This window comes from Rossellomorea yichunensis (assembly GCF_032337515.1).
GTDB classification, from domain to species: Bacteria; Bacillota; Bacilli; order Bacillales; family Bacillaceae_B; genus Rossellomorea; species Rossellomorea yichunensis.
In genome coordinates this window covers 57672-114177 of sequence record NZ_JAVYAD010000005.1, presented here as the reverse complement: position 1 = coordinate 114177, position 56506 = coordinate 57672, and the positions used below count along the sequence as shown (strand labels likewise).

The 56506-nt window shown below is 41.7% G+C and carries 65 protein-coding genes and 1 riboswitch (2 of these 66 only partly in view); of the genes, 37 read left to right on the top strand and 28 right to left on the bottom strand.

All coding sequences use genetic code 11. The features are described 5' to 3' along the window. From RSX31_RS14600 to RSX31_RS14570, 7 genes are all read left to right on the top strand, one after another. Positions 1-1331: the 3' portion of a bifunctional metallophosphatase/5'-nucleotidase gene (locus RSX31_RS14600; RefSeq protein WP_315635000.1), read on the top strand. It extends 22 nt beyond the left edge of the window; only the last 1331 of its 1353 coding nucleotides appear in the window; the start codon falls outside the window, past its left edge; it ends in the stop codon at positions 1329-1331. 56 nt (positions 1332-1387) lie between these two features. After that, complete coding sequence (locus RSX31_RS14595) at positions 1388-1690, top strand: YunC family protein (RefSeq protein ID WP_148970792.1); 303 nt, start codon at positions 1388-1390, stop codon at positions 1688-1690. Positions 1691-1884: 194 nt separating this feature from the next. Continuing rightward, positions 1885-2997, top strand: a complete 1113-nt coding sequence (locus RSX31_RS14590) for an HD-GYP domain-containing protein (RefSeq protein WP_315634999.1) — start codon at positions 1885-1887, stop codon at positions 2995-2997. Positions 2998-3056: 59 nt separating this feature from the next. Next, positions 3057-3821 (top strand): sporulation protein YunB, encoded by a 765-nt coding sequence (yunB, locus tag RSX31_RS14585; RefSeq protein WP_148970790.1) that lies wholly within the window; start codon positions 3057-3059, stop codon positions 3819-3821. A 79-nt stretch (positions 3822-3900) separates the two neighbouring features. Then, positions 3901-4082, top strand: a riboswitch (Lysine riboswitch). Between the two features lie 115 nt (positions 4083-4197). Further along, the gene (locus tag RSX31_RS14580; protein WP_148970789.1) at positions 4198-5763 is read left to right on the top strand and encodes a Na+/H+ antiporter NhaC family protein; all 1566 of its coding nucleotides are present in this window, start codon (positions 4198-4200) and stop codon (positions 5761-5763) included. Between the two features lie 308 nt (positions 5764-6071). Further along, complete coding sequence (locus tag RSX31_RS14575; protein ID WP_148970788.1) at positions 6072-7598, top strand: sodium-dependent transporter; 1527 nt, start codon at positions 6072-6074, stop codon at positions 7596-7598. A 1-nt stretch (position 7599) separates the two neighbouring features. Next, on the top strand, positions 7600-7707 hold the full coding sequence (locus RSX31_RS14570) for a methionine/alanine import family NSS transporter small subunit (protein WP_148970787.1): 108 nt from the start codon (positions 7600-7602) through the stop codon (positions 7705-7707). Between the two features lie 47 nt (positions 7708-7754). Here RSX31_RS14570 and RSX31_RS14565 read toward each other — a convergent pair whose 3' ends face one another. Beyond that, entirely contained in the window at positions 7755-8714 is a 960-nt protein-coding gene (locus tag RSX31_RS14565; RefSeq protein WP_315635208.1) for a M23 family metallopeptidase, read from the bottom strand. 268 nt (positions 8715-8982) lie between these two features. On the opposite strand from RSX31_RS14565, the gene lipA reads away from it, so the two are divergent. Continuing rightward, positions 8983-9900 carry a lipoyl synthase gene (lipA, locus tag RSX31_RS14560; protein WP_148970786.1) on the top strand — a complete coding sequence of 306 codons (918 nt, stop codon included), beginning with the start codon at positions 8983-8985 and terminating at the stop codon, positions 9898-9900. A 115-nt stretch (positions 9901-10015) separates the two neighbouring features. Here lipA and RSX31_RS14555 read toward each other — a convergent pair whose 3' ends face one another. Further along, positions 10016-10744, bottom strand: coding sequence for a YhcN/YlaJ family sporulation lipoprotein (locus RSX31_RS14555; RefSeq protein WP_148995267.1), 729 nt, complete (start codon positions 10742-10744; stop codon positions 10016-10018). A 102-nt stretch (positions 10745-10846) separates the two neighbouring features. Here RSX31_RS14555 and RSX31_RS14550 point away from each other — a divergent pair, with 102 nt between their 5' ends. Beyond that, entirely contained in the window at positions 10847-11122 is a 276-nt protein-coding gene (locus tag RSX31_RS14550) for a YutD family protein (protein WP_113968994.1), read from the top strand. Between the two features lie 44 nt (positions 11123-11166). Here RSX31_RS14550 and RSX31_RS14545 read toward each other — a convergent pair whose 3' ends face one another. Both RSX31_RS14545 and RSX31_RS14540 read right to left on the bottom strand, forming a co-directional pair. Further along, positions 11167-11469: a cytosolic protein gene (locus tag RSX31_RS14545; protein ID WP_148970784.1), complete on the bottom strand. Its 303-nt coding sequence runs from the start codon at positions 11467-11469 to the stop codon at positions 11167-11169. Positions 11470-11546: 77 nt separating this feature from the next. After that, positions 11547-11816, bottom strand: a complete 270-nt coding sequence (locus tag RSX31_RS14540; protein WP_148970783.1) for a DUF3055 domain-containing protein — start codon at positions 11814-11816, stop codon at positions 11547-11549. 133 nt (positions 11817-11949) lie between these two features. On the opposite strand from RSX31_RS14540, the gene RSX31_RS14535 reads away from it, so the two are divergent. From RSX31_RS14535 to RSX31_RS14525, 3 genes are all read left to right on the top strand, one after another. Beyond that, a complete protein-coding gene (locus RSX31_RS14535; protein ID WP_148995266.1) occupies positions 11950-12387 on the top strand; it encodes a DUF86 domain-containing protein in 438 nt (145 codons plus the stop codon). 130 nt (positions 12388-12517) lie between these two features. Beyond that, the gene (locus RSX31_RS14530; RefSeq protein WP_315634998.1) at positions 12518-13282 is read left to right on the top strand and encodes a TIGR01457 family HAD-type hydrolase; all 765 of its coding nucleotides are present in this window, start codon (positions 12518-12520) and stop codon (positions 13280-13282) included. Between the two features lie 583 nt (positions 13283-13865). After that, positions 13866-14117 (top strand): helix-turn-helix domain-containing protein, encoded by a 252-nt coding sequence (locus tag RSX31_RS14525; protein WP_098350080.1) that lies wholly within the window; start codon positions 13866-13868, stop codon positions 14115-14117. On the opposite strand, the gene sda is transcribed toward RSX31_RS14525, so the two are convergent. After that, positions 14114-14236, bottom strand: a complete 123-nt coding sequence (gene sda, locus RSX31_RS14520; RefSeq protein ID WP_113969158.1) for a sporulation histidine kinase inhibitor Sda — start codon at positions 14234-14236, stop codon at positions 14114-14116. The two genes, RSX31_RS14525 and sda, sit on opposite strands and share 4 nt — an antisense overlap. A 317-nt stretch (positions 14237-14553) precedes the next feature. Further along, on the bottom strand, positions 14554-15054 hold the full coding sequence (locus RSX31_RS14515) for a phosphatidylglycerophosphatase A family protein (RefSeq protein ID WP_315634997.1): 501 nt from the start codon (positions 15052-15054) through the stop codon (positions 14554-14556). 283 nt (positions 15055-15337) lie between these two features. Between RSX31_RS14515 and yutH the strand changes: the two genes are divergently transcribed. Then, positions 15338-16339 (top strand): spore coat putative kinase YutH, encoded by a 1002-nt coding sequence (gene yutH, locus RSX31_RS14510; RefSeq protein ID WP_148995264.1) that lies wholly within the window; start codon positions 15338-15340, stop codon positions 16337-16339. Positions 16340-16429: 90 nt separating this feature from the next. Further along, a complete protein-coding gene (locus tag RSX31_RS14505; protein WP_315634996.1) occupies positions 16430-17392 on the top strand; it encodes a 2-hydroxyacid dehydrogenase in 963 nt (320 codons plus the stop codon). 48 nt (positions 17393-17440) lie between these two features. On the opposite strand, the gene RSX31_RS14500 is transcribed toward RSX31_RS14505, so the two are convergent. Further along, complete coding sequence (locus tag RSX31_RS14500) at positions 17441-17677, bottom strand: NifU family protein (protein WP_034763763.1); 237 nt, start codon at positions 17675-17677, stop codon at positions 17441-17443. 198 nt (positions 17678-17875) lie between these two features. Between RSX31_RS14500 and RSX31_RS14495 the strand changes: the two genes are divergently transcribed. Beyond that, positions 17876-18202 (top strand): YuzD family protein, encoded by a 327-nt coding sequence (locus tag RSX31_RS14495; protein WP_148995262.1) that lies wholly within the window; start codon positions 17876-17878, stop codon positions 18200-18202. Between the two features lie 106 nt (positions 18203-18308). On the opposite strand, the gene RSX31_RS14490 is transcribed toward RSX31_RS14495, so the two are convergent. Continuing rightward, positions 18309-19376 carry an NAD(P)/FAD-dependent oxidoreductase gene (locus RSX31_RS14490; RefSeq protein WP_148970776.1) on the bottom strand — a complete coding sequence of 356 codons (1068 nt, stop codon included), beginning with the start codon at positions 19374-19376 and terminating at the stop codon, positions 18309-18311. A gap of 331 nt (positions 19377-19707) precedes the next feature. Here RSX31_RS14490 and RSX31_RS14485 point away from each other — a divergent pair, with 331 nt between their 5' ends. Continuing rightward, on the top strand, positions 19708-19944 hold the full coding sequence (locus RSX31_RS14485; protein ID WP_258549604.1) for a YuzB family protein: 237 nt from the start codon (positions 19708-19710) through the stop codon (positions 19942-19944). A gap of 103 nt (positions 19945-20047) precedes the next feature. Here the strand turns inward: RSX31_RS14485 and RSX31_RS14480 are convergent, their stop codons facing one another. Beyond that, positions 20048-20746, bottom strand: coding sequence for a DUF2225 domain-containing protein (locus tag RSX31_RS14480; RefSeq protein ID WP_315634995.1), 699 nt, complete (start codon positions 20744-20746; stop codon positions 20048-20050). 216 nt (positions 20747-20962) lie between these two features. Here RSX31_RS14480 and RSX31_RS14475 point away from each other — a divergent pair, with 216 nt between their 5' ends. Next, a complete protein-coding gene (locus RSX31_RS14475; RefSeq protein WP_148995260.1) occupies positions 20963-21325 on the top strand; it encodes a HesB/IscA family protein in 363 nt (120 codons plus the stop codon). 51 nt (positions 21326-21376) lie between these two features. Here RSX31_RS14475 and RSX31_RS14470 read toward each other — a convergent pair whose 3' ends face one another. Continuing rightward, positions 21377-22021, bottom strand: a complete 645-nt coding sequence (locus RSX31_RS14470; RefSeq protein WP_148970758.1) for an SDR family oxidoreductase — start codon at positions 22019-22021, stop codon at positions 21377-21379. A 765-nt stretch (positions 22022-22786) separates the two neighbouring features. After that, complete coding sequence (locus RSX31_RS14465; RefSeq protein ID WP_148995258.1) at positions 22787-23785, bottom strand: NAD(P)/FAD-dependent oxidoreductase; 999 nt, start codon at positions 23783-23785, stop codon at positions 22787-22789. Between the two features lie 752 nt (positions 23786-24537). Between RSX31_RS14465 and RSX31_RS14460 the strand changes: the two genes are divergently transcribed. From RSX31_RS14460 to RSX31_RS14440, 5 genes are all read left to right on the top strand, one after another. Then, on the top strand, positions 24538-25755 hold the full coding sequence (locus RSX31_RS14460; RefSeq protein WP_148970826.1) for an NAD(P)/FAD-dependent oxidoreductase: 1218 nt from the start codon (positions 24538-24540) through the stop codon (positions 25753-25755). A 59-nt stretch (positions 25756-25814) separates the two neighbouring features. After that, the gene (locus tag RSX31_RS14455) at positions 25815-26318 is read left to right on the top strand and encodes an NUDIX hydrolase (RefSeq protein WP_315634994.1); all 504 of its coding nucleotides are present in this window, start codon (positions 25815-25817) and stop codon (positions 26316-26318) included. 158 nt (positions 26319-26476) lie between these two features. Then, the gene (locus RSX31_RS14450; RefSeq protein ID WP_172655674.1) at positions 26477-26602 is read left to right on the top strand and encodes a YuiA family protein; all 126 of its coding nucleotides are present in this window, start codon (positions 26477-26479) and stop codon (positions 26600-26602) included. A gap of 213 nt (positions 26603-26815) precedes the next feature. Next, positions 26816-27133, top strand: coding sequence for a YuiB family protein (locus tag RSX31_RS14445; protein ID WP_262371868.1), 318 nt, complete (start codon positions 26816-26818; stop codon positions 27131-27133). Positions 27134-27388: 255 nt separating this feature from the next. Next, positions 27389-28093: a 3D domain-containing protein gene (locus tag RSX31_RS14440; protein WP_148995256.1), complete on the top strand. Its 705-nt coding sequence runs from the start codon at positions 27389-27391 to the stop codon at positions 28091-28093. A gap of 50 nt (positions 28094-28143) precedes the next feature. Here the strand turns inward: RSX31_RS14440 and RSX31_RS14435 are convergent, their stop codons facing one another. Continuing rightward, the gene (locus RSX31_RS14435; protein ID WP_315634993.1) at positions 28144-28932 is read right to left on the bottom strand and encodes a cobalamin-binding protein; all 789 of its coding nucleotides are present in this window, start codon (positions 28930-28932) and stop codon (positions 28144-28146) included. 10 nt (positions 28933-28942) lie between these two features. Beyond that, the gene (locus RSX31_RS14430; protein WP_148970753.1) at positions 28943-29422 is read right to left on the bottom strand and encodes a divergent PAP2 family protein; all 480 of its coding nucleotides are present in this window, start codon (positions 29420-29422) and stop codon (positions 28943-28945) included. A gap of 159 nt (positions 29423-29581) precedes the next feature. On the opposite strand from RSX31_RS14430, the gene RSX31_RS14425 reads away from it, so the two are divergent. Further along, positions 29582-31087, top strand: coding sequence for a leucyl aminopeptidase (locus RSX31_RS14425; RefSeq protein WP_148970752.1), 1506 nt, complete (start codon positions 29582-29584; stop codon positions 31085-31087). Between the two features lie 285 nt (positions 31088-31372). Next, positions 31373-32689, top strand: a complete 1317-nt coding sequence (locus RSX31_RS14420) for a Na+/H+ antiporter family protein (protein WP_148995254.1) — start codon at positions 31373-31375, stop codon at positions 32687-32689. Positions 32690-32895: 206 nt separating this feature from the next. Here the strand turns inward: RSX31_RS14420 and RSX31_RS14415 are convergent, their stop codons facing one another. Beyond that, positions 32896-33282, bottom strand: coding sequence for an LLM class oxidoreductase (locus tag RSX31_RS14415; RefSeq protein ID WP_148970750.1), 387 nt, complete (start codon positions 33280-33282; stop codon positions 32896-32898). A 174-nt stretch (positions 33283-33456) separates the two neighbouring features. Here RSX31_RS14415 and RSX31_RS14410 point away from each other — a divergent pair, with 174 nt between their 5' ends. Both RSX31_RS14410 and RSX31_RS14405 read left to right on the top strand, forming a co-directional pair. Next, a complete protein-coding gene (locus tag RSX31_RS14410; RefSeq protein WP_148995253.1) occupies positions 33457-33840 on the top strand; it encodes a PaaI family thioesterase in 384 nt (127 codons plus the stop codon). Between the two features lie 85 nt (positions 33841-33925). Then, positions 33926-34294: a DUF2188 domain-containing protein gene (locus RSX31_RS14405; RefSeq protein WP_148995252.1), complete on the top strand. Its 369-nt coding sequence runs from the start codon at positions 33926-33928 to the stop codon at positions 34292-34294. A 58-nt stretch (positions 34295-34352) separates the two neighbouring features. Here RSX31_RS14405 and mnhG read toward each other — a convergent pair whose 3' ends face one another. The 7 genes from mnhG to RSX31_RS14370 are packed head-to-tail and all read right to left on the bottom strand — an operon-like array spanning position 34353 to position 40111. Beyond that, a complete protein-coding gene (gene mnhG, locus RSX31_RS14400) occupies positions 34353-34715 on the bottom strand; it encodes a monovalent cation/H(+) antiporter subunit G (RefSeq protein ID WP_148970747.1) in 363 nt (120 codons plus the stop codon). Then, positions 34699-34983, bottom strand: coding sequence for a Na(+)/H(+) antiporter subunit F1 (locus tag RSX31_RS14395; RefSeq protein ID WP_113968950.1), 285 nt, complete (start codon positions 34981-34983; stop codon positions 34699-34701). The genes mnhG and RSX31_RS14395 overlap by 17 nt, the downstream gene beginning before the upstream one ends. After that, entirely contained in the window at positions 34983-35459 is a 477-nt protein-coding gene (locus RSX31_RS14390) for a Na+/H+ antiporter subunit E (protein WP_148970746.1), read from the bottom strand. The genes RSX31_RS14395 and RSX31_RS14390 overlap by 1 nt, the downstream gene beginning before the upstream one ends. Before the next feature lie 6 nt (positions 35460-35465). Further along, positions 35466-36947 carry a Na+/H+ antiporter subunit D gene (locus tag RSX31_RS14385; RefSeq protein ID WP_148970745.1) on the bottom strand — a complete coding sequence of 494 codons (1482 nt, stop codon included), beginning with the start codon at positions 36945-36947 and terminating at the stop codon, positions 35466-35468. Beyond that, the gene (locus RSX31_RS14380) at positions 36940-37281 is read right to left on the bottom strand and encodes a Na(+)/H(+) antiporter subunit C (RefSeq protein ID WP_044338125.1); all 342 of its coding nucleotides are present in this window, start codon (positions 37279-37281) and stop codon (positions 36940-36942) included. Before RSX31_RS14380 ends, RSX31_RS14385 begins: the two co-directional genes overlap by 8 nt. Beyond that, the gene (locus RSX31_RS14375) at positions 37281-37709 is read right to left on the bottom strand and encodes a Na(+)/H(+) antiporter subunit B (RefSeq protein ID WP_148970744.1); all 429 of its coding nucleotides are present in this window, start codon (positions 37707-37709) and stop codon (positions 37281-37283) included. Before RSX31_RS14375 ends, RSX31_RS14380 begins: the two co-directional genes overlap by 1 nt. Continuing rightward, positions 37706-40111 carry a Na+/H+ antiporter subunit A gene (locus RSX31_RS14370; protein ID WP_148970743.1) on the bottom strand — a complete coding sequence of 802 codons (2406 nt, stop codon included), beginning with the start codon at positions 40109-40111 and terminating at the stop codon, positions 37706-37708. The genes RSX31_RS14375 and RSX31_RS14370 overlap by 4 nt, the downstream gene beginning before the upstream one ends. Positions 40112-40415: 304 nt before the next feature. Between RSX31_RS14370 and RSX31_RS14365 the strand changes: the two genes are divergently transcribed. Together RSX31_RS14365 and RSX31_RS14360 are read left to right on the top strand one after the other, a co-directional pair. Further along, positions 40416-40673 (top strand): hypothetical protein, encoded by a 258-nt coding sequence (locus tag RSX31_RS14365; protein WP_148970742.1) that lies wholly within the window; start codon positions 40416-40418, stop codon positions 40671-40673. A gap of 164 nt (positions 40674-40837) precedes the next feature. Beyond that, a complete protein-coding gene (locus RSX31_RS14360; RefSeq protein WP_148970741.1) occupies positions 40838-41413 on the top strand; it encodes a DUF5366 family protein in 576 nt (191 codons plus the stop codon). 34 nt (positions 41414-41447) lie between these two features. On the opposite strand, the gene RSX31_RS14355 is transcribed toward RSX31_RS14360, so the two are convergent. Next, positions 41448-43295, bottom strand: a complete 1848-nt coding sequence (locus RSX31_RS14355; protein WP_315634992.1) for a transglycosylase domain-containing protein — start codon at positions 43293-43295, stop codon at positions 41448-41450. 16 nt (positions 43296-43311) lie between these two features. Beyond that, positions 43312-44523, bottom strand: coding sequence for an MFS transporter (locus tag RSX31_RS14350; protein WP_148995527.1), 1212 nt, complete (start codon positions 44521-44523; stop codon positions 43312-43314). 255 nt (positions 44524-44778) lie between these two features. Here RSX31_RS14350 and kapD point away from each other — a divergent pair, with 255 nt between their 5' ends. Continuing rightward, complete coding sequence (gene kapD, locus RSX31_RS14345) at positions 44779-45399, top strand: 3'-5' exonuclease KapD (RefSeq protein WP_148995250.1); 621 nt, start codon at positions 44779-44781, stop codon at positions 45397-45399. A gap of 45 nt (positions 45400-45444) precedes the next feature. On the opposite strand, the gene RSX31_RS14340 is transcribed toward kapD, so the two are convergent. Beyond that, complete coding sequence (locus RSX31_RS14340; protein ID WP_148995249.1) at positions 45445-45843, bottom strand: kinase-associated lipoprotein B; 399 nt, start codon at positions 45841-45843, stop codon at positions 45445-45447. Positions 45844-45938: 95 nt separating this feature from the next. Here RSX31_RS14340 and RSX31_RS14335 point away from each other — a divergent pair, with 95 nt between their 5' ends. The 3 genes from RSX31_RS14335 (at position 45939) to RSX31_RS14325 (ending at position 47806) form a co-directional block, all read left to right on the top strand. Continuing rightward, positions 45939-46679 (top strand): peptidylprolyl isomerase, encoded by a 741-nt coding sequence (locus tag RSX31_RS14335; protein ID WP_315634991.1) that lies wholly within the window; start codon positions 45939-45941, stop codon positions 46677-46679. Between the two features lie 215 nt (positions 46680-46894). Further along, positions 46895-47098: a hypothetical protein gene (locus tag RSX31_RS14330; protein ID WP_148970735.1), complete on the top strand. Its 204-nt coding sequence runs from the start codon at positions 46895-46897 to the stop codon at positions 47096-47098. A gap of 177 nt (positions 47099-47275) precedes the next feature. After that, entirely contained in the window at positions 47276-47806 is a 531-nt protein-coding gene (locus tag RSX31_RS14325; RefSeq protein WP_315634990.1) for a superoxide dismutase family protein, read from the top strand. 131 nt (positions 47807-47937) lie between these two features. Here the strand turns inward: RSX31_RS14325 and RSX31_RS14320 are convergent, their stop codons facing one another. Continuing rightward, positions 47938-49101, bottom strand: a complete 1164-nt coding sequence (locus RSX31_RS14320) for a MalY/PatB family protein (RefSeq protein WP_315634989.1) — start codon at positions 49099-49101, stop codon at positions 47938-47940. A 128-nt stretch (positions 49102-49229) separates the two neighbouring features. After that, a complete protein-coding gene (locus tag RSX31_RS14315) occupies positions 49230-50138 on the bottom strand; it encodes an alpha/beta fold hydrolase (protein ID WP_148970732.1) in 909 nt (302 codons plus the stop codon). A gap of 199 nt (positions 50139-50337) precedes the next feature. Between RSX31_RS14315 and RSX31_RS14310 the strand changes: the two genes are divergently transcribed. After that, entirely contained in the window at positions 50338-50838 is a 501-nt protein-coding gene (locus tag RSX31_RS14310) for an Lrp/AsnC family transcriptional regulator (protein ID WP_148970731.1), read from the top strand. Then, positions 50835-52004: an aminotransferase gene (locus RSX31_RS14305; RefSeq protein WP_315634988.1), complete on the top strand. Its 1170-nt coding sequence runs from the start codon at positions 50835-50837 to the stop codon at positions 52002-52004. The genes RSX31_RS14310 and RSX31_RS14305 overlap by 4 nt, the downstream gene beginning before the upstream one ends. A gap of 182 nt (positions 52005-52186) precedes the next feature. Here RSX31_RS14305 and RSX31_RS14300 read toward each other — a convergent pair whose 3' ends face one another. After that, entirely contained in the window at positions 52187-52558 is a 372-nt protein-coding gene (locus RSX31_RS14300; protein WP_148970729.1) for a helix-turn-helix domain-containing protein, read from the bottom strand. Positions 52559-52688: 130 nt separating this feature from the next. Next, the gene (locus RSX31_RS14295) at positions 52689-54017 is read right to left on the bottom strand and encodes a sodium-dependent transporter (RefSeq protein ID WP_315634987.1); all 1329 of its coding nucleotides are present in this window, start codon (positions 54015-54017) and stop codon (positions 52689-52691) included. A gap of 344 nt (positions 54018-54361) precedes the next feature. On the opposite strand from RSX31_RS14295, the gene RSX31_RS14290 reads away from it, so the two are divergent. From RSX31_RS14290 to RSX31_RS14280, 3 genes are all read left to right on the top strand, one after another. Then, positions 54362-54646, top strand: a complete 285-nt coding sequence (locus RSX31_RS14290) for a spore morphogenesis/germination protein YwcE (protein WP_148970727.1) — start codon at positions 54362-54364, stop codon at positions 54644-54646. A gap of 138 nt (positions 54647-54784) precedes the next feature. Continuing rightward, positions 54785-55342 carry an RNA polymerase sigma factor gene (locus RSX31_RS14285; protein ID WP_148995243.1) on the top strand — a complete coding sequence of 186 codons (558 nt, stop codon included), beginning with the start codon at positions 54785-54787 and terminating at the stop codon, positions 55340-55342. Then, on the top strand, positions 55335-56506 hold the 5' portion of the coding sequence (locus RSX31_RS14280; protein ID WP_315634986.1) for a hypothetical protein. It continues 85 nt past the right edge of the window; 1172 of the gene's 1257 nt are visible here — the first part of the coding sequence; it begins with the start codon at positions 55335-55337; its stop codon lies beyond the right edge, outside the window. The genes RSX31_RS14285 and RSX31_RS14280 overlap by 8 nt, the downstream gene beginning before the upstream one ends.

Genomic DNA, 56506 nt, shown 5'->3' with positions numbered 1-56506 from the left:
ATCATACAAACGACCTTCACAGTCATTTTGAGCATTGGTCAAGGATTCGGGAATTTTTGAAGAAGAGAAAACAATGGCATCTGGATGAAGGAGAACCTGTTTATCTATTTGATATCGGAGATCATGTAGACCGCTGGCATCCATTAAGTGAAGCTACTTTAGGAAAAGGAAACGTCGATTTTCTAAATGAAGTAGGCTATGATGCTATAACGATCGGGAACAATGAAGGAATTACACTGGACTATGTAGATTTAAACAGCCTGTATGACCATGCAGATTTTCACGTGATTGTAGGCAATCTATTAGACCAGTCTTCGCAGCTTCCGAGCTGGGCCAAAGCCCATCATATTTATCAAACGGATAGTGGCATGAAAATTGGCGTCATCGGATTGACAGCTTATTTTAAACCTTTTTATAAAGCCCTCGGCTGGAATATTACTTCTCCGTTGGATGAGCTTGAGAAATTGGTTCAAGAGCTTCACCCCCAGGTGGATATGGTGATTCTTCTATCTCACCTGGGGATTCGGGATGATGAGTTGATTGCAGCGCAATTTCCCGAAATTGACGTGATCCTTGGAGCTCATACCCATCATGTGTTGCATCAAGGAAAAGAAATTAAGAAAACGATGCTTGGCGCAGCTGGAAAGTATGGTCATTATGTTGGTCATATGATGATAGAGGTTGACATAGCCAATAAAAAGATTGTCGGCAAAAAAGCACAGCTTTATGAACAGCAGGAACTTCCCCCTGTAGAAAAAGAAGAGCAGGAAAGCCTCGAGTGGTATCAGGAGGGGGAGGCATTGTTAGGAGAAAAAGTAACCGAGCTCGCCGAACCCCTGGCAGTGGATTGGTTTAATCCTTCTCCTCTTCCGGATGTGTTATGTAATGCTGTTGCTGAATGGTGTGAGGCTGATTGTGCTTTTCTCAATTCAGGACTGCTCATTGATGGACTGGAAGAGGGGGCAGTGACGAAACAGGATCTGCACCGGATCCTGCCTCACCCCATCAATCCATGTCTCATCGAGATGAAGGGGGCAGAGCTGAAGGAAATCATTAAACAGACATTTAATGAGGAATGGCCGCATCTTCAAGTAAAGGGATTAGGATTCAGAGGCAAGGTGATGGGCCGGTTTGTATACAGGAATATTCAATTCAACGGCCATGAAATCTTAATCGGTCAAAAACCGATTGATCCACAGAAGATATACAAGCTTGCCTTACCAGATATGTTCACGTTTGGACACTTCTTTCCAGACCTTCAAAGACTGGAGAAAAAATATTTTATGCCTGAGTTTTTACGGGATGTCCTCCAGTGGAAATTAAAGCAGTAAATGTATCACCGTTTCCAATCCCGTATCATACATATGAGGGAAAGGAGCGATAGCACATGATGAATGTATCTCCGATTTCCATTCAGGGACATACCTTTTTAGCGATTTCTGTTGAACTGCCCAAAACCAATCTCCTCGTTGTAACGAGTGATATAGGATATATAATGTGTGGAGCACTGGACGTAGGGTTACTAAATGAGAAGTTGAAAGACAGAGGAATCATTGCAGGCAGAGCAGTCGGTGTAAAAACAATCGATCAGCTTCTGGACGCCCCTCTGGAATCCATCACCTATGAGGCAGAAAATCGCGGCATCACACCGGGCATGATCGGCCGGGATGCATTGTTGAAAATGATATAAGTATAAATTGGACCAGTTGCTTTTTCCGAGAGCGCTGGTTTTTTGTTGGGTGAATATCACCATTCGCTTTATATTCTTTCATGAATAATTAACAATATATCAGGAAATACACCTTGCAAGAACGTTTTTATCCTTTATAATGGAGATACTAGGAAATTTTGTCGAAAAATGAAAGAATTACATAGGAGAATTCTATGAGGCTTATATCAACTAGGGCTTTGAAACCGGGCATGGTTCTAGCTACAACCGTATATAATATGAGAGGTCAAGCTTTAATTCATGATAACGTTCCGATTACAGAACGCATGATTTTCAGGTTGCAGGAGCTTAGCATCCAGTATGTCTATATTGAAGACTCCCTTTCGAAGGGAATCCATGTAAAGGGAACTGTTTCGAGTAAGGTGAGACAGCAAGCTGTAAACAATATTGAGATGGCCTTTAATCAACTAAGCGTATCGAAAGCGCCACCAGGTGTGCTTATGATTGAAGATAGTGCCAAGCAATTGAAGCAGGTGATTGATGTAGTCTTGTCTGAAGTAAAGGCGAATCATGATCTCCTAACCATTTTGACGGATGTTTTCACATATAACTCCTATATTTTTCATCATTCATTTAATGTGACTTTGTATACATTATCCATAGGTCTGGAACTTAAACTGTCCACTAAACAGCTCGAGCAGTTAGGCGTGGGAGCAATTTTGCATGATATCGGTAAGATGCTTGTGCCGGAGGAAATTCTCCTGAAGCCAGGAAAGCTGACAGAAGACGAATTTTGTGAAATCAAGAAGCATTCAGAACACGGTTTTGAGATTTTGCGACAGCTTCATTCTGTGTCCCTGATCATTGCTCACTGCGCGTATCAGCATCATGAGCGGCTTGATGGATCCGGATATCCAAGGGGAATCAAAGGTGAGGATATCCACCCCTTTGCAAAAATCATTGCGGTGGCCGATGTATTCGACGCCATGACGTCAAATCGTGTATATCGGAAAGCAATGCTTCCACATCAAGCGCTGGAGGTATTATATGCAGGAAGCGGTACTCTGTTTGATACAAATGTAATTGAAGCCTTCAGGTCTTCTGTGGCCATATATCCAAATGGGATGGTTGTCGAGCTGAATGATGGGCGAAAAGGAATTGTGACCGATCAAAATAAAGGTGTAACGGATCGACCGGTGATCCGGATCATCGAAGAAGATGGACAGGAAATACGAACTCCTTATCCCATGGATTTAAGTGCGGAATTAGATAAGGTGATTACCGGATTTGATCCGGATTATGAACCACAATCTCTTAAAATTAAATAATTTTTTTGCGTTAAACCCCTCTTACTTTGCATACAAATAGCTTGTAAGGGGGGATTTTTTTGTCAAAGTTTAAAACATACAAACCCCGAAGAGGAGGGCCGCTGCCTTTTCGATATGTGATGATCATCACGATTCTATTCTTTATGATTTCGACTGGATTCGGATTGTGGATCATTAACAAAGGTTTGAAACCGACACTGCTTGCTTATGCTGAAACTCAAACCAGCAGGATCGGTACGTTGGTTATCAATAAAGCAATAAACAAAAAAATTGCAGATGTTCTTGATATTTCGGATATAACGGAAGAAGTGAAGAATACAGAAGGCGATATTGTTTCATTTAAATATAATACTCAGACCATCAACCGGGTTCAGGCAGAAATCACCAACTTAGTTCAGCAAAACCTGCAAGAAGCAGAGGAAGGGAATTTAGAAAACCTTGAATTTATTACCGAAGTGGAAATCGATGAAGGTAAGTCAAAAGCAGCGAAGGGCATCACTTACTCTGTCCCTCTTGGCCAAGCGACCAACAACGTGTTACTCGGTAACCTTGGTCCAAAAGTGCCGATTCGCTTTCACTCGATCGGGGATGTCCGATCTGATATTAAGACTACGGTAGAGCAATTCGGGATAAATAATGCCGTTGTAAAAGTGTTTGTCGAGCTTGAAGTCAATGTCCAGATCATCATTCCATTTGCAACGAAAACTGAAACCATCAAGCAGGATATCCTGGTTGCCATGGGTACCGTCCACCTGGATGTACCGCAGTTTTATAACAATGGAGGTGGGGAATCCAGTCCTTCTATTGAAATTCCCACAAATTAGTCAGGAAAAAAAGTTGTCAAAAGAATGATAGTTTGATATATTAATAAAGAAAATTTTATAACACACCACATCATCAGTCCGATGGGGTAGAGGCGCAGAGTTCAAGAGTAAGCTGTTTGAGGATGACAACTTAGAGAACAGATGAAAGGGAACTTTTGCCGAAGTAAATATACATGTCGAATGTGTATTTGCTGGGGTTATCTTGAAGAAGGATAACACTGTCATTATAGGGAATCTCTATAATGGGGAGCTACAGATCGTGATGGAGCACTTAAATTACTTATTAAGGTAATGATAGCTTCTCTATCGTTGCCTTTTTTTATTATCCTCTGTCATGCTACGATGGTTCCCCCCTATCAAATAGGAGGAGGACACTATGGAAAACACGATTTACTCATTATTACCACCCCTTTTAGCCATTCTTATGGTTATACTTACGAGACGGGTTCTACTTTCTCTGGGAGTAGGAATCGTTGCGTCTGCCTTTCTGTTAGCAGATTTCTCAATTACGAAAACATTCAGCTTTATGTGGGACGCATTTAAAGGCATCTTTGTCGCAGATGGAGCGCTCAACACCTGGAATGTCTATATTATCTTCTTCTTGCTCATTCTTGGTGTCATCACAGCATTTGTGAATATTTCCGGCGGTAGCCGCGCATTCGGTGAATGGGCGATGAAACGTGTGAAAACGAGAAAAGGTGCACAGCTTCTTGCAGCCGTTTTAGGTATCATAATTTTTATTGATGACTATTTTAACGCACTTGCTGTTGGGCAGGTTTCGAGACCCATTACGGATCGTCACAAAATTTCACGTGCCAAACTGGCCTATATCATCGACTCGACATCTGCACCGATTTGTGTCGTTTCACCAATCTCAAGCTGGGGAGCGTACATCATCGGTATCATCGGTTCGATTCTCGCTACTCACAGTATCACAGAGTACACCGCATTTTCAGCCTTCGTTCAAATGATTCCAATGAACCTTTATGTCTGGGCAGCTGTTCTGCTTGTAATCATGGTTGCTGCTAAAGGCCTGGACTTTGGAAAGATGAAAGAGCATGAAGTAAGAGCCCTTGAAACGGGAGCCCTTTATGATCCTGAAAAGGAGATTCCAGGCGAATTGAAAAATGATCTGCCTGTCAGCTCGAAAGGATCAGTTGGTGATCTTGTCTGGCCGATCGTAGCACTTGTTATCGGTACAATTGGAATGATGCTCTGGACAGGGTATCAAGCCGTTGGATCATTTGACATCCTGCCGATTTTTGAAAATACAGATGTAACGAAATCATTATTATATGGTGGATTATTCGGTCTCCTTGTTGCGCTGATCTTCTTCATCCGTCAAGTCAGCTTGAAAGGAATCGAAGGTAAAGCAGTTGGAGTAGCAGTAGTGGAAGGGATCAAATCCATGTTGCCGGCCGTTTACATCCTTATCTTCGCCTGGACGATCGTCACGTTGATCGATCAATTGCAAACAGGTACGTATCTTGCGGGTCTGGTTGAACAATCAAGCTTACCGATGCAGGCACTTCCAGTCATTTTATTCTTAGTTGCCGGAATCATGGCATTCTCGACGGGAACTTCATGGGGATCTTTCGGAATCTTACTTCCGATCGCCGGGGAAATTGCTGCAGCTACAGATGTAAGTATCTTACTTCCTGCTATGGCAGCTGTATTAGCCGGGTCCGTATTGGGAGATCACTGTTCTCCAATCTCGGATACAACCATCCTTTCCTCTACAGGGGCAGGAAGCAATCATATCGATCACGTTCTTACACAGCTTCCATACGCATTAATAGGAGCGGTTGCTGCTTCAATTGGATATCTTGTATTAGGATTCACTGGAAGCACACTATTCGGTCTTGGCGTTGTGATCATCTTAATCATCGCATTCGCTTTTCTGTTTGGAGAAAAAGCAAAACCGGCAGTTTCAGAACAATAATATAATGAAAAACCAGGAGCTCATCGGCTTCTGGTTTTTTATTATGCATTCGTGCTTTTATTAAAACCCGTGACGGTATCCCAAAACCCACCTCAACCTTTCCGATCATTAATCCTTCATGTTTCGACAAAATTCTTATAGTGAAATAGTACCTGTCCCAATTTTAAAAAATCTCTTTAAAAGCTTCAAAATAGCTTTGACAATTGGCGTGGAACTAGCTATACTGACTTTAGATTATAAATAATCTGAAAATATAAAAATTTCAAATACCTTAATATGGTAGTTGGAAAGAACTAGGGGGGACCAACATGGAGAAACGTGCCCAGTTTGGAACACGAGCAGGATTTATTCTTGCTGCTGTCGGGTCAGCAATCGGTTTGGGAAACATTTGGCGTTTTCCGGCAGTAGCGTATGAAAATGGTGGAGGAGCATTCTTTATTCCTTATTTATTCGCTCTTCTTACAGCGGGAATTCCATTATTAGTGCTTGAATTTACGTTAGGTCATAAGTACCGTGGGTCGGCACCACTATCTTATTTCCGTCTTAATAGGAAATTTGAGTGGCTTGGCTGGTGGCAAGTATTAATCGCATTTGTCATATCTACCTATTATGCCGTCATTATCGCATGGGCGATGTCGTACAGTGTGTTTTCTTTCAATTTAGGTTGGGGGAAGGATACAGAGTCATTCTTATTCAACGACTATTTGAAGCTTACGGTTGATCCAGGTCAGACAGGAAGTATCGTTCCTGGAGTATTCATTCCACTTGTATTGGTATGGGTGATTACACTAGGGATTCTTTTCAAAGGTGTAAAGAAGGGAATCGAAGTAGCGAATAAGATCTTTATTCCGGCACTAGTTATTTTATTCTTAATAATTGTTGTTCGCGCTTTAACATTGCCTGGAGCATTGGATGGGTTAGATGCTTTCTTCAAACCGGATTTCAGCAAAATAGCTGACCCTGGTGTTTGGGTAGCGGCATACGGACAAATTTTCTTCAGTTTATCCATTGCATTTGCGATTATGATTACGTATTCCAGTTACCTTCCGAAGAAATCAGATATTACAAATAATGCATTCATCACAGGTTTCAGTAACTCAGGGTTTGAATTACTTGCAGGTATCGGGGTATTTGCTGCTTTAGGTTTCATGGCTCAATCTCAAGGTGTAGGGGTGCAGGAAGTAGTAAGCGGTGGAGTTGGATTGGCGTTTGTGGTATTCCCGCAAATCATTAACGAATTCCCGGCACTTAACGGATTATTCGGATTCCTGTTCTTTGCTTCCCTGGTGTTAGCCGGGCTGTCATCACTCATCTCGATTACGGAGACTTATGTAGCAGGGGTTTCTGAGAAGTTCGGAATTTCCCGTACGAAAGCGGTTCTTTTCGGCGGAGGTCTTTCTGCGGTCATCTCAATCTTATTTGCCACTCAGGGCGGATTACTCTTCCTGGACGCTGCAGATTACTTTATCAACCAGTTTGGTGTAGCATTCGTGGGGTTAGTTGAAGTAGTAGTGATTGCCTGGTTCCTGCGCAAGTTAGGTACATTCCAATCTCACGCTAATGGAATCTCTGATATTCAGCTTGGTGCCTGGTGGAAAGTATGCTTAGGCGTCATCACACCAATCGTTCTTGGATGGATGATGTTCGGATTATTCAAAATGAATTTATTAAGAGAATTTGAAACTGAAACTGGAAACTATGGAGGTTACTCAGATGCCTTCATCCTTTACAGCGGATGGTTTGTAGCAGGATTCGCGATCCTTGCAGGTGTTGCCTTCTCATTCAAACGCTGGCATGCCAAAACTGAAGCTGAAAGCTATAAGGAGGTAAGCTAACATGACAGGTAGCGCTATTGCAATGATGGTTGTAGGAATGGTCATCATCTGGGGTGGATTAGCAGCTAGTATCATGAACGCTGTTTCCAAATCCAAAAAACAGATGTAAAGAGTGAAAAGATGAAGCAGACGATGGGTTAACCATTGTCTGCTTTTTTAACGTTTTTTGCTTTTGATTCTGTCTTGACGTTCCCACATTCGTAAGTGAGGGTAAGGGTCAAAGGACCATTCCGTCAAACCGTTATCCTTGTACATTCCGTAGTGCAGATGGGGAGGGAATTTCCCTGATGTCCCTGGGGGTCCGTATCCTGAGCTACCGACACCGCCAATAACCATTCCTGGTTCCACCACTTGACCTATATGAAGATCTTTAGAGAAACCGCTAAGGTGGGCAAAATAATGATAGGTATTATTAATGTCACGTATGCCGATACGCCAGCCTCCATATCGGTTCCATCCTTTCATCTCGATGATTCCATACGATGTTGCTCTTACAGGTACACCATAATCAGCAAAGAGGTCCGTCCCTTCATGAATCCGTCTTCCTCCCCAACCACGGGCGTCACCCCAAGTGTTTCGGTAACTGTAGTTGAATCTGAGGGGAAGGGGGAAGGCTTTTTGGTTTAAATGGATGGTCCCATATTGTTTATAGATTTTGGCATTTCCCATGATGATACTGACCGTTTTATCGCGTTTGTAGTAGTCCCACAGTGCGAGCTTGAAATTATCCCGGTCAATTCCGTATTGTAAAATAAAATCTGTCAAAGCAGCCAGTATATCTTCATCACTCTTAAGGCTGGCTTTTCCATCGAAGTCACCATCCCGGCCTATCCCGTTGAATAGGGATATCGTTTCTGGATTGTCGTCTTCCCGGTTAGGATTCAGAGGGCCGACCCATTTTTCAGGCTCCATATAGATCGATATAAGTGAAGAGGGCTTTTCCCTATCTTTACGGGCAAACCGTAGACTGCGTTCGTACTGATCAACAGCAGCAAGATAGTACCAGGGAATATGAGTCAGAGCCGAGCTTTTCTGAAATAACTCCATCCTTTTCGTGTGAATCTGTTCGTCTGTCAGCTTTTCTGCAGCAAAGGTTTGACAAGGGCTTATCAACATGCAGAAAACCACAAAGGCTAAGACCAATCGTTTGTACAAAATTATCCCTCCATTTTTAGGGGCCTACTACTAGTTTGTATCGTTCATCGGGATTCATAATCATCAATAAATGGTAATAGGGTATCACATGCTTGTTTTCACTTTTTTAGTATGATAAAGTGACAAAAGAAGTATATTGATGATGGCTTTTTTTACATAAGATGAACGATTTAGAAAGCGTTTCACTCTTTGCCTAAGTCAGAATTATTTAGGATTGGAGATGAGGGGTATGAGTAAGAAAGATGAGCACATTCGTAAACCGGATTGGCTTAAAATTAAGCTGAATACGAATGATAACTATATGGGCTTGAAGAAAATGATGCGTGAAAACAACCTTCACACGGTATGTGAAGAGGCTCGTTGTCCTAATATTCATGAATGTTGGGGAACTAGAAGAACAGCAACCTTCATGATTCTTGGAGATATTTGTACACGAGCATGCCGTTTCTGTGCAGTAAAAACAGGCCTTCCAACTGAATTAGATCTGAAAGAACCAGAACGCGTTGCAGATTCTGTTCAATTAATGAACCTGAAGCATGTAGTTATTACAGCTGTAGCACGTGATGACCTGAAAGATGGTGGATCGCAAGTATTTGCTGAAACGGTTCGTGCCATTCGTCGTAAGAGCCCGTTCACTTCCATTGAAGTATTACCTTCCGATATGGGTGGAGTTTTTGATAATATCAAAACATTGATGGATGCAAAGCCAGACATCATGAACTACAATGTCGAAACCGTTCGTCGCTTGACCCCAAGAGTTCGTGCCCGCGCTACCTACGATCGCACATTGGAATTCCTGCGTCGTGCAAAAGAATTAAATCCGGAAATTCCAACAAAATCAAGTATCATGGTTGGTCTTGGTGAAACGAAGGAAGAAATTCTTGAAACAATGGATGATCTGCGTGCCAATCATGTTGATATTGTGACATTAGGTCAATACCTGCAACCATCGAAGAAACACTTGAAGGTACAGAAGTATTATCACCCTGATGAGTTTGCTGAACTACGTGAAGCGGCGATGGAAAAAGGCTTCAGTCACTGTGAAGCAGGACCGCTCGTTCGCTCTTCCTACCATGCAGATGAGCAAGTTAATGCAGCTGCCAAAGCAAGACAAGCAGCCGGTGAGCAAGAAGTTCAAAAGGCATAATTTTTCATATATAAAAGGACTGACTTGAAGGAGAAGATCTCTAACAGTCAGTCCTTTTTGTAGCAAAGAGTATGGCATCCGGCAAGGCTAGATGCGTGTCTCTACTCTCTTCTAATTAATCGACCACGTTATCTGTGTTATCTTTTCGCTTTTGACGGTCTTTGTTGATTTTGTGGACGTCGTCATCCTGCATTTCGTATTTCTCAGATGTCATTTCACCATTTGGATTTTCACCTGCGTCTACATTTCTTCCCTGAGGAGAATCCTGCAGCATGAGGTTGATGGTATCATCAATGGCCGTGTTGGCATTACGGCTATCGCTATCCATTTTGGCAAGGTTTTCTACACTGCGCATCAGGCTCTTGTCATCGGTCACATATACATGGTACCAACGGGGAATAACCGACATGGCTGTTTTCTTTACTTGGTCGGCTACTTCAAAGCGGCCATCTTTATCCTTTTTGTCCGTCACGTATGAAATCAGCACTTCTTCATCAGTGACAAGAGTGGAACAATCCTTTACGTCTGGAAGAGAAACACTCATTTTGCTGATCGTGTCGGCTACTTGTTCACGATTGATGCTGTACATATCCTTTGTGGAAATGGTTTGACCTCCTGTAGGACTTTTCTGTTGGCGAACATAGCCGAAGTCCTCACCCCGGTGAGCTCCTTTTTTCGTCCAGCTATTTTCGTTGTACAGGTCCTCCCGGTCATTCACGTTAATGGTATTTCCATTGTCGTGAAACATTTCTTCATTGGCCGTGTCAATTCCATCACAAGCGGTTCCGATTATAGCAATACTTAGTACAGTTGTACCCAGAATGAATTTATTCAAGTTAAACACCCCCTATTTGATAGGGTGACCATGTCTTATGACAATTTTTCATAGTAATTAATGGACAATCCGTTATAATTTAAGATAAGGAAATGAAAGTGGGTGGACAAGATGATTTGTGTGCAGAATACATGCTACGAAATCGTTGAGGAATTTAGAGACGGGTTCAACGAGGAAGCATTTAAGGAGAGGTATAGCGACATCTTAAGTAAATACGACTTTATCCTTGGGGATTGGGGATATGGCCAGCTCCGCTTAAAAGGATTCTTTGATGATCATAATCAAAAAGCCTCTTTTGACACAAAGGTGAGTACACATAAGGATTACTTATATGAATACTGTAACTTTGGCTGCGCTTATTTTCTTGTGAAAAAAGTCAATAAATAATGGTGAAAAAGGAACAAACCGTACAGTTTGTTCCTTTTGTTATTTTACTTATTTTCAGTATATGGAGGTTCTTCATTCACATCGGGATCTGCATGAACAGGGTGTGATCCAGGCTCCTGACGTGGGATATCCTGATGAAGTGATTTATTTTCGTAGTTGAAAGCACTGTAATATCGCTGCCCTTCTCTCCAAGGAGTGCTTTTGTTCTCAACGGGAGTATGCTTTCCTCGGGGAGCGCCATATGGCCCTTCTGGCAGTGTTTCCGGTACGATAAAATTGCGGTATGTTTCAACGTTGGAAAAGTCACTATATACTTCATCTTCTTTGTCTCTTGGTTCTTTACTCATTATATCTCCCACCTTTCATACTTGTAGTATGTGAGAGTGGGGTGTACTTCATTCTTAATAGTCCGCTGTAAGAACGACTACATAATGATTTCTCCTAGAAAGTCCCTCAACTCATCGGCTTCTTCCTCCGTTAGCTTGAACACACTTTCTACATATCCAGGTTCATCCAGGTCATCCCTGCCGACGATCGCGAATCGACTGCCTTGAAGGTCTAATACTAAAGATTTCCCGTAATAGCGAGCTGTCTGGGTAATCGCCAAGTCGTACCGCTGATTTTCCCCCATAAAACTCACAAAGCGTGTTTTTGTATTTTCTGTATCATCGTATAAATAAAATCGTTCACTCATGACGATGTCCTCCTCTTTTTTTTGCTTATCTCATCATAACAAACTGAGCTTAGAATTGCAGGAAGTTCCTGTATGACAGTGAGGGGAATATGGTAAAATAAAAGGGAGGATCGTTCATAGAGAGGGGTGCACCATGTATTTCGTAGATAGAGAAAAAATAGAGGAAATATTATTGTATATGAATGAGCAGTTAAAGACTGTTAGTGAACATGATCAATGGGACGGAACATTAGAAAAATTAGCTTTGGAGCGAATGGCTCACACGATTATTGAATCTATACTCGATGTAGGAAACAGTATGATCGACGGTTTCATTATGAGAGATCCGGGAAGCTATGAGGATATCATAGATATTCTTCTGGATGAAAAGGTCATTGGAGACAAGATGAGTGAGGATCTTAAACGACTTGTAGCAGAGCGTAAGGTTCTTGTTCAAGAGTATACAGCCATTCATCATGAGCAATTACATACGATTTTAAACGAGGTATTCCACTCGTTGGAGAAGTTTCCCCAACAGGTTCAGAACTACCTTGAAAATGAATTGGGACCTGTGTCTGCATTTAAAAATTAATCAGCATTTGACAGCGCTTTCTATATAGGGAGCGTTTTGTTTTATTTATGGAATGCATTTTACCGAAAATAGCACAGGCTCTACAACAGGTATTTGGACATACTATACACAAAGCATACGGAGGTACATAATGAAGGAATATAAAGGTTACTTAATTGATTTAGATGGCACAATGTATAAAGGAAAAGAGAAGATCGAAGAAGCAGGAGATTTTGTTAAACGATTACAACAAAAGGGATTACCTTATTTGTTTGTCACCAATAATTCTTCGAGAAGACCTGAACAGGTTGCTGAAAAATTGCAGTCCTTTGATATCCCTGCCACGAAGGAACAGGTATTTACTACGTCAATGGCAACAGCCCAGTATATGGCGAAGAAAAAGCCAAATGGGACGGCATATGTCATCGGGGAAGAAGGAATCCGCTCGGCACTGGAAGAGAACGGCATCACCCTTCAGGATGAGAAACCTGATTTCGTGGTAGTGGGAATTGATCGTGATATTAATTACGAGAAGCTATCCCTAGCTTGTTTAGGCGTGAGAAATGGAGCAACGTTTATTTCAACCAATGGAGATATCGCGATTCCGACTGAAAGAGGGTTGCTTCCAGGGAACGGTTCCCTTACGTCAGTTGTCACAGTCTCCACACAAACTGAACCGGTCTTCATCGGGAAGCCTGAATCAATCATTATGGAGCAGGCGCTATCTGTACTGGGGGTGCCTAAGAAAGATACGTTAATGGTTGGGGACAATTATGATACAGATATATTAGCAGGGATAAACGCCGGACTGGATACACTGCTTGTTCATACAGGGGTCACAACAAAAGAAGCTTTGAGTTCGAAAGATATTCAGCCGACATATACAATAGAAACGTTAGATGAATGGGATATATAATAAAAAAAGTGGGGGCTGTATTTATAGCCTCCACTTTCTCTAAACCCTTCTGAGTACTCAAATTAGAAAAAATTTCTTGAATTAGGAACATATTCATGATAGACAACAATCGTTCGTATAAGTAAAATAGAACTAGTGTTAAAAGAAGTAATCAAAATACTATTTATACTAGGGGGACCATTGTACTGGTCTTTTTTACTACTATCTATTCCTCTGTAGATAGTCGGTGAGTATAATAATGGCAGTGATGAAGATTATACTCCTAAAGTATTATGTGATTTTTCCTCTAACTAACTTTTCCATTACACATATTTGAGTACTCAGAAGGACTAGAAAGACAGGATCAAAAAAACATTAAGAATTTAAAGATTTTTCTTAAAAAATATTACGAAAAAAAGTGTAAAGGTATGCAACTAGGGTAAACATCAAAGGTAGTAGGGGACTATTAGCGTTGATACCTTTTCAATTTCTAACTATTCTTTACGAATGCAAGCAACTTTAAGAATGAAAGTCACTGTTTCTTAATTGATTTTCGAAACATTCCACGTCATTTCTAAAGAATTTTTAAAAGGGTAGTGAGGTAATGAGTATTACAGTTACAGGACTTGTCGGAAAGAAAATAAGGCACCATAGAAGAGCAAAAGAAATCACCATACAAGAATTAAGTCACAAATGTGGATTAACGGTTAATTATATTTCGTTGATTGAAAAGGGAGAGGCGAATCCGTCCCTGAACAAGCTGAATGCCATTGTATGTGCTCTTGACGTTCAGTGGGAAGACATTATGCCGACTTGTGAAGAACACGAAGACATCTACAATCAAACGATTCTTTAATGAACTAATTTTCTCTTTTTAATTTCTTGTTCGATCAGAATGATGAATTCATTACTGAGTTTTAACTGTTTTGCTTTTTTATAGGCATCAATAAGGGCTTGGTCACTTAGGAGCCGGATAGGATTTCACCTCAATTATTCTTCGTATGTAGTATGTGAAATTCTCTCGAATCTCATAAAAGTGATAGCCTTTATCTGGTGTTTATTCTAAAGAAGCCTTGTTACAACTATATTGATGTTAATTACAACTATAGTTGTAATTATATAAAACTATTCATCGATGTGCAATAATAAAGTTAGTTAAAAGGATCTATTTATTGTAGTCTGTAATTTTTTAGGGAATATAGTATGATTATTTTGTTAGCGTATATATCCACTTCTTCTATCACTAAAAAATCAGACGACCCATGTCGTCTGATTTGGATACTTCTTCAACCTCATTCTGCGCATTTCGCCCTGTGTGCCAACCGACTGGAAGCAGCCGCTGCAATAGCTCCGACAATATCATCAAGGAAGGTATGGCACATACCGGATGATTTATCATTTAGCCTCTCCAGAATTCCAGGTTTTTGCTTGTCTATATATCCGTAGTTTGTAAATCCGATCGATCCATATACATTGACAATCGAAAAGGCCAGGATTTCATCCACACCATATAGTCCTTCATCTACTTCAATAATCGCTTGAAGCGGTTCTTCAAGGATCTTTTTTTCAGCCAATATATCAAGTTGAATACCTGTCAGTATTGCATTCTGTACTTCCCGCTTCGTTAACACACGTTCAACATTATAGACACATTCCTTTAGTTCAAGATCAGGATGATATTTTTGTTGAAGGTACATGACCAATTGAGCGATATCTTCAATCTCCACTCCTCTTTCATGCAGCCATTTACGTGCCGTTTTCTCTAATAAATCCATTGATTCTTTATCCTTCATCCTATTCACCTTTTCTTTGAAAAATTATAAAACCCCTATTTCGATTAGACGAAGCCTTGTTTTACACATATGATTCCTATTTAAAAAATAGACATAATAATAGCTTCTACTCTCATTCTTGCCCATCTCCAGTTTCAGATATTCATAAATGTCTTTAAAGGTTATATTCATATAATTTGTGTCCTTCAAATGAAGGAAAATGACAATATGAAAAAGAGTTCCTTTGACACAGATCACCTTGCGAAAAAGAAAAAGACGGTCACTTTAGATAGGAGAGATCAACATGTCTCAAGAAATATTAATCAATCATTTTGGATTGCATCCAGAGAGGGCATTCTTTGATGGAATGATGAATCGATATTTGGTTGGGGGGTTAGTATATAGTATTGTCGGCGTAACGAATATGGAACAAGAAACCTTAGTGGAACTCTACAAATTGGCAGAACACCTTAAAAGTCAGGGGGATCGCCATGTTTCAACCTTCGTTCCTAACCACGAAGGAAGATTTCTTGTTGTAGAAAAAGATAAAGACTTTGTGGTGCTGCGAAATGAAAGCATCCAATCCCCCCCGGATAATAAGCTGGGAAGAAAGTTAAGCAAATTCCATTTCAGGGGACGGACCTTTGAAGAAAAGGTGGAGAAAATAAATCGTATGGGCCAGTGGAAGAGTCTGTGGGAAAAGCGGCTGGACCAGTTAGAGAAAGCGTACTATCAGGTTATCCAGGATCAGCCGGCTGATGAGTTTGAACGTCGTTTTGTTGAGAGCTATCCTTATTACAGTGCTTTGTCAGAAAACGCCATTCAGTATCTGGTGGATACGGAGCTTGATGAGGACCCGAAGCAAGAGGATGCAGGCACGATTTGCCATGAACGTTATATTCAATCGACATGGGGGACTGAGGTGTGCATTCATTTTCCATTTCAGTGGGTATTCGATCACTGCAGCAGGGACATAGCGGAGTGGGTGAGAGAAAGATATTTCATGAAAAGCCAAACGTTTCATCCTGAGCTTCAGGAATTTATGAGAGAGTATGAATCCATTACCCCACTCTCACCATTCTCATGGAGGTTGTTGTATTCACGACTTCTGTTTCCCCTGCATTATTTCGAATGCATCGAGGAATATTATATTTCAGAATCTGAGCAGCAGAAGAAGGTAGTAGAAGAGAAGCTGGAGAACTATCTGAAAAATTCTCATCAATATGAGGCATTTCTGTCTGACTTTTATCATATGTCCGAAGTTCCAGTGAAAAAATGGGGAATTCCCCTTGTTGCATGGCTTTAAACGATCAATGTCTTCAAAGACTTTAACCCCCTGTATACCTTCATTTTTATGCTAAACTGGAGGAAAGCGAAGTGAAGGTAGGGGATACATATGAAGCCATCCATATACATTACGAGAAAATTGCCTGAATCAGTGATTAAACCATTGCAGAGCGAATTTGAAGTCGACATGTGGGAACATGGGGATGTTCCAGTGCCAAGGGATATTCTTCTCCGTAAAGCAGAGAGTGCTACTGCTTTACTTACTATGCTGTCAGACCGGATAGATAAGGAGCTATTACAGAAATCTCCTTCATTGAAGGTCGTGGCAAATCTTGCGGTGGGCTTTGACAATATAGATCTTGAAGCGGCAAAAGAATTGGGCGTAACCATTTGCAACACGCCTGATGTCCTAACGGAAACCACTGCCGACTTAACATTTGCTCTTTTAATGGCGACGGCAAGGCGAATCGTTGAAGCGGATCGCTATATTAAAGAAGGAAAATGGAAAAGCTGGTCACCCCTTCTCCTTTCCGGCATGGATATTCATCACAAAACCATTGGTATCGTTGGAATGGGAAGCATAGGAGAAGCGGTGGCCAGAAGATCCAAGGGATTCAATATGAATGTTCTTTATCATAATCGTTCCAGGAAGCATGAAGCGGAAAGAGCCCTTGGAGTACAATATTCAACATTTGAAGATCTTTTAATCCAGTCGGATTTCGTTGTTGTGCTTGCTCCACTGAATGCGGGTACAAAAGGCATGTTCCAGGAAGAACAATTCACCATGATGAAAAAAACAGGGATTTTCATCAATGTAGCCCGTGGTGCGATTGTAAATGAAGAGGCTTTAGAAAAAGCATTGAAGAGGGGTGACATTGCAGGTGCCGGATTGGATGTATTCGAAGCAGAGCCGATTGATGCCGATCATCCTCTTCTTGCATTAGATCAAGTTGTCGCCATTCCCCATATTGGCAGTTCCTCGAAAGAAACGCGTTATGAAATGATGGCCTTATGCGTGGAGAACATTCAGGCAGTTATAAAGGGAGATCAACCGAAGACGGAAGTACAATGAAAAAAAAGCCTAAATCCGATTAAGGATTTAGGCTTTAATGTGATTGAATTAGAATACTTGCTCTACTTCAACGATACCTGGAACTTCTTCCACTAAAGCGCGTTCGATTCCTGCTTTTAGCGTGATTGTTGAACTTGGGCAGCTTCCACAAGCACCTAGAAGGCGTAATTTAACGATTCCGTCTTCGACGTCCACTAGTTCGCAGTCTCCACCATCGCGAAGTAGGAACGGACGTAATTTATCTAATACTTCCTGAACTGGTGCAATCATTTCGTTTTCAGCCATAATTATCTACTCCTTTCCTTACTCTCTATTATAATGACATATTCACAAAAAATCTATCAACCTGCAAACTATTGGGAATTTCTTTTTAAGAAAAAGTCTAAATACAGTTTCCAGTACAGAAATTCACACATTATCGTTCCAACTCTGCTGCTTTTTTTGTAAAATATACAAGAGAGGGAAAGCAAAGGGGAGAGAGAAATGGAGCGTAAGCCTGTTGAACTTTATGTATATGGGGCAGAAATACTTTGTCCAAGCTGCGTGAATTTACCATCATCGAAAGAAACGTACGAATGGCTTGAGGCTGCTGTCAGCCGGAAGTACCCAAATCAGCCCTTCGTGATTAAATATGTAGATATTCACAGTCCTCCTGAAGATGAAGTCGTAAAGCAATTTGCTTCAAGAGTCATCGAAGAGGATATGTTTTATCCGATTGTCCTGTTAGAAGGAAATATTGTCGGCGAAGGGAATCCCCGTTTAAAAACGATTTACACTGAGCTTGAAAAGTATGGGTATAAAGCGGTTTAATTCGTGGGGGTTGAAAAAGGCTTTTCTGATTGGGCTAGCTTTTTCAGATGGATTATTGAGGTGAATCAAAAAAAGAACCGCACATCAATCGCGGTTCTTTTTTACATCATCCATTATGATACTTATACATCCATAACACACCGGATTTCAACAATCGAGCGACACGACCTGTGATGGAGCGCTCGTTTACCAGACCGAAGCCATGTTTCTTTCCGAGTGAACCGAGAATTCCTTTAAGCTTGATCTTAGGTAATTCTGCAGGTAGTTCTTCGTTTTTCCAACGTTTAAGTAAAACTGTCACGATTTGTTCTGCTTGTCCCTCAGCCAGCTGGGCACTTGGAGCTTGAGGAAGGCTTGCGCAGTCACCAACCACGTACACATTTTCATCCTGAGGCAGGTTATGATACTTTGTCAGAATGACGCGACCGCTTGCATCTTTTTCAACATTCATATCGCGGACGACTTTGCTTGGCTGAATACCTGCCGTCCATACGATTGCATCGCAAAAGATTTGTTCTTCATGATTATGGAGGGTATTTGGTTCCACTCTTGTAATATTTGAACCATTGACGATGTCTACGTCATTCTCGTCAAACCAACTGTGAACATAAGAGCTTAGACGCTCAGGGAAGGCATTAAGAATACGCGGACCTCGATCGAACAGCTTTATTTTTAAATCAGAACGGCTTTCACGAAGTTCACTCGCAAGCTCAATCCCGCTTAATCCGGCTCCAACGATTCCTACGATCGAACCAGCTGGAAGATTACATAAGGTTTGGTATGTCTTACGGGATTTTTCAATTGTTTGAATGGAGTAAGTATGTTCGTCAGCACCAGGTACATTATGATATTTATCCTCACAGCCGAGTCCAATCACAAGGTCGTCATAAGGAACTGGATCTTGGTCTTTCATATTTACGAGCTTGTTTTCCATGTCCACTCCGGAAATATCTCCGTACACGTAGGATAAACGGGCATGTTCCGGGAATGATACGCGTACATGTTGATCTGAAATCGTACCAGCGGCTAAAGCATAGTATTCCGTCTTAAGGCAGTGGTAAGGATTTCGATCAATCAGGGTAATCGATACATCTTCAGGTAATTGGTTGGGTAATAAGCGAAGTAGAACGCGCATGTTCCCATATCCTCCGCCAAGCAGCACTAATTGTTTCATGAAAAATTTCCCCTTTTTTGCACTCTACATTATGAATGAAATAGTGTGTTTGTATGTGATGTATATCCCATAAATTGTATGGGACGGGATTGAAAGGACATTCACGCCGAAACGGGTCCTGAAAAAGTAAGCATTTTCAATATGAAGCATAATTCGCGCAATTATCATATTAGTAAACCTATTAACATTAAAAGTATATCGAAATAACGGCGTTTTCACAACAGAAATAAGCGAAAATGTTCACAATCTGTTATACCATTACATGGAACTCAAATGATTGACGATAATGATAAAAAAAGGTAGCATAACAAAGAGTAGTGAGGTGATAGAATTGAAACCTATTATTGAATTTTGTATAAGTAATCTTGCTAGTGGTGCGCAAAAAGCGCTTGAAATATTAGAGAGGGACCCCAACCTCGATGTTATTGAGTATGGATGCCTGGGTTACTGCGGAAAATGCGCCCAATCCTTTTATGCTCTCGTCAATGGTGAAGTCGTAACAGGGGACACACCTGAAGAGTTGGTGGATCATATCTATCAATTTCTTGAAGATAATCCGATGTTTTAAAGAAAAGCTGGTCTTGTGACTGGCTTATTTTTTTTGGTTTTTTACAATGTGTATGTGTTCTGGAATGCAAAAAAAAAACAGTGGCGAGACCACTAGTTTTCTTTTACAAAGACTTTGCTTCTTTATACCGATCCCGTATTTCGTACCAGCTCTCTCTGGCCATTTCAATAATCTTCGGTTCTGTGGAGAGATGCTGTTTACTAATGACTTTAGATAAATAAACGACGGATTCCTCGATTTTATCCTGTCTTCTCAATAATTCCGCTATGATATACAGGAGTTTAGTTTCGGACATTAAAGAACCTGATACGCCGTCTGTCAAATAGGCATCAATGTATTCATGTGTAGCAAGATTAATGAATCGTCTTTCCTGTTCTTTTTCTCCTGTCTTTCGATAAAGCCAGGCAGTCCGGAGATATAACCCTGCTATGGTCACCTTTTTCTCCTTTTTAATTAGAGCACAGTAGGCTGCCAATTTATATGTATTAATCCCATCGTCATATGATCTCAGTTTTCCATAATCCTGTGGCTGCCAGTGTAGGCTGATTTTCTTTTCCAGGTCTTCTTTGAGAACAGGAGGTATGTATGCTGTGAAATCATCTGTATACGAAAAACCACACTTTGGGCATACAGAAACATTATAAAGTAAAGGATTTACATCGATTGACTCATAAAGGGGACAAAAGTCACTGTCATATCCTGCTACCTTCACAAAACGGGATCTGATCCTTGTTGTACTGAACGAGTGTTTACACGAAAGGCACTGTGTTTTTTTATCATAAAAGGGCGACACTACCGTCATGAATACCACCTCATAATCGGGACTATTTTCCTTTATTATACCTTGGCGGAAGGATAAAGGACCAGTGTTTTTTATGGAGATAAGTAAAAAGTCACGGTTTACTGATATGAATAAAAAGTTTCCTTCCAATCATTCACCAAAGCCCCTTTGGTTGAGTAGTAAAATAGAAAGGAGTATACTAAGAAGTAAGAAATGAAAAGGTTGGGGGTGTAATGAATGAGTGAAGTAGTCATTCTGACAGAAGCCGCGGCCCTTCAGATTAAAGATATGATGAAGGAACATGAGGAAACAGATGCCATGTTGCGAGTAGCGGTTAAAGGGGGAGGCTGTAGCGGCCTTTCTTATGGAATGGGATTTGAACATGAGCTTCAAGATGGAGATACAACACTGGAACAGCATGGAATCAAGCTTGTTGTAGCCAAAAATGATGCTGCTATTTTGAACGGTACTAAAATAGATTACAAGCAGTCCATGATGGGCGGCGGATTTACGATTGATAATCCGAACGCCATCGCATCATGCGGATGCGGATCATCGTTCGTGACGGCGACGAATAAAGGTACGCCGGAGAATTGCTGATAACTAAGAGGGACGGACCTCCATTTTGGAGGTCCGTCCCCTTTTTCATGATTAATGGATATTTTTTAGTGCTTCTTCAACAGGTGTGTCACCGCTCAGGATTTCGAATACTTTGTGGTTTGTTTCTTCGATGGTCAAGGAGTCGACGAGTACTTTTGCGACATCTTCACGTGATATGTCTCTGCTTTTGTCTTCAATGGAGGTAGAAGCTTCAATCTTTCCTTTCCCTTCGTCGAATGAAAGGGCGCCTGGTCGGACGATTGTGTAATTTAGACCGCTTTCCTTCAAATAGGCATCCGCTGCTCCTTTCGCTTTTAAGTAAAACTGAAGTGCATCCGGACCGCTTGACGGATTATCTGCACCCATTGAGCTAAGCATCACAAAGCGCTCAATTCCCATCTTCTTCGCGTAATCCACTGCTTTCTTTGCACCTTCCTGATCAATTGTAAGGGTCTTATCGTCTCCTGTTGAACCACCGCTGCCAGCTGCAAAAATAACAGCATTTACATTTTCAAGAGCGTAAGAAAAGTCCTGCTCCAGGTCTGCAACAATTGGTCTTGCCCCTAAGTCTTCCATATCCTTTGCCTGTTCTGTCTTTCGAATCATGGCTCTCACGAAATGCTGACTGCTGCCTGAGAGTTCTTTCACTATGTGTCGGCCAGTATGACCGTTTGCTCCAATAACGAGTACATTCATGCATCCATCATCCTTTATCTAAGTTTTTTATCCTATTATTGGTCTACCCATTCACTGCTAAAATAAACAATTTAATGGTTTAGGTGTGTAATAAGGATCAATGTTTGGCACATTATTTCTGCGATTGGATATTCTGTTTCTTAAGATCGGGAATTATTTTGATGTTTTCACTTACATTCAAATTAAAAGGCTCTTTTCGTAAAGTTTGTTGCTATTGTAGACACGAAAGTAATAGTTGATTTCTGCTCCAGGATGCTCGCTTTCCGCGGGGCTGGCGGTGAGCCTCCTCGGCTGCGCCTCCGGGGTCTCACCTGTCCAGCTATTCCCGCAGGAGTCGATCATCCTGCAGCGAGGATCAACTTTCTGAGCATGAATTCTTAATCGAAAACAATTTAAACAAGCTTTTTAGCAAACAATCTCTTATAAGGTAAGTAGAGATTCATTGTCTTAATAAAGCAGAATTATTTTTTCTAGTTATTTTGTTTTCTGGTACACCTTGAAGCTCTGTCACAAAGATCCTATTAAAGATGGTGAGGGGAACTGCAAAGACTCCTGCGGAAGTACGGGCGTGCCGAGACCCCGGAAGCGAAGCTGAGGAGGCTCGGCCGAACGCTAGCTGCAAGCGGAGCAGTTCCCCTCACCATCCAGCACACACTAATTGACAGAGCCTTGCAGAACTTATGTTAAAAACAACAATCTTTACGAAAAGAGCGAATTAAAAAGAGGATCAGGTATAAATTTCCTGAACCTCTCTTATAGTGGACTTTAGTCTGTGAACATGGATGTACTGTGCATTGGTTGGACTCTTGCTTTCGGATCCATATAAGCTTTGGCATTATTAACCGCTGTCGGTGCTTCGCCAAATCCACTGGCAATGAGTTTGACTTTCCCATCATAGGTACTGATATCACCAGCAGCATAAATTCCGGGAATATTCGTTTCCATTCTCGAGTTAACGACGATTGAATTCTTTTCGATTTCAAGTCCCCAATCCTTGATAGGGCCAAGAGATGAAACAAAGCCAAAGTTAACGATCAGTTCATCGAGATCGAGAATTTCTTTCTCATCACCTTTTGTTTCTTCCAAAATCAGCTGATTGATCTTGTGCTCATCGACAACCAGCTCTGACGGAACATACGGAGTTTTAAGCTCAACGGTTGAGTTGTGCAGATTCTCCACACTATGTTCATGGGCTCTGAATTTATCTCTTCTGTGGACAAGGTAGACTTTTTCTGCGATCGGCTCAAGCATAAGGGCCCAGTCAACGGCAGAATCACCACCACCACAAATGACAACTTTCTTGTCCCTGAAATGTTCCAGGTTATCAATAAAGTAATGAAGATTCTTACCTTCAAAACTAGACGCATGCTCAAGTTCGAGGCGGCGAGGCTGGAAGGCACCGTTTCCTGCTGTGATGATGATCGTTCTGGAAAAATGAATCTCTTTATCGGTTGTGAGCTTAAACATGCCATCAGCCTGTTTTTCTACACCTTCCACAGCTTGCTCTAGACAAATCGTCGTCTCAAATTTAGCCATCTGCTCTTTTAAATTATTTACAAGATCCTGGGCTTTCACCTTTGGAAAACCTGCGACATCATATATGTATTTCTCAGGATATAGAGTAGCCAGCTGGCCCCCGAGTTGTGGTAGACTTTCAATAATCTTAACTGATGCTTTTCTCATGCCGCCATAGAACGCTGTAAACAAACCTGTAGGACCGCCGCCTATGATCGTAATATCATACACTTTTTGATCTTCCTTCAACTAGATCCCTCCAACAATTAAGATGTATTTGACTTTAATTTATTCTATCACAGAGCCATCGATTCTTCACAATAATTGAAATTATAATTGGGAATAATCAGTCTTTTTGGCGAGATCCCCTACGACTTTTGAATGAGTTAATCTGATGTGTTTTTCGATGTGTCCAGCTCCACGGCTTAGAGGCTCGAGGTCATAAGTCGAACCTGCCAAAAAGGCAAAAAAGCGCCTTTCCGGCAGGTTCGACTTATGCTTGTCGCCTCTGGGCAAAGCCCTTCCGCTTTTCGATGATGTCCAGCCCCAGGGCTTAGAGGCTCGAGGTCATAAGTCAAACCAGCCAAAAAGGCAAAGAACGCCTTTCCGGCTGGTTCGTCTTATGCTTGTCGCCTCTGGGCAAAGCCCTTCCGCTTTTCGGAATATTCTTAAGTTTTCAATTTCCTATATATATCTTGAAAATGCATGGTAAAAAGAATATTATGTAATGTAGGCATAATGTTAAGAATTTATGACAATTCTCGCATAAGTATGTAGTAGTTCGTGAAATACGTCACATACTTTCTTGTTTATCGTTTTTATTTATTTTTCATACAATACTTTCCTCTTAAATGAAGGAAAACTTCTCGTTTGATTTGTTTCAGTTTCTTGTCTATAGGGAAAAGGTAATAGCATCAGATTGAACGGGATAAAAAAGCATGATGTGGAGGACTCTAAGAGTATCCAAAGCAAATTTATCAAAAAAGGTGGATGTGATTCAGTTGAGAAAGCCAAGAATCGTTGTATTAGGTGCAGGTTATGGTGGATTAATGACGGTAACTCGTCTTCAAAAACAATTAGGTACAAATGAAGCAGAAATTATTTTAGTTAATAAAAATGATTATCACTACGAAACCACTTGGTTACACGAAGCTTCTGCAGGTACACTTCATCATGATCGTGTACGTTACAACATTAAAGATGTTGTCAACACAAGCAAAGTAAACTTCTTACAAGCTACTGTTGAAGATATTAAAGTAGAAGAAAAGAAAGTCATCACAAGTAACGGTGAAGTAGAATTCGATTACCTGGTTGTTGCATTAGGTGCAGAATCGGAGACATTCGGTATCCAGGGTCTTCATGAGCATGCATTCATGATTTCGAACATCAACTCTGCCCGTCAAATCCGTGAGCATATTGAATTACAATTTGCTACGTATAAAAACGAAGAAGAAAAGAAAGATGACCGACTTACAATCGTTGTAGGTGGGGCAGGATTCACTGGAATCGAATTCTTGGGTGAATTAGGTAACCGTGTTCCTGAACTTTGTCATGAATATGATATCGATCGCAAGAAGGTTCGTATCGTGTGCGTGGAAGCTGCACCAATGATTCTTCCTGGATTCGATCCTGAGCTAGTGAAATACGCACGTGCCAAGCTTGAGAAAAAAGGTGTTGAATTCCACATCGGAACTCCACTTAAAGAAGCGAAAGCTGACAGCGTCCTTATCGCTAAAGGTGAAGATGAAGTAGAAGAAATCAAGGCTGGTACGATCGTATGGGCTGCAGGTGTACGCGGTAACTCCATCATCGAAAGAGCTGGAATCGAAAACATGCGTGCCCGGGTGAAAATCAACAAAGATCTTCGAGCTCCAGGTCATGACAACATCTTCATCATCGGTGACTGTTCACTTATGATCAATGAAGAAACTGAGCGTCCATACCCGCCGACTGCACAAATCGCAATGCAGCAAGGTGAAGTATGTGCCCGCAACATTGCTGCTTTACTGCACGGTAAAGATCACATGGAAGAGTTTACTCCAGATATCAAAGGAACAGTATGTTCACTGGGTGAAGACGATGCAATCGGTGTCGTTTATGGGAAGAAAATCACCGGAACAAAAGCTTCTTTCATGAAGAAAGTAGTCGATAACCGTGCGCTTTACATGGTTGGTGGACCATCACTTGTCTTCAAAAAAGGTAAGTTCAAGTTCTTTTAAGTCTTAAATCATATAGTGAAAAGCAGGGTGGTTTCCGCTCTGCTTTTTCTTGTGGGGAAATGTTACGGAGGTGTTCGAGAGTGAAAAGGGGCAAAGTTTGGCTTGCGGTGGCCGGAATCGTCATAGATGAGAATGGTAAATGGCTTGTGGTAAAAAAGAAATACAGTGGTCTGAAAGGAATGTGGTCCCTGCCTGCTGGTTTCGTCAATGCTGGAGAAGCAGTCGATGATGCAGTTATGAGAGAAGTAAGAGAGGAAACAGGATTACAAACAAGCATCAAAGGGATTGTAGGATTCCGGTCAGGCGTGATTCAAGATGATGTCAGCGATAACATGCTGATCTTTCTGTTGGAAAGTAAGGAAACTTCTTCTATTCGAATCCAAGAAAAAGAATTGTGGGATGTGGGGTGGAAGTCTCCTCAAGAATTGTTGGAAGATGAAAAAACGTCCGTTATGGTGCATGAGATGATCAAACAGGCGGCTGACCAAAATATACTAAGCCCGATAGAAGGGATTAATCCAGGAGACCAATTTGCCTACACAAAGTACACATTATTTTTATAAAATTCTGTAAATTTTAAGAAAAAAAGAGATAATGAAAGAAAAACACAAATGTATTCGCTTTCTTAACGGTACATCCCCTCTCATGTCCCTTTTCTTTATTGGAGATAGATGATATATTATCAGAAAATTAAGAAATTAAATAAAAGGGAGAGGGAATTATGAGAGCTACTGCAAGTACTAAAACAAAATACTGTCTTTATTGTTCAGGAAAAGGATACTTTCAGCTAGTATTGGGTGGTTCTGAAACGTGTCCGTGCTGCGGAGGCAGTGGGAAGCAGAAATAAGCCCTAACAGATAGAATGAAAGGCAGACCTGATGAAGGTGGATACTTCCATTGGAGGTATGGATCCTGATTTGGGTCTGTTTTTATATGGTCACCTGAAATGGAACATATGTTTATTTTGTGAATAAGCTACAAATCTTCTTGAAAATATTGACGCTTTCATTACACTCGGGGTACACTAATCTTTAGTGTTTATGGAGGTGTAAGCGAAAAAATGCCTATACATGTGATGTTAATTTCGATGCTTCTATTTTTTGTTCTATTTTTCGGAATAGGCTTTTTGTTAAATATGTTATTGCGTATGACGTGGATTATGGCCATCATTTATCCTATTGTCGTCATTTTCATTGTGGATGATGTTCGTTTTATAGATTATTTCCGAAATGCCGGAGAGTCGTTTTCTGAGTTAGGTACGAAAATCAGCCACCTGGCTGTAGCCGATCTTGTGATCTTAGGAAGTGGGCTGGCAGGAGCGATTCTTTCAGGAGTCGTGATGAGAATTTTAAGAGCAAAAGGGTATCGAATGTTTTAACCGCATCCGTTTAACCGAGGGATTTCCCCGAAGTTGAACGGGTTTTTATTATGATTTTTTTCGAAAATTGTACATACTAGTTGAAGTAGGAAATAGGTTATATTCACTGTAATATCGGCGATGTGCGGTGAAACTCATCTAAAGGGAACGCTAACCTGAATGATTTCCAAATATTGAAACTATTCGATTTTTTTCTCAATTTATGCATATATCTCCTCCTGGTTGGGAAGTATTAAAGGTGGGAGGAGTGAATACATGAATTTGTTTAAAACATGGACGAAGAGATTCGTTATGGTCAGTTTGTTCATCCTGGCACTGGGAACCACTTTTCAATCAGTCTCCGGAGTAGAGGCCCAAACCTTTAAAACCTGGTTGATGGATAAGGGTGACCGTGATCAAACCAGTTTGAATTATAAAGAGCATCAGAGAAATCGATTAGGATTGTCATTCAAATTTCTTAAAAGGCTGGCAGGCTTTGAAACTCAGATATCTGCGAGTACACCTGTTGAACCGAGGACGTTGGAAGAGTCCGTTGATTGGGATCAGTATACGAAGCATAAGGTCGTAGCCACAGGCTATACAGCCGGGATTGAATCGACCGGGAAGAATCCTGGGCATCCCCTGTACGGAATTACATATTCAGGAGTGAAAGTGAAACGTGATTTATATTCTACGATTGCAGCCGATCTTTCCGTTTATCCTATTGGTACCATTCTTTTTATCCCCCATTATGGATATGGGGTAGTAGCCGATAAAGGGAGCGCTATTAAGGGGAATAGACTGGATCTCTATTATGAGACAGTCGATGATGTGTATAATGAATGGGGGAAACAGACACTGGATGTGTATGTGATCCAGATGGGTTCAGGTGAGTTATCCGAACAGCAATTAGTAGATCTAAATGAAAATAAATCCATGCAGGTTTTTAGACAGCAGATTTTATCGCCTAAAGAAGAATAATCAAGAAAAGCACGCAGTTCATCCATCATGAACTGCGTGCTTTTTTAACATCACTGGACCTCTTTATACAATTCTGGATGAAGCATCCCGGCAAGCTTGACAGCTCCCTTTAATAGAAGTGGGGACGGCCTGCAATAGAGGGCTTCTTCCAGGACAAAAATTCGATCTTGTTGAACAGCTCTCATGTCGTTCCATCCTGGACGCTTCTTTACGATATCAGGGTTAACCCGTTTTTGCTGAACGCCGACCCATGCAAGGCAGATATAGTCGGGGTCACGCTTTTGTACATCTTCCCAATCCGTTTGAACACTCGCCAGATCCACATCTTCATATAGATTTCGTGCCCCGATCATCTCGCTCAACTCGGTTAACCAGTTGATCTTACCAGGGGTGAATACAGGCTTTGGCCACCATTCCCAGTAAAGAGAGGGAGGGTGTTGAACCCCGGAACCCACCGTTTTTAAGCGTGTTACGGTTTCCAGAAATTCACTCTGACGGTTCTTGGCATATTCATCGATTCCACACGCTTTTCCCACAGTTAAAAGATCCTCTGCTATATCAGAAAAGCTCTGAGGATTTAACGTAATGTGGGGGATGTTCCGCTTATTCAGATTTTCTATGTTTTTTTCCATTCCAGGTACACTTAATGAAGAAAATACCAAATCAGGCTTCAAGGACTCCAGCTTATCCATATTAATGGAGAGATCCGGTCCGAGCCTGGGCAGTGATTGGACCTCTTCAGGATAATCGGAGTAATCATCGACTCCAACGAGATGTGGAGTTAATCCGAGGTAATCGATTATTTCTGTATTACTTGGACAGATTGAAACAATTCTCATCGTGCCACTCCTATGCATAAAAGAAATAATGAAGAAGAAGGGTCAGAATAATCCCGGAAAGTCCACCAAAGAACACTTCAATGGGTTTGTGTCCGAGTAATTCCTTCAATTCCTTGCGCTTTTCCTGTTCAGGCTTGTTCTGCCAGCCTTTTGCTTCTGACATGAACCTTTGGAAATCGATCATCAATCGATTCAGGACAATGGCTTGTTCTCCTGCCTGTCTTCTGACACCCGTTGCATCAAACATCGTAATGATGGCAAACATGGCGGAAACTGCAAAGATTGGTGAATCCACGCCTACTTCCAAGGCTACTCCAGTAGATAATGCCGTTACGGCCGCTGAATGGGAACTCGGCATCCCGCCTGTTGAGGTGATTAATGACCAATTTAATTCCCTCGTCGCGATAAACTGTATGGGAACCTTAACAAACTGAGCAAAAAAGATTGAAAATAAAGATGCCCATAATGGAAAATTAAAAAATACTTCCATGCTGTGAAATGCCACCCTTTCAATTGAATGAATACAAATAATGTTCTCATTATATCATACCCTATTTACCTCTTTAATTAACTTTGTGGATCGCGGTTTGTTAGAAAGTCGAAATAATGGGACATTTTCGCTATAATAGAGGGTGGAGGTGTCGGATAAATGAAATTTTCGATTAATCAAAATGAATTGACAGCTGCTAATCAGGAGTGCCTGGTTGTTGGGGTTCACAATCAGCCAACATTTGAAGGGAAGCTGAAAGAGCTTGACCACAAGTTCGAGGGCTATCTTACACAGCTGGTAAAAGACGGAGACATATCTTCAAAAGCAAAGAAAGTAACTAAAATACATACGTTTGGAAAACTCAAAACGAAGAGAGTATTGTTCGTCGGACTAGGGAAACAAAAAGATCTTACATTTGATACTTTAAAAGAATCGTTAGGTGTAGCATCAAAAGCTTTAAAGCAGATGAAGATATCTTCTTTTTCAGTGGCACTGGATACGTTTGTTTCTGAAGAAATGGTAGCAACAGATGCGGCTCATGCATTTATGGAAGCCTTTACGATGTCTACATATGAATTCCACGGCTATAAGAAAAAATCAAATCAACCGGAAGTACACGTAGAGTCGATTGAGTTCTTTACAAGCGCAGACTCTAAAGAAGTAGAGACCGCTTTACATATCGGATCCGCCTTTGGTAACGGAGTCAATTCAGCTCGTACGCTGGTGAACACTCCTGGTAATCTATTAACCTCTACTAAATTAGCAGAATACGCGCTTGAATTAGCTGAGCGATATAACTTTGAAGTTGAAATTTTGGATAAAGAAGAGATGGAGCATCTGGGAATGGGCGCACTGCTCGCTGTAAACCAGGGATCTGTTGAACCTCCCAAAATGATCGTTCTTAAGTACAATGGAAAAGATGAGTGGAAAGATGTCATCGGATTAGTTGGAAAAGGAATCACCTTCGATACAGGCGGTTATTCTATTAAACCTAAAGATGGAATCGTCGGAATGAAAGCAGATATGGGGGGAGCCGCTGCGGTTCTGGGTGCCATGGAAATCATCGGTGAAATCAAACCGGAACAAAACGTCGTTGCCGTCATTCCTTCAACAGACAATATGGTGAGCGGCTCCGCATTCAAGCCTGACGATGTGATTACATCAATGAGCGGTAAAACCATTGAAGTGTTAAATACAGACGCTGAGGGCCGTCTCGCACTTGCTGACGGTATGACCTATGCAAAGCATCAAGGAGCAAACTATTTAGTGGACGTTGCAACCTTAACGGGAGGAGTCATCATCGCTCTGGGTGAAGACAAAACGGGGGCCCTCACGAATAATGAAGCGTTCTTCGAACAAGTGCTGGAAGCGTCCGGGGAATCAGGCGAATACATCTGGCAGCTACCATATACGGAAAACGATAAGAAACGTGTTCGTGGAAGTGATATTGCCGACTTGAACAACTCGCCGGGACGAGCAGGTCATGCCATCATGGGTGGGGCATTTGTCGGAGAGTTCGCGGAAGGACTTCCTTGGGTACACCTTGATATCGCCGGTACGGCTACGACAAAAGGAAGCTATGAACTTGGTCCTAAAGGTGGAACGGGTGTCATGGCTAGAACCCTTGCACTATTAGTAGAGCGTTTTGTGCCATTAGAAAAATAATGTGAAGGAATGGAGAGTCTTTTTTCAGTGTTTAAGCATGATGACACTGAAAGAAGGCTCTTTTTTTGTGAGTATTCATGATCTGGGTGGATGATATTGTCCGATCCTCCGCAGAGAACCCATCCACGACTAAAAATTTTCCACTCCCCTTTTACTCTGCTAAAGTGTTGACAAACTCTCTTTATCTTGTTAAAGTTGAAATCGTGATTTTATTACTCTACCAATTTAGCGAACTAAAGCAAAACGATAAATCGTGTATGGAGAATTTTGAGGAGGAAGGTAGTTATGAACGCAGTTGTTATAGCGGTTCTGGTCATGCTCGTACTAAGTTTGGTACGAGTGAATGTCGTATTCGCTCTGATCACTGGGGCATTAGTCGGAGGATTGGCTGGTGGGCTGGGATTAAACGAGACGATATCCATATTTACTGAAGGAATCAGCGGTGGAGCAAGTATCGCCTTGAGTTATGCATTACTGGGTGGATTCGCGGTGGCGATTTCCTACACGGGAATCCCGAATCTGCTTGTAGACTGGGTACTTAAAGTAGTTGGGAAAAAAGGTGATTCTAGAAAAACAGCCCTTTCGAAAGCACTTATTGTTTTATCTATTTTAATCATGGCTTGTTTTTCACAAAATGTGATCCCGATTCACATTGCCTTTATTCCTATTTTGATTCCGCCTTTATTAAAGGTGATGACAGAGTTACGTATTGACAGACGTTTAATCGCATCCGTGATTACGTTTGGTTTAACGGCTCCGTATATTCTTTTACCAGTAGGATTCGGCTTGCAGTTCCATGAAATCATTGCTCAGAACATGGGCTCAAGCGGAATGGAAATTGCATTGGGTGATATTCCGAAAGCGATGCTAATCCCAGTAGGTGGCATGATGATCGGGTTACTTATCGCCGTATTTGTGAGCTATCGTAAACCAAGGGAATACATTGAACGAGAAGAAGTGATTGCAGAAGAAAAGGTCGTGTACAATAAAAGAGCGATGATTTTCGCTCTCGTTTCCATCGTAGTCGCTCTATATGTTCAACTTCAGCTGGAATCAATGATTTTCGGTGCATTAGCTGGTATTGCCGTTCTATACATCACAGGATCGGTTAAATGGAAAGAGGCTGACGGGTTACTGAATGATGGAATGAAAATGATGGCCTTCATAGGCTTTGTGATGATTACTGCATCAGGGTTTGCAGAAGTGGTAAAAGCAACAGGCGATGTCGAAACATTGGTTGAAGCGACTGCTGACGTAATCGGTGGAAACCAGGCATTGGCTGCTCTTATCATGTTGATCGTAGGACTTCTGGTGACGATGGGTATCGGATCTTCATTCGCTACGATTCCGATCATCGCAGCCATTTTCGTACCGCTTGCCATGGAGCTTGGATTCAGTCCCCTCGCAACGATTGCGATTGTCGGTACGGCAGGGGCACTTGGTGACGCAGGTTCCCCGGCATCGGACAGTACGCTCGGACCGACAGCCGGATTAAATGCGGATGGACAGCATAACCACATTTGGGACACGTGTGTACCAACATTCTTACACTACAATATTCCACTGATACTATTCGGCTGGATTGCAGCCATTATTCTATAGAAAGCAAGGGACATGTGCCCTTGCTTTTTTTATTTCACAGTCACTTCAGGAGGATTATTAGGTTCCGCACTATCCAACATAAGGTTATTGAGGATATCCGGGTTATTACCCTGATTATTAATAAGTAGAAATGCATAAATGAGAAGAGCAGTGCCATCACTGGACACTGCTCTTTCGTTATGGGTAAAAAGGGTGGGGCACATACACTACATCCACCGGACAATTACAATCAAATGACAGCAATCCACCTGGCCAAGCTTCTCATCGAAGACTAAACGCACACCGTCAGGATTGAATGAGACGACAGGCTGTACTTTTGTGTCGATGGTTTGAAGTAGTTTATGTACTTCAGGGAGGTTTGATTGCTGTGCAGCACTCATAAACTTCTTTGAAAAATCTTTAGAGTGGTTAATCCGTTGGAGCACCTTTTGGGCATCATCCATCAAGCTTAGCGTTTTACCTGCTGAAGACATAAACGTGTTGCTATCAACAGGAGGATAATTGCGATTATATGAAAAAACAGGCTGTGTCCTTGAATATATAGGCGGGTAGGGGCGTTGAACAGGCGGGTAAAAAGGATGGTATCGATACATAACATAACCCCTTTCTTAGGAATGCTCTAAGGAAATGTATGAAAAGGAAGGGGGAATTATTCATAACAAAGGTAGAAGGGAAGAACGGATATGCCCTTTTAGGCAAAATAAAGGATTTTCACAAGCGTTATAGAACAGATAGTAGAGAAGAAAATATTATGAGGTGATGCACACATGAATTTGGAAAATACATTAATCAGTACATTAGGAATTGAGTTTGTGGAACTTGGGAAAGGGAGAGTAATTGCGACGATGCCGGTGAATGAAAACACCAGGCAGCCATTCGGATTCCTTCATGGAGGAGCATCAGTGGCACTTGCAGAAACGGTTGCGAGTGTCGGAGCTGTGGAATTAATTGACCTGGATAAGGAGATCTGCTTCGGATTGGAGATCAATGCCAATCATATTAAAGCAAAGCGTGAAGGTCTTGTTACTGCCACAGGAACGGTGATGCACCAAGGGAGAACCACAATGGTTTGGGAGATTAAGATCACGGATGAGAACGATCAATTGATTTGTGTTTCAAGATGTACGATGGCAGTTGTGCCAAAACGCTAAGTGGAAATCTTACATATCCGAATGTTTAAAAAGTGAATGAATGGGAATTCAATAACTAACCAATTGATTAGGAGGCTTTTATTTAATGAGTTGGACAAAAAATGATTATCCCGATTCACTGAAAAACCTGCCTGCGGATGTTCGGAACAAAGCCATTGAAATTGCCAATGCTCTTCTCGATGAAGGGTATGAAGAGGGACGTGCGATTGCGATTGCAACGGACCGGGCCCATAAGTCTGAAGAAGGTAATACTTCGGGTAAAACCGAATATCATGTCAGTCCACATGACGACGGCTGGCAGTTAAAGAAAGCAGACGGACAACGTGCCATCCTGGTAGAAGAGACGAAGGATAAGCTGTTGTCCAAGGCGAAGGACTATGTGACGGATCATACCGGCACGCTTGTTGTACACAAGCAGGATGGAAGTGTTGAGAATCACTTGTATCAGCGATAGGAAAAAGGCTTGACCACCCGAGATCTCTCTCGGGTGGTCAAGCCTTTTTGTATGTTTCTTATTGACTGTTTTGACGATCGTATTCTTTTTTATCTTTCAGATCATCCTGGACACTTTTGTCCCAGAGCTTAACCCCTGAATTATAGGCAGCCCTTGAGATGAGGTGTCCGGCGACCGGTGCTGTCACAAAGATGAAGACGATTGTCAGAATCAGTCTCGAATTAAAGTGCCCATGCTCCAAATAAAAGTAAAGGAATGTTGCCAAAAGAATCGACATCACGCCGAGTGTCGCACTTTTAGATGCCGCATGATTTCTTGTATAAACATCCGGGAGTCTCAGTAACCCAAAGGCAGTGACCAGGCTGAGAAACCCTCCTACTACTAAAAAGAACCCGATGAAAAATCTAATGATCTCGCTCACGTTCGATGATCTCCCCTTTCTCTAAGAACTTTGAAAAGGCAACGGTTCCTAAGAAAGCCAGAATCCCGAGAAGGAGAATAACTTCCAAAAAGGCGTAAGTATCGAGCATCATGGATACGAGGGCGATGATGGCAATCAGGTTGATACCGATTGCATCCAGGGCTACCACCCGGTCGGGGGTGGTTGGTCCTTTCACAACCCTGTATACAAGTCCCAGCATGGATAGGGAGACGCATAGCAGTGTGATTTGAAAAATCGTGTGTAACATTAGCGACTCACCTCCATAATGGCTTTTTCAAAGGAATTTTTAATTTCATCAATGGCTTGATCCACATCAGGGATATCGATGGCGTGGACATATAGGATCTTATTATCATACGATACATCCATCACGAGTGTCCCGGGTGTTAAGGTAATGAGATTAGCTAATAAGGTAATCTCCCAATCTGTTTTTAAATCTGTCGGTAATGCGAAGATTCCCGGTTGGAAATCAAGCTTGGGTCTTAGTATCGTTTTTAAGACCGAGATGTTAGCAAGGATCAGTTCTTTTAAAAACAGGAAGAATAAATTGATCACGGCAGCCACGCGTAATAAATAAAATCGAGAGTTGAAAAATCTTCTGAATGCAAAAATCACAAGCAATCCTAGCAAATAGCCAATAATAAATGACTGAGAAGTAAAGGATACCGAAAGAAACATCCAGACAAAGGCCAGGAAAAAGTTTAATAAAATTTGAAATGCCATTCTACATTACTCCTTTAACACTGCGTCTATATAGAGATTCGGATTTACCAGTACTTCTGCTGCTTGTGAGAATAAAGGACGGACCGCCTCGGCACCAAAGCCGTAACATACGGCTAACACGACGAGTATTGCGGAAGTCATCCATAAATAACGAGCATGACCTTTTGAAACTCCGTTGTATTCTTTCGGAGTTCCCCATATACCGTTCAGGAAGATTTTGATAACAGAATACAGTACCATTAGACTCGATGCCAAAATGACACCAGCACCTAAATACGCTTCTGCAGCAAAGCTTCCTCTGAGAATTAATAGTTTCCCTATAAATCCACTCAAAGGAGGGATCCCTGCCAAGGAGAAGGCTGCCACAAGGAACGTCCAGCCGAGCCACGGGTACTCTTTAATGAGTCCGCCCATTTTCTTGAGGTTGGTTGTCCCGGTTATGGCAATCATCACTCCGACCAGGAGGAATAGAGCCGCTTTAATAATCATGTCATGAACGAGATAGTAAACCGCCCCTTCTAATGCTTCAGGGTTCATGGTTGACACCCCGAACAATATCACACCAACTGCAATGATGATGTTGTAGATGATGATCTTCTTAACATCCCAATACGCGATGGCCCCGATACAGCCAAGGATGATTGTCAGGATGGCTAACATGCTAAGGATTTCATGAGTGAACCCAGTATCATGATAGAAAAATAATGTATACGTACGTAGAATCGAATAGATCCCTACTTTAGTCAGTAAGGCTCCGAACAAAGCAAGCACCGGTGTTGGTGGTGCATAATAAGAGCCAGGCAGCCAAAAGTAAAGCGGGAAAATCGCTCCTTTTAATCCGAAGACCAGCAGGAACATGATAGCGATCGCTGTAAGGATTCCCGGTTGATTTACTTCAGCAATCTTTCTCGAAATATCTGCCATATTCAACGTACCGACTACAGAATATAAATACGCCACAGTAATGACGAATAAAGCAGAGGAAATGACATTCACGAGAATGTACTTGATCCCCTCACGCAATTGAGCCTTTGTTCCACCGAGAACTAGTAGTACATAAGAGCTCATCAGCATCACTTCGAAAAAGACGAAGAGGTTAAAGATATCCCCGGTTGTAAATGCCCCGTTCACTCCCACCAATAGGAATTGAACAACAGGGTAGTAGTAGAAACGTTCTCTGTCGGCTCCGATAGACTTAAAGGAGTAGAGTAACACAACCATTGTAATCATACTCGTCGTCGTCACCAGTAAAGCAGAGAGCATATCAGAAACGAGTGTAATCCCAAAGGGGGCCACCCAGCTTCCTAAGTTAATCGTTTGTATTCCATCATTGTAGATGGTGTTGATGAGTACAAGGGATGCTGCAATGGTAGCCAGAGTCGATAGGCTTGAAATTCCTCGTTGTACCTTCACATATTTGCTGAAAAACATCAAGATAATCGCCGTAAATAACGGGATTAGAATAGGTAGTATTAATAAGTTAGTCATTTCCTTCGTTTCCTCTCATTTGATCCATATTATCCGTTCCAAGCTCTTGATATGCACGATAAGCAAGAACAAGGAAGAAAGCTGTCACTCCAAAGCTGATAACAATCGCTGTTAAAATCAATGCTTGTGGTAACGGATCGACATAAGATTTTGCGTGTTCTCCAAGAAGAGGTGCAGCTCCTCCTTTTAGACCACTAATGGAAAGAAGTAAAAGATGTGCGCCGTGACTCAATAATGCTGTTCCAATGATGATTCGGAGCAAGCTTTTGGATAACATTAAGTAAACGGCGATCGTAATAAGAATTCCGACAACAATGGCCATTAATATTTCCATTATTCGCTCACCCCAATCGTTTGAATAATGGTCATCGTGACACCGATAACAACTAGATACACTCCCGTATCAAATAAGACGGCTGTATGCAGGGATGTCTTCCCTAACAGTGGAAGATGGAAATAATCGTACGCATGTGTCAGGAAAGGCACATCAAACAGAAGTGCCCCCGCAGAAGTTGCCACTGCCAGGAGTAAACCAATCGCAGTTATGATTTTATAATCCACCGGCAGGATATTAGCTACCGTTTTGATATCATACGCCAACAACAGTAGTACAAGTGCTGCCGAAGTCATCAAGCCTCCAATAAAGCCTCCACCCGGGGTATAGTGCCCGGCGAAGAAAAGTCTCAGAGAAAACAGGATAATGATGAATGCGACGACGTTCGTTACGGTTTGTAAGATGACGTCATTCGTTTTTGTTTTCATCCTTCTTTCCCCCTTGTCAGACGCAATTTTATCATGGAGAAAATTCCAAGTGCGGCAATCGCCAATACACAAATTTCAAACAATGTATCAAATCCACGGAAGTCAACGAGTATAACGTTTACCATATTCTTACCGCCGGCTTCTTCATATACATTCTCGATGTAATAGCTTGAAATCGAATCGAAAAGTTTTGTGCTGTATGCAGAAATCGCAAATAATGTAACGACCAGACCCACACCGATCGCAATCAATGCATTTCCAAGCTTAAACCTCATTCGTTCTTCATGCCTGCTTAATGGAGGCAGGTGATAGAAGCAGAGTAAGAATAGAGCAACAGAGACGGTCTCGATCACGAGCTGCGTCAGAGCCAAGTCTGGAGCACGGAATAATACGAAGAATAAAGAAACCGTATATCCGGCAGCTCCCAGTGAAATGATGGACGTCAATCGTGATTTGGCGAACAAGATGGTTGCAGAGCTAATAACAAGGAGAAGCGCTATGGCCACCTCATAGATCCCGATTGGAGCCAAATCATCCGTATTGATCGCAAATGCTCCTTTGAACCACATGCTAAACAACAGTACGGCAATTAAGAAGGAGAAAATATATACGAGATACGTACGGATAAATCCTGTCATATAGCCTTTTGTAAAGTTGTAAGCTCCGCGTTCGGTTCCGATTAATCCACCATCATAAAATGAATTCAAGGTGAAACGTTCCGGTATCCAAGAGTATATTTTTCTCCATCTTGGAAGCAGGAGATATAACAGAATTCCAAATAGAATGACTCCAAAGGTCATAAACAGTTCAGGCGTAAAGCCATGCCAGAATGAAATATGGGTTTTGACTGCATGTCCTTCCTGAATCAGGCTCGGAGTGATGGAAGCTACTGCCGGAGCGATGATTCGTTCTGAAAGGATATTTGGGAAGAAACCAAAAATAATCACAAGTGAAGCCAGGATAATTGGAGAAATTAACATTCCAAGTGGAGCTTCATGTGGTTTCTTTTCCAGTTTCTCCGGTTGATGCTTCCCTGTAAAGGTTTTAAACACAAGAATCATGCTGTAAATAAACGTGAACACACTACCGACCCAGGCAAGGATCGGGAAAATCATGCCTACTGTATCCAGGTTGAATATATCCATTTCAAGTACCCTTACCATCCCTGTAAAGAACATTTCTTTACTAAGGAAGCCATTAAATGGAGGAAGCCCTGCCATGGAGAAGGCTCCGATGATCGCAATGGTGAAGGTGATCGGCATGAAATTCATCAACCCGCCAAGCTTACGGATATCCCTTGTGCCTGTTTCATGATCAATAATTCCGACAACCATGAACAAGCTTCCTTTGAAGGTGGCGTGATTAATCAAATGGAAAACGGCGGCAAGGGTAGCAACCATATAAATATTCTCGTCTAATTGACTGTAGTGAAGAGCAGCTGCCCCGACTCCCAATAAAGACATGATAAGACCAAGTTGACTGACGGTTGAAAATGCAAGTATTCCCTTAAGGTCTGTTTGTTTCACTGCATTAAAGGAACCCCAGAATAGTGTAAAGATACCGAATCCGCCAACAAGCCACAACCATACACTTGATTCAGCGAATACAGGACTCAAGCGGGCAACAAGATAAATACCGGCTTTAACCATTGTGGCAGAATGCAGGTACGCACTGACCGGTGTCGGTGCCTCCATGGCATCCGGTAACCAAATGTGGAACGGGAATTGAGCGGACTTCGTGAAAGCCCCCAACAGGACCAGAAGTAATGCTGGAAGGAAAAGTGCTTCTGTCATTAACTGATCGGATTGCATGACTAATTCCCTAATGCTGAAGGTCCCGCTCATAAGATAGAGAAGTAAGAATCCCCCAAGCATGCTCAGTCCACCAAAGACGGTAATGAGCATGGATTTCTGGGCTCCATATCTTGACCGCTCACGGTGATACCAGTAGCCGATCAATAAGAATGAGGAAATGGATGTGAATTCCCAGAACATATAAAGAACGATCAAGTTATCAGATAGGACAACGCCCAACATCGCTCCCATGAACATCATTAGGTATACATAAAAATTATGTAGTTGTTCTTTCTTCTTATCTAAGTAATAAATCGAATACAGGACAACTAGTGAACCGATCCCTGTGATGAGCAGGGCGAACAGCAATCCGAGTCCGTCAACGTAGGCAATGAAGTTGATACCGAAGGACGGCATCCACTCCAAGGTTTCCTTGACGGTATCTCCATTCTTAGTGATGGAGATGAATTGGAAAAAATAAGTAAACAAAGCGACTGGTAGCAGTAATACGAACCAACCAGTATGTACATTCCGAAATGCCTTATAAAGAAATGGAATGAGTATGGCAAATAAAAAAGGCGATACAATAGCCCAATGTAACAAAGTCATATAAAACCCCCCTCATGTAAAATTCATTTATTCTAAAGCATGGTCTAATGTCTTTTCTGTTTTTAAGCATGCATCTTCTTTCAAAAACCTCGACCGAAGCTGAACCTCAAAGAGCATTATAACGTAAAAAATAGATGCTTGCATTACTCAGGATTCCATTCGTATCAGATTGTTCATGAAGTATTAAATATGTAGATAGACGGAAAATACCATCGGAATTTTCTTGGTTTTTTTCGGGCAATTGAACCGATTACAGAATAGTTTCGGTCAAATTGGAGAATCCTATCCATAAGGTGGTGAAGTTATGAAAAAGAAAACTGTAGCGGTTACGACCATATTCTTTACTTTTTTTGGCTTTGCGTGGTTAATTGAATCACAAGATCGGTTTAATAGAGGCATGATTGAAATGGAAGACCCGACCAGTATGAACATAAGACCGGTTCAATATGGTGAAACGGAAGAAGTGGAAGAAGAAATGACGAATGACCCCATTCGGCAAAGACAACCATTTGGATCCAGAGAATATATCCGTGTCGTGCCACATTCCAATCCTCAGCAATAAATGACTGTCCTTTCTGCAATCATCGAAGGGCGGTCTTTTTGTGCTTTCCCTGAAATAAGTGATAGGCATATAGTCACTGTTCCTTCTGTTTCTATACCCTTTTCAAGATACTCATAAACGATTATGATGAGAGTGGTCAAAGAATCGTTATGGGAGAGTTATTAGTGAAAAATACATATTTAACAAGCTACTTGCCCCTTTTCTCTATATTATTATTTAGCCTTACATTTTCCGTTTATGGCGTGGAGGTTTTCGTAGACATCTTTAAGAAGATTGGTGTCTATCCAGGAATGAGGGAATTTTTATCGGATATGCAATTGAAGCTCGCGATATTGATACTATTAATGGTTGCTTTTTTTATGGTCTTTGCTGCCTTGAAGCTGATAGCGGAGACGATCAATGGTATTTCGATGCTGTTTTTCTCCATGGATTCAGATGGGGAATTGTATAACCGTGTTCGAACAGGATCGATGATATATTTTATCGGTGGCCTGGTGTCTGTTCTGAGTCTGAAATCCTTCCTGGGATTGTTGATTATCTTTGTGTTGAGCTCGGTCGTGTATTTTATTTATTTTGTTTATAAAATAAGTCCATCCCTCTCGAAAATGGGGATCTTCGGTGTCGTTGGTTTACAGGTGTTTTCATGGTCATCCTTATTTTTAACGATATTCTTTGTATGTTTGAAATTATACAATGGTGTGATGGCGAGTTTGCCGGTTATGTCGAAAGTGAAGTTATAGACAAAGAGTCTGCAGCCGTGCTGCAGACTCTTTGTCATTCCATGATTTGCTTCCAAATCTTATGACTTGGACGCTGTTGTTCAATATGACTCATATTACGGGGAATGTCATGCCCCACCCATACACCGGTAGTGAATGTATCTGTTATTCCCATGACCCAATAGTCATGATAGTTATTGGTGGTTCCTGTCTTAATCCCGACATAGGGCTTTGATACGTAAGCGGCTCTCCCGGTTCCGGAAGTAGCGGCTTCGCCCAGCATCTTTCTCATTTTAGAGGTTGTATCTGCGGACCAGACCGTTTTCGGCTCGTTTTTCCATTGATAAAGGATGTTTCCTTTATTGTCCTTCACATGAATGATCGCATGACTTTCCTGGTACTTCCCATCAATAAAGGACGTATAAGCATCCGTCATTTCAAGGGGGCTCATCCCATAAGTGAATCCCCCTACGGATGCTGCATAGGTTTGATCCTCGCTTAACACCTTCTCAAATGAAAAAGGGGATAAGGATTTGAATGCTTCTTCTATGCCTGTTTTTTCCATCAAACGCAATGAAGCGGCGTTATACGATTGTGCTAACGATTGTTTTATCGTAACGGTTCCGGGCTGGGCTCCTCCATAGTTTATCGGACAATAGTCACCTATACAGTACCGGTTCGCATTTATTTTTTCAGTGATGGAAGCCCGGTAGCTCTCGATATAAGGACCATAAACGAGAAGTGGTTTAATCACTGATCCAGGCTGCCTGAAAGCTTGAAATGCGTGATGAAAGTTATATTTCTGGTAGTTCCTGCCCCCGGTCAAAGCCGCGATGGTCCTTGTCTTGTTATCGATGGTGACAGTGGCCCCTTGTAACTCTTTCTGAAGCTGTCCATTTAAAGCGTTCACACTTTTTTGCTGCAGCTCAGGGTTCAGTCCGGTTTGAATTTGAACTCCTGAGGATATCACTTCTTGGAAACGTTCATCGAGCTTCTGTGCAACTTTCTCCTTTTCCTTTGGAGAGGAGGCATTTGCCAGTTCCGCTTTGTAGCCCTCGTGAATCGAAATCAGTTCTTTTAATTCACTTTCCACATAGAAAGCATAATCAGGATATAAATCGATTTTTTTACGTACATTTAAGCTAATCGGTACTTTTTTCATTTTTTCCGCTTCTTCTTTGGATAGCTTACCCGTACTGACGAGAATATCCAGAAGACGTTCCTGACGAACTTTCGTTTGATCGAAATGATCGATAGGATCATATTTTCCCGGGTTATTGGGAATCGATGCAATGAACGCCATCTCTGCCTGATTGAGTTCCGGTACACTCTTCTGGAAGTAATACTGTGACGCAGTTTCAATCCCGTAAACGCCATTACTGAAGTAAATGACATTCAGGTAAAGTTCTAATATTTCATCTTTTGATAACGATTTTTCAATTTCATGGGCGTAAAATAACTCGGTCAATTTACGATTGTACGTTTTTTCCTGCCCCAGATACAGGTTTCTTGCAAGTTGCTGCGTAATCGTGCTCCCACCCTGTTGGATGTGGGTGAACACCAGGTTTTTCACGACAGCCCGGAGAATCGCTCCTGCATCGAATCCGACATGTTCATAAAAATGCTGATCCTCTGAAGCGACAAGAATATCCTTCATGAAAGGGGGGATCTGCTCATCAGGAATATATATTCGGAACGGGCGGTTCACTTCCGAAAATACCTTCCCGTTCTGATCAAGCAGTAAACTGGTACGATTTAGATGTAAGTTATCGGTCCTTACCGAGTGTTCTAATTCATCTTGAAAGCTTTGTACTTTGTTCCATTCATCCGTCGTAAAAAATAATGTGGTAAAAAAGATGAACATAACACTAATTACCGTTAGATAACCTGCGAAAATTCTCATTTCTCACTCTACTTTTCTAGTAATCTTTCACATGGCTGGTTGTTTCAGAATGACGCATACTCCACCATAATAATCCAAAAGCGCATAAGAATAAAGCACCTGTTACATAAAAAACGGAAGAAATACCAATATATCCTGACACGACCCCGCCAAAAGCAGGTCCGACCACGTTTCCGAGAAAACGAAAGCTCTGATTATACCCGAGTACTTCCCCTTGCATACTGATGGGGGCTTCCTGACGGATATAAGCGGTCACACATGGTATCATCCCGCCGATCGCGATGCCGAACAAGAAACGGAACAGGACAAGCTGCCACAGTTCTACAGCCAGTGCTTGGGGTACGATGAAAATGGAGGCTAGGACAAGGAGGATCGATAACACCTTTTCATAACCAATATCATCACCAAGCTGCCCCCATCGCCGTGTCGCAAGTAAATTACCAAACCCGGTTGCAGAGAAAGCAATTCCTGCCAGAAATGCCAGATTTGTAGAAGAGGTAAGTTCATCTACATAGAGGGCGAGAAGAGGCTGGATGCTAAAGTTTGCTACCTGGATAAGGAATGACAATAAGAGAACCGTCACTAATAATCTGTGACTGAAAATATGCTGAAGCACTTCAATACTTGAATACTTGTTTCGCTGGTTCCGTTGCTCTTTGCTCCTTTGCTCGTCAATGCCAAGTAAAACAACGGTTGCTGCAATGGCAATGGAGATGGAGGTGAAAATGAATGTGTAGGAAAAGCCTACATTATCAGCGAGTAACCCACCGATGACTGGACCGAATAGTCCTCCTGAAACAGTTCCCATTTGCAGGGTGCCAAGCGTACGTCCTGCTTCTTCCTTCGGAGTCTGAGCCGAAATAAGGGCCATTGAAGTGGGAATGAAACCTGTCACCGCACCCATGATCATACGAAGGACGAAAAGCCCCCAAACGGAATCCATGAAGCCCATCAGAAAAATCGATGTGGCAATTCCATACCCTGTAATAAGAAGGATCGGTTTATAGCCGAAGCGGTCTCCGATTCGTCCCCATAAAGGAGAAATAAAGAAAGCTGTTAAGAATGTAACCCCGAACACAAATCCTGACCAGCGTTGAACGTATTCATGACTGTACGTACCAAAGGTTTCAATATAAAGAGACAAAAACGGCAAAACCATCGTCGCACTTGCCGCAACCAGAAAATTGGCCATAAGCATAATCGTCAAATTCTTTTTTTTGATTGAAATGGTTAACACCTTCTGTATAGATTTTATTTCGTATACCTAAATATTCATTTTATTAAAGATTGAGGCTCCAGTCTACCGAACAACATTTATTCACGGGGAAAACCGGGAAATAGTCATAATTTATAGGTTCATCATGATATAATGTAAGAATAAGAAGTGTGGAAAATTGGAGTGAGTACCGATTTTATTTTTATGATGAATTCTTTTTATTATAGATAAATTGGGGTCTTATCTAGATTTTGAGGAGGGAGTATAGTGGCGAAACCGGAACAGCTTGTGTTTATAGATTTTGAGTTTTCTATGCCGGAACGACATAGAGTCCCCAAAGGTTTTTTTCCTGAGATTATTGAAGCTGGGGTTGTGGTGGTTGCGAAAGGGAAAGTGTCCGATTCGTTTTCATCTTATGTGAAACCGACTGCGTTTCCCAAACTGACCAACCGCTGTAAACGGTTCTTATCGATTAACCAGCAGGAAGTCGATTCGGGAATCTCATTTCAATGTTTGATTGACTATTTTTCCGGGTTGAATGCAAGAGGGATCGACAAAGTAGTGACGTGGGGAAACATGGATATGAAGGTACTGCGTGATAACTGTACACAGTCCGGCATTCCATTTCCTTTCCAAGCTCAATTCGTCGACTTATCCATGGAATATAAACGATTCTTTGGTGATCAAAACCAAACCGGACTATGGAAAGCAGTCCAGGAATACGGGAGGGAAGGAGTCGGAAAGCATCATAAAGCCTTAGATGATGCCCTCACCACCCACCATATCTACAACCTGGTCGAAAAAGACAAAAAATACCTCGATAAAGCGGAACCAACCACCATCGGGGAAAGAATAGACCTGTCCAAATTTTACAACCAGCTTGCATAACGAGATGAGGGACGGACCTTCCTGAGGTCCGTCCCTCATCTATGTTTAAAATGTCAGGCTATACATCAATTCGTATTCCCTTTGAATCGACCCGAGTGTTTCCAGGCTCTTCTTGGCGTGGGGGGTTGGGTCTTCTGCCAGCTCTTTCTTCAGTGTAAGGTATGCAGAGACCAATGATTCATTATAATCTGGAATGTTCCCATCAAACGGCTTCACCATCTTCTCGGGCATATTCGCCTGCTCGCGGTGTGCAAGGGCTTTTCGTTCGTGAAAAATTGGAACGTCCACTTCCTGGGGATTGTGTAGATCGCCTTGCCGTGGATGCTTCAAGACGGAGAGAATCTTCACCACATAGGCTCCTGGCCGTTCTCCGGTTACTTCCCCGATATACTTGCCCGTTTTATAAAAAGCTGTGACATAATCACCAATTTGTATGTTTTTCATAAAAAAACCTCCTCTAATACTTCAATCTTTATTATAATGAAAGCGGAATGAATGTTGAAAGAACTACTATAAAGGTAACATGTGGAGGTACATATATGAAGCATCTGATGATCGTGATCCTGTGTTTATTAGGTTTAGTACTTGCCTCTTGTGGACAAACAGAGAAGGAAGATTCCGCTAAAGAAGAAACACAACAAACAGAAGCAAACAAGAATACGGCAGAAGATTCCAAAGGAGATGACACAATGACATACCCTCAGCTTACAACAGAAGTTGCTGAAAACGAAAAATTGGTAGAAATGAAAACCTCGATGGGAACGATTAAGATCAAGCTTTTCCCTGAACAGGCACCTAAAACCGTCGAGAACTTCATCACTCATAGTGAGAACGGTTATTATGACGGACTTAAATTCCACAGAGTGATCAAAGACTTCATGGTCCAGGGGGGAGACCCGAATGGAAACGGAACGGGTGGGGAAAGTATTTATGGTGAATCCTTTGAAGATGAATTTTCACCTGAATTATTCAATCTTCGTGGTGCCCTTTCCATGGCCAATGCCGGACCGGATTCAAATGGAAGTCAATTCTTCATCGTGCAGAAGGATGACATCGACTCACAGTTTGAAGAGCAAATGAAATCAGCTGGTTTCCCGGCAGAAATCATCGAAGCTTATATGGAGAATGGTGGAACTCCTTGGCTTGACCAAAAACATACGGTCTTTGGACAAGTGGTTGAAGGAATGGACATCGTCGATGAAATGGCCAATGTAGAAGTTGGTGAGAACGATCTTCCAAAAGAAGATATCGTGATTGAAAATATTAAGGTTGTAAAATAGTAGTGAGAGAGCTTTGAACCCTATTGAGGGTTTAGGGCTCTTTTTTTTTTGGGTGGAGGCTCTACTAGGGTAATCTGATATTTCCTCGGAAATTGTCGAGGCTTGTTTCAGGGCCTGTTCATTAAATCGTTAAAAACGTAGCGATTTCAAGTTGGTTTGTTCTTTACGGTGTTGGTATAATAGACGAAGAGTTTGTTTTTTGAAAGGAGCTTACGATGCTTTCTTATTATGTATTAAACTTATTTCTATATTTTCCTGAAGATAAGTCGGAATATATCCCTGCAAGCATTACGATGGCCATCTTCTTAATAGCTGCCTTATTGACGTTCCGTTTAATTATAAAGGTTTCAAAACGTGAAGAATTGAAAACGAAGAAGATGGAAGAGGAAGCCGGTAAGCATAACAGGGAATCAGAATAAAAAGAGTGGAACACGCTTAAATGTATAGGCGTGTTTTTTTGTTGTATTGATTCAACACTACTTTCATCTATTACCGCCTCTGGCCCATTAGCTTCTTTTCCGGTGAAAAAGAGGAATACTTTTTCCCTCAAACGTCAACAATGGTGGAAGAGTATGCAGATTTGGAGGAAGTGCAAAATGAAAAAATCATCACTATTATATATGATCATGATAAGTGTACTACTTGGGGCATGTGCCATCGAAAACCCTAAAAAGGTAGAAGTGGAATTAAAAAATGAGAACGGGGATTCGCTTGGAAAAGCGACCCTGCAAGAGAAGTCGGATGGAGTGGAAGTCGGATTGGACCTTGAAGGTTTGCCCCCCGGTGAACATGGGATTCACATCCACGAAAAAGGTGTATGTGAGCGACCGGATTTTGTATCTGCTGGGAATCACTTCAATCCTGATGATAAAAAACATGGACTTCTGCATCCTGAGGGGTCACATGGAGGAGATCTTCCTAACATCATTGTCGAGGAAGATGGCACAGCAAAAGTCAAACTTATGGCAGGTGGTGTCACCTTGACGAAAGGGAAGACGTCCCTTTTCACCAAAGATGGGACTTCTTTGATCATCGATGAAAGCAAAGACGATGGGATGACCCAGCCTTCAGGCGATTCCGGTAAACGTATTGCCTGCGGGGAAATTGTGAGTGATAAGAAGAAGTAGAACAAGGCGTGGGTTTTGCAACAAAGTTTGTACCTGGTACAAATGACTTGAAATGTACCAGGTACAAAAAGTTGAAAATATAATTGAAAAGTTGAAAATAAAAGTGCAGAAGTTGAAAATAAACCCCTCGGTTAGCCCAAAGCTTTTCGCAACCTCTCCAACCCATCCATCAACGTTCCTCTTGGACAGGCAATATTCATTCGAACAAAGCCTTCCCCACCAGGTCCGTATTTTGTTCCTGGTTCCAATGCGAGTTTTCCTTTGTCCAATAAACGCTCCTTCAGCTCTTCATCAGAGAGTTCCATCTTTGTACAATCTATCCAGAGCAAATAAGTTCCTTCAGGGTCCACCAATTGGAGATGGGGCAGGTGATCTCCAATGAATTCCTTCGTGACTCTCACGTTTTCCTGCAGGTACACCAGTATTTCTTCCAGCCATGCCCCGCCAAAGCGATAGGCTGTTTCCATTCCGACAATCCCAAACGTATTGAGAGTGAAGAAGCCCTGTTTTTTATGAATGGCGGCGATTTTTTCCCGGAGATCCGGATTGGGAGCGATCATGGCTGAAGCCTGTAATCCTGCAAGGTTGAATGTTTTGCTTGGTGCGATGCACGTGATCGTGATATCTCTGAACGAGTCATGAAGAGAAGCCAGTGGAATATGGGTATGAGTTTCATAGACCAGATCTGAATGAATTTCATCCGACACGATCATGACATTGTACTGATGGCATAATTGAGCAATTTTCATTAGCTCTTCTTTCTTCCATACCCGACCGCTCGGATTGTGTGGATTACATAATAAAAAGAGCTTCACACCCTTTTTTAAAGCTTCTTCAAACGCATCAAAGTCGATAGAATATCTTCCGTCAACATAATCCAGTTGAGCATTTACAATTTCCCGGTCATTGTCCTCCACCAGGCTGAAAAAGGGTGTATAGACAGGGGATTGTACGAGCACTTTATCTCCCGGAACAGTAAGTGCCTGAATAATCGTGGAAATCGCCGGTACGACTCCAGGACTGTATTGGATCCACGTCTTTTCAATGTCCCAGCTGTGACGTTTTTTGACCCATTCCTTAATGCTTGCTGCCGTTTCATCTCCAACAAAGGTGTAACCAAAGATCCCGTGTTTCAGCCGATCCTGCAGGGCATCCAACACATCTTGTGGTGGCAGGAAATCCATATCAGCCACCCACATGGGCAGAACATCTTCACTCCCAAACACTGTCTTCGTCAGGTCCCATTTTACGGAGGAAGACCCTTTTCGGTTGATGATTTCCTCGAATTTACTCACGAATTTGTCCCCTTTCTGAATATGTAATGATTAATATAATCATATGATGGAATCGAAAAAGATGAAAATGATTTGTTTATCGGATCGTGTTCGATTTAACTTTTTTTACATAAAAAAGGGACTTCTCCCTACGTTTCAGATATGAGCGTTTGGGAAAGTCCTTTTTTGTATAGCGGTTGTGTCTCGGAATCCTCTGTAATTCCTTCAAGAGATGCTGATACAAATTGATGTATGTGCTCCAATACTTCTTCAGGCTTCTCTTCAGGAACGAGATGTCCTGTATCTTCTAAAACCACGAGCCTTGAGTTCGGGATATCCTGTTTCAGCTTATGTCCCGTGGATAAGGGGACCACTCTGTCATGTTCTCCCCAGACAAGGAGGCAAGGTGTTTGAATGTTGCGCAAATCGCTCTCCGTTAAATCTCCTTCACGATCTCGAATCATCCTCGTCAATGCCTTGAAAATATCATCCTCCAGAAATGGTTTCAGATACCCAAACATCATTTCATCATCGATCATCCTTGAATCATGTACAACATTTTCAAGATTATTCCGTACCCCTGATCGTGTAAGCCACAGTTTTACATACAGATGGAAAAAGGGAATATGGCTCAGCATCGTGACAGGCCACTTCATTTTCTTAAGATAGCCGGAGCTGCACAGGAGTACGCCCTTTTCGACTAGGGAAGGTGCTTTTTTCATCACGTTCAGAGCTATCTGACCGCCCATTGAATGACCCGTCAGGTGGACATTGCTAACATTCAAGTGGTCTAATAAGGCGATGACCGTGTTGGCCAGATTGTCGTAAGAATAGATAAATCGATTGTTCTTTTCGCTGTTCCCAAAGGGAGGGAGATCGATGGAAATGACATTATAATTTTCTTTCAAAAGAGGAGTAAGCCGTCTAAAGCTAAAGGTTGATGATAGAAATCCATGAAGAAGGACGAAGGTTTCCGTGGCTTCGGGATGCTGATGATGTTCAAAATAAACATTGGCACCATTCACCTGAACCACCTTTGCAAAGTCTTGTTCTTGCATACTTCGTCACTCCTCTCTACTAGTTTACAGATATTTTACCCCTATTTCGGCATTTAACACCTGAATTCGAAAGTTGTCTCATATCCAATTGTAATTATGGATGTAATGGGGAAAATAGACTTAAAGTGAGGATCCCTCTTTTCATAACAGTTACTTCTGATATAATAAAACCATTTAGTGGTGATGAGGAGGAAGCAGAATGCAACTAAGAGAAATGGAGCTTGATTTGGTAAGGATTTTACAGAAAGATGCCAGGATTTCCTCAGAGAATATAGCGAAAATGCTTCAAGTAACAACAGAGGAAATAGAGAATGCGATTGAAAGACTGGAAAAAGACAATGTGCTTGTCAGATATAGTTCCGTTGTGGATTGGTCCAAAATAGAAGGGCATGAAGGGGTAACGGCGATGATCGATGTAAAAGTCGCTCCGAAAAGAGGAGTGGGATTCGATGAAGTTGCCCATCGTATTTATCGTTACAAAGAAGTGAAAAGTGTTTATCTAATGTCTGGGGCATATGACCTTTCTGTAACTGTGGAGGGTCGGACCATGCATGAAGTTGCTACATTCGTTTCTGAAAAGCTATCTACTCTGGATTCCGTTTTATCTACAACAACTCATTTTCAATTGAAGAAATACAAGCATGACGGCACCATCTTTGGTGATCATGGTGAAGATAAACGAATTGTGGTGTCTCCATGAAAACAAAGACATCTTACATATCTCAATCCGTGAAAAATTTAAAGCCTTCCGGCATCCGGAAATTCTTTGATTTGGCAGCAAATATGGAAGGGGTCATATCGCTCGGGGTTGGAGAACCGGATTTCATTACCTCCTGGACGGTGCGGGAAGCTGCAATTCTTTCCTTGGAGCAAGGCTATACCTCCTATACAGCGAACGCAGGCCTACTGGAGCTAAGGGAGAAGATTGCCGCGTATATGAAAGAGGGCTACTCCGTAGACTACGATCCTAAAGATGAAATCATTGTGACGGTCGGTGCCTCTCAAGCCCTTGATATCAGCCTGCGGGCAATCATTGATCAAGGAGATGAGGTCATTGTGGTGGAACCTGGCTTCGTTTCCTATGTACCACTTGTTCAATTGGCAGGTGGAGTAGCCGTAACTGTCGGAACCAAGCCGGAAAATGACTTCAAAGTTACAGCCGAAGAACTTGAAGTAGCCGTCACTCCGCGTACAAAAGCCGTCTTATTATGTTCGCCCAATAATCCAACGGGGACGGTCCTTGAAAGAGAGAACCTGGAAGAGCTAGCAGAGGTGGTTCGAAAGCATGATCTGGTTGTCCTTTCAGATGAGATTTACTCTGAGCTTGCTTATGATCATCGCCACGTGTCCATTGCTTCTTTAAAGGACATGAGAAAAAGAACGCTTGTAATCAATGGATTTTCGAAAGGGTTTGCCATGACTGGCTGGAGACTGGGGTTTATTTGTGCTCCTGAAGAGATCGCTTCATCCTTACTTAAAATTCATCAATACGCCATGATGTGTGCGTCCACCCCTGCTCAGCATGCTGCTGTGGAGGCACTCGATAAAGGGATGGATGATGTGATGGAAATGAAGAGAAGCTATCGTCATCGACGACACTATTTTGTTGACTCCCTCAATGAGTTCGGATTAACCTGCCATACCCCTGGGGGAGCATTCTATGCCTTTCCTTCCATTAAAAAAACAGGAATGTCTTCAGAGGAATTTGCAGAAAAGCTTCTTATGGAAGAGAAAGTTGCCGTTGTACCCGGTAATGTGTTCGGTAAAGGTGGAGAAGGATATATTCGTTGTTCTTATGCCTCAAGTATGGAGCAGCTGCAGGAAGCCGTGAAACGGATGAAGCGTTTTGTTGAGAATCATAGTTAGAAAATGAAGGGTACCAGGCACAAAAGAACACATTTGTGCCTGGCACCTTTTTTAATTGGGCAAAAAAAAAGGACGATAAAATATCGTCCAACAAATGAAAACAAAAGGGGGAATACTTAGAAAGCTTATTTTCAGTATGACCCCTTTTTTTACTGTCTATACATCATTTCATAAAAAAGTTTTTAGCTTTCGCTCTTTTCATATTTCAGTTCATACAACATTTGCATGACACGAAGGAAATCTTCTTCAGAGAATTCCTTGGCCTTACGGAGGATCAGCTTTGTTCGTTTTGGTCCCAATTCTTTGATCAGCAGTTCCATTTCAGCGTCAACGCCTGTTGGAGGGTGATCTTTTACTTCCCGTTCCAGCAGTTCGGAAGCAGGTATATCAAGTACAGTTGAAAGCTTAAGAATCGTTGGTGTATCGGGAATCTGAAGATCGGATTCATACTTTTCAATCGTCTTCGTGCCTAGTCTGGCCCTTAAAGCAAGCTCCTGTTGAGATAGTTTGCGCTCTTCGCGTACCCGTTTTAAATTCTCACCAAAGTGTGACATGCTAAAGTCCCTCCCCATAGAATACCTTCCTTATATCTACAGTTTATCACCATTTGGAAAAAAATAGCCCTGCTTATCGTGAACAAAATGTTAAAAATTAAAGGTCCGTCTTCAGTGACGGACCTCGCATTTAAGATATGAAAACAAGTATGATGGCTACTGGTACGATGTAGCGCAATAGAAAAATCCAGCTGTTGAACAGGGCCGGTGATATAGACGAACCAGATTGGATTTCGCTCCATACATCTTCTCGCTTTAATCGGTAGGAGACGAAAATACTGATCAATAATGCCCCGATCGGCAATCCAAAATTACTCGTAATATAATCGGCAAAGTCAAAGAAGTTCTTTCCTTGAATGAGGAAATCTCCGAATACACCAAATGAAAGGGCACTTGGAATACCTGCAAAGAAAACCAGTATTCCGATTAGCCATGTAAATGGCTTTCGTTTCGATTGATTCCCTTTCGACAGGGCCGCGACCCCGATTTCAAGTATGGAGAAAGCAGATGTCAGGGTTGCAAACAACAGTAAAATCAGGAACACTGTTAAGAAAATGCCACCGAATGCAATTTCATTAAAAACGGCTGGCAGGACAACAAATGCAATTCCCGGTCCTTCATCCGGTTGGAAACCAAGGGCGTACACAGCAGGGAAAATGACCAATCCTGCCAATAATGAAATAAAGATATTTAATCCGGATACACTGATGGCGGATCGTGGCATGCTGTCCTCTTTTGAAAGATAGGATGCGTACGTCACCATGACAGAAAGTCCGACCGTAAGTGCAAAGAATGCTTGTCCTAACGCAAGTAAAACCGTTTCCCCATTTAAATAGCTCCAGTCCGGCAATAACAGGAAGCGGACACCTTCCATCGCACCTTCCAAGGTAAGGGACCTGATCACTAAAATAAAAAATAAGATAAATAATGCCGGCATCATATAACGGCTAGCCCGTTCGATCCCTTTTTGAATCCCACCTTGTACGACAAGTATTGTAATGACAATAAAGAGGAATTGTGCAATTAGCACTTCTTTTGGATTTGCAATGATGCTCTCGAATAAAGTTCCGTACTCCTCTTGAGATTTCCCGATTAAAGAGCCTGTCACACTCCGGGCCAAGTAAGAAAGGATCCATCCGCCTACAACACTGTAAAAAGATAATATGATAAAAGAAACAACCGTTCCCAAATAGCCGATCCAGTGCCAATAAGACTGAGGGGCCAATTTTTTATAGGAAGTAACGGCGTCGGCTCCCGCCCGTCTTCCGATAACAAACTCTGCCAGAAGAATGGGCGCACCGATCAAAACGGTGAAAAGGATAAAGAGTAAGAAGAAGACACCTCCTCCATTTGCACCTGCCATATACGGGAATTTCCAAATGGCACCGAGCCCTATAGCAGAACCGGCCGCCGCCAGAATGAAACCAATCTTAGAAGTCCATTGTTCTTTTTTGGCCAAGTTTAAGATCCTCCTTTCAAAAAAATAAGATTTTTCAATCGTACTATGTTTTACACCCTCTGTACACCGGATTTTTAAATTTTCAATATATAAGAAAAATGGGGGTGAATGCCATTAAATAAGTGATAGCGAACATTATGGCAACATGTATTTCCATTTATTATGTGTGAAAACGGTTGTAAACATTACAATTAACCTAATTTCTAGAAAACTAGTCAAAAACATGCTGAATGGGCTGGAAATTTCTCTAAAATGTAGTATACTAATTGTAACAAAACGTTCACAAATTATTCTTTTTTTCGCCATAATTGAAAGCGTTTACTACCAGATTGGAGGAATTTACTATGGATGTATTTCTTGTATATCTATTTATCGCAACGGCTACTCCACTATTTCTTTGGATAGAACATCGTAAGTGGGCGGTTCTTCATATCCCATTTGTTATAGCCTTATGGGCAGTGTTTATTTATTACGTAGCGGTTCCGGAACTTGGGGGATGGGGACATGTAACGCTTTGGAGCCTGTTTGTTGCCAACCTTGCCTTCGCCCATATTGCAGCCTTCATGCTGTATGCCTTGCCATTTATTCAAAAGCAACGAAAAAAGAAATCAATCACTGTAAAGAATTAGTCTGATCCAATTAGAATTGGGTTAGGCTTTTTTTTGTCTATTTTAAAAGATTGGATTCAATGGTAAATAAATGAAACAAAGTCCACTTCACAATCGTTACATAAATGAAAGCATCAAAGAGAAAGGGGGAAGGTACGAGTGGAAAATGAGCACTTGATCGAACGTGCAAAAAAAGGAGACCTGCAGGCATATAGCCATTTAATCACATATTATTCTCCCATCGTTGAACGGTTTGCCTATCAGATGGGGAATTCCATCGCTGATATACCAGACATCACCCAGGAAGTATTCATTCGTGTATACAGGTTTCTGGACGGGTTCTCTTATGCGAAGTTTACAACCTGGCTTTATAAAATCACTTTGAATGTGTCGAGGGACTTTAAACGAAAAGAAAATCAGCATAACAATCGGGTGAAAAAAATCGGAAATGAACCTTCAGAAAACGTCATTACTCCTCAAGAACGTATCCTTAGGCAGGAAGAGGATCGCATGCTGCACGAATGCATTCAAAAGCTGGATGGTAAATATCAATTACCGATCATCCTTTACTATTTTCATGAAAAGAAGTATGAAGAAATGGCTGAAATACTGTCAATCAATTTATCTACTGTCAAAACAAGACTTTTAAGAGGGAAAAACCTCTTGAAAAAAGAATTGGAAGAGGCTGAAAAAAGGGAGGGGAGATTGAATGGATGACAAGATGCTTGAAAAACGCATGGATTTATTGAATCAATCGTATAAGAAAATTCCGGATCAGACCAATCCCTCAGACATCATACAAGCCATAAAACAAGAAGGAAAATCCCAAAAGAAGCGACCACTAATTCATTGGCCGTACGTCGCAAGTTTCATTGGTGTCCTTCTGATCGGTGCGGTTCTCATCCTGCAGCTTACGATGGATGGATCGGGAAGACAGAATGGGAATCAAGCTGATTTTGCCGGTGAGTCAGACCAACGACTTCAAAAGGAGATAGAAGATGCGAAAGCTCAATATGATTTAAGGAAAACTCAAGCAATGGAGCGGCTCGGGTTTTCGGAAGGCATATTTAATTCGACAGGGATCGCACGGGATGCAGGGAGGCAACTCACATATATCGAATCCATTCCAAAGCGGGACTTCTCAAATGAAAGAAAAGTGGAGTGGGTCCAGAGAGCGAGTGACGAGTTGACTCAGATATTGACTACTCCAGATGTGATGATGAAAAATCTGAAAGCTCCTTTAACGAAGGAAGAAGCAGAAGTATGGGTTGATGATTTTATTAAAAAGGAACAAGATATCCTCCCGCTATATGAGGATGAGTTGAATAAGTATGGTGAATATTGGAAGGCTTATGTTGAGAACGGAGAATTCAATATGAAGGAATTCAACCATATGAAAAACGACTATCCCCCCAAACTATGGTTGTTACGGGATGGAATATTCAATAATGCAGTTAAGCTTTCGTATAACAGTGAAACGGACCGGCTTGAAACTACATTGGATGTGGAGTACTTCAGGATGATCACGAATCGTGAAGCCTTACCGGAAGGATATGAATTGTATATGATTACCCGTTTTGATCCAGTCATTAAAGCAGGTGAATTTACAGGGACATGGAAAGAAGCAGCTGATCGCTTGATGGACTACGAAAAGATATTAAAGGAGCTGCCGGATGACTCAAGGTTTAGGGTAGAAGTGAAGCATGAATACGATCTTCTCTATCAATACTTTACAGATGGAAATGTGTATCAGCCCATCTTTGATGAAAGTGATAAATTGGAATCACATGTAGAAGAAACCTACCGATATATACTGAAAGAGTACCCAGAATACACAACATCCCTTTATCTGAAAGAGGTATATGATGAGTTAAGGCATGA

What these genes read in the sequence shown, in the direction of transcription:
- RSX31_RS14525 (WP_098350080.1), top strand. Translation starts at nt 13,866, where the DNA reads ATGAGTATTACAGTTACAGGACTTGTCGGAAAGAAAATAAGGCACCAT.
- RSX31_RS14325 (WP_315634990.1), top strand. Translation starts at nt 47,276, where the DNA reads ATGAAAAAATCATCACTATTATATATGATCATGATAAGTGTACTACTT.
- RSX31_RS14410 (WP_148995253.1), top strand. Translation starts at nt 33,457, where the DNA reads ATGAATTTGGAAAATACATTAATCAGTACATTAGGAATTGAGTTTGTG.
- RSX31_RS14475 (WP_148995260.1), top strand. Translation starts at nt 20,963, where the DNA reads ATGAGTGAAGTAGTCATTCTGACAGAAGCCGCGGCCCTTCAGATTAAA.
- RSX31_RS14480 (WP_315634995.1), bottom strand. Translation starts at nt 20,746, where the DNA reads ATGACGGTAGTGTCGCCCTTTTATGATAAAAAAACACAGTGCCTTTCG.
- RSX31_RS14450 (WP_172655674.1), top strand. Translation starts at nt 26,477, where the DNA reads ATGAGAGCTACTGCAAGTACTAAAACAAAATACTGTCTTTATTGTTCA.
- RSX31_RS14445 (WP_262371868.1), top strand. Translation starts at nt 26,816, where the DNA reads ATGCCTATACATGTGATGTTAATTTCGATGCTTCTATTTTTTGTTCTA.
- RSX31_RS14335 (WP_315634991.1), top strand. Translation starts at nt 45,939, where the DNA reads ATGAAGCATCTGATGATCGTGATCCTGTGTTTATTAGGTTTAGTACTT.
- RSX31_RS14340 (WP_148995249.1), bottom strand. Translation starts at nt 45,843, where the DNA reads ATGAAAAACATACAAATTGGTGATTATGTCACAGCTTTTTATAAAACG.
- RSX31_RS14365 (WP_148970742.1), top strand. Translation starts at nt 40,416, where the DNA reads ATGAAAAAGAAAACTGTAGCGGTTACGACCATATTCTTTACTTTTTTT.
- RSX31_RS14530 (WP_315634998.1), top strand. Translation starts at nt 12,518, where the DNA reads ATGAAGGAATATAAAGGTTACTTAATTGATTTAGATGGCACAATGTAT.
- RSX31_RS14495 (WP_148995262.1), top strand. Translation starts at nt 17,876, where the DNA reads ATGGAGCGTAAGCCTGTTGAACTTTATGTATATGGGGCAGAAATACTT.
- RSX31_RS14355 (WP_315634992.1), bottom strand. Translation starts at nt 43,295, where the DNA reads ATGAGAATTTTCGCAGGTTATCTAACGGTAATTAGTGTTATGTTCATC.
- RSX31_RS14580 (WP_148970789.1), top strand. Translation starts at nt 4,198, where the DNA reads ATGGAAAACACGATTTACTCATTATTACCACCCCTTTTAGCCATTCTT.
- RSX31_RS14370 (WP_148970743.1), bottom strand. Translation starts at nt 40,111, where the DNA reads ATGACTTTGTTACATTGGGCTATTGTATCGCCTTTTTTATTTGCCATA.
- RSX31_RS14455 (WP_315634994.1), top strand. Translation starts at nt 25,815, where the DNA reads ATGTTACGGAGGTGTTCGAGAGTGAAAAGGGGCAAAGTTTGGCTTGCG.
- RSX31_RS14380 (WP_044338125.1), bottom strand. Translation starts at nt 37,281, where the DNA reads ATGGAAATATTAATGGCCATTGTTGTCGGAATTCTTATTACGATCGCC.
- RSX31_RS14590 (WP_315634999.1), top strand. Translation starts at nt 1,885, where the DNA reads ATGAGGCTTATATCAACTAGGGCTTTGAAACCGGGCATGGTTCTAGCT.
- RSX31_RS14540 (WP_148970783.1), bottom strand. Translation starts at nt 11,816, where the DNA reads ATGAGTGAACGATTTTATTTATACGATGATACAGAAAATACAAAAACA.
- RSX31_RS14515 (WP_315634997.1), bottom strand. Translation starts at nt 15,054, where the DNA reads ATGAAGGATAAAGAATCAATGGATTTATTAGAGAAAACGGCACGTAAA.
- RSX31_RS14545 (WP_148970784.1), bottom strand. Translation starts at nt 11,469, where the DNA reads ATGAGTAAAGAACCAAGAGACAAAGAAGATGAAGTATATAGTGACTTT.
- RSX31_RS14405 (WP_148995252.1), top strand. Translation starts at nt 33,926, where the DNA reads ATGAGTTGGACAAAAAATGATTATCCCGATTCACTGAAAAACCTGCCT.
- RSX31_RS14415 (WP_148970750.1), bottom strand. Translation starts at nt 33,282, where the DNA reads ATGTATCGATACCATCCTTTTTACCCGCCTGTTCAACGCCCCTACCCG.
- RSX31_RS14310 (WP_148970731.1), top strand. Translation starts at nt 50,338, where the DNA reads ATGCAACTAAGAGAAATGGAGCTTGATTTGGTAAGGATTTTACAGAAA.
- lipA (WP_148970786.1), top strand. Translation starts at nt 8,983, where the DNA reads ATGAGTAAGAAAGATGAGCACATTCGTAAACCGGATTGGCTTAAAATT.
- RSX31_RS14300 (WP_148970729.1), bottom strand. Translation starts at nt 52,558, where the DNA reads ATGTCACACTTTGGTGAGAATTTAAAACGGGTACGCGAAGAGCGCAAA.
- RSX31_RS14290 (WP_148970727.1), top strand. Translation starts at nt 54,362, where the DNA reads ATGGATGTATTTCTTGTATATCTATTTATCGCAACGGCTACTCCACTA.
- RSX31_RS14420 (WP_148995254.1), top strand. Translation starts at nt 31,373, where the DNA reads ATGAACGCAGTTGTTATAGCGGTTCTGGTCATGCTCGTACTAAGTTTG.
- RSX31_RS14550 (WP_113968994.1), top strand. Translation starts at nt 10,847, where the DNA reads ATGATTTGTGTGCAGAATACATGCTACGAAATCGTTGAGGAATTTAGA.
- RSX31_RS14305 (WP_315634988.1), top strand. Translation starts at nt 50,835, where the DNA reads ATGAAAACAAAGACATCTTACATATCTCAATCCGTGAAAAATTTAAAG.
- RSX31_RS14435 (WP_315634993.1), bottom strand. Translation starts at nt 28,932, where the DNA reads ATGAGAATTGTTTCAATCTGTCCAAGTAATACAGAAATAATCGATTAC.
- RSX31_RS14500 (WP_034763763.1), bottom strand. Translation starts at nt 17,677, where the DNA reads ATGGCTGAAAACGAAATGATTGCACCAGTTCAGGAAGTATTAGATAAA.
- RSX31_RS14315 (WP_148970732.1), bottom strand. Translation starts at nt 50,138, where the DNA reads ATGCAAGAACAAGACTTTGCAAAGGTGGTTCAGGTGAATGGTGCCAAT.
- RSX31_RS14330 (WP_148970735.1), top strand. Translation starts at nt 46,895, where the DNA reads ATGCTTTCTTATTATGTATTAAACTTATTTCTATATTTTCCTGAAGAT.
- RSX31_RS14535 (WP_148995266.1), top strand. Translation starts at nt 11,950, where the DNA reads ATGTATTTCGTAGATAGAGAAAAAATAGAGGAAATATTATTGTATATG.
- RSX31_RS14565 (WP_315635208.1), bottom strand. Translation starts at nt 8,714, where the DNA reads ATGTTGATAAGCCCTTGTCAAACCTTTGCTGCAGAAAAGCTGACAGAC.
- RSX31_RS14505 (WP_315634996.1), top strand. Translation starts at nt 16,430, where the DNA reads ATGAAGCCATCCATATACATTACGAGAAAATTGCCTGAATCAGTGATT.
- RSX31_RS14470 (WP_148970758.1), bottom strand. Translation starts at nt 22,021, where the DNA reads ATGAATGTACTCGTTATTGGAGCAAACGGTCATACTGGCCGACACATA.
- RSX31_RS14430 (WP_148970753.1), bottom strand. Translation starts at nt 29,422, where the DNA reads ATGGAAGTATTTTTTAATTTTCCATTATGGGCATCTTTATTTTCAATC.
- yutH (WP_148995264.1), top strand. Translation starts at nt 15,338, where the DNA reads ATGTCTCAAGAAATATTAATCAATCATTTTGGATTGCATCCAGAGAGG.
- RSX31_RS14375 (WP_148970744.1), bottom strand. Translation starts at nt 37,709, where the DNA reads ATGAAAACAAAAACGAATGACGTCATCTTACAAACCGTAACGAACGTC.
- RSX31_RS14595 (WP_148970792.1), top strand. Translation starts at nt 1,388, where the DNA reads ATGATGAATGTATCTCCGATTTCCATTCAGGGACATACCTTTTTAGCG.
- RSX31_RS14385 (WP_148970745.1), bottom strand. Translation starts at nt 36,947, where the DNA reads ATGACTAACTTATTAATACTACCTATTCTAATCCCGTTATTTACGGCG.
- RSX31_RS14425 (WP_148970752.1), top strand. Translation starts at nt 29,582, where the DNA reads ATGAAATTTTCGATTAATCAAAATGAATTGACAGCTGCTAATCAGGAG.
- RSX31_RS14395 (WP_113968950.1), bottom strand. Translation starts at nt 34,983, where the DNA reads ATGTTACACACGATTTTTCAAATCACACTGCTATGCGTCTCCCTATCC.
- RSX31_RS14440 (WP_148995256.1), top strand. Translation starts at nt 27,389, where the DNA reads ATGAATTTGTTTAAAACATGGACGAAGAGATTCGTTATGGTCAGTTTG.
- RSX31_RS14490 (WP_148970776.1), bottom strand. Translation starts at nt 19,376, where the DNA reads ATGAAACAATTAGTGCTGCTTGGCGGAGGATATGGGAACATGCGCGTT.
- RSX31_RS14570 (WP_148970787.1), top strand. Translation starts at nt 7,600, where the DNA reads ATGACAGGTAGCGCTATTGCAATGATGGTTGTAGGAATGGTCATCATC.
- RSX31_RS14390 (WP_148970746.1), bottom strand. Translation starts at nt 35,459, where the DNA reads ATGGCATTTCAAATTTTATTAAACTTTTTCCTGGCCTTTGTCTGGATG.
- RSX31_RS14575 (WP_148970788.1), top strand. Translation starts at nt 6,072, where the DNA reads ATGGAGAAACGTGCCCAGTTTGGAACACGAGCAGGATTTATTCTTGCT.